Here is a 57,671-nt window from a genome sequence, read left to right on the forward strand (position 1 = left end):
CGGTCAAAATAGTCGCGAGGCGCTCGTACTTTAACCGTATGGTAGATGTCCGTCTCTCCCCTCTGAAATAAGCCCGTCCATGATTTTAATGTGAGCATCGCGCATACCCCCTTCTTCTCCCTCTTAAACTATTATTCCAAATCTAGCACAATAATGACTACAACACGGCTCACTTGAAAAAAAGCTGGCATCTCATAAACGAATTTCACACTTTTCGCATACACTAGTTTAAATGAACCTACTTTAAAGCGGTAAAACCACGCTCCTCGCCCTTTGTGACGGTGGGCTTTTTGTTGTTAGATCAACTCATTTGAAAGGGGGACATCGGATGGAAGATACGAAGTTAGACACACTCAGGGGACGTATAGACGAAATCAACCAAGGACTCTTGGAGCTGCTCTCCGAAAGAGCGCAAATTGTCCAAGAAATCGGATTCGAGAAAGAAAAACAAGGCGTGCCGAAATTCGACCCACTGCGCGAGAAAAGCATGCTTGAATCATTAGTCACTCGAAATACAGGCCCGTTCGAGGACGATACCATTCGTCACCTGTTCAAACAAATTTTCCAAGCTTCGCTATCTTTGCAACAAACGGAACATAAGAAACAGCTGCTCGTTAGTCGAAAAAGACAACAAGCCGATACCATCATTCAGCTTGGCCCCGCTGCTATCGGAGGAAGTAAGCCCATCATGATCGCAGGTCCCTGCTCTGTCGAAAGCTATGAGCAAGTACGCGCGGTTGCTGCCGCCTTGAAAAACGCTGGCGTCACGGTTATGCGCGGAGGCGCCTTCAAGCCTCGTACATCTCCCTACGATTTCCAAGGACTTGGCCTAGAAGGATTACAAATCCTCAAAGAAGTCGCCGATGAATTCGGACTTCAGACTATCAGCGAAATCGTGGATCCCGCACACATAGAAACTGCAGGTCAGTACATTGATGTGATACAAATTGGTGCAAGAAATATGCACAATTTTGAACTGCTGAAAGCGGCCGGTGAGGTTCGTATGCCGATTCTTTTGAAGCGCGGCTTATCCGCAACGATCGATGAATTCCTTCATGCTGCTGAGTACATCCTCTCTCGAGGCAACACCCAGGTTATGTTGATTGAGCGAGGCATCCGCACCTATGAACGGGCAACGCGGAATACCCTCGATATCTCCGCCGTTCCAATTCTGAAGCAAGAGAGCCACTTGCCTGTCCTCGTCGATGTGACCCATTCCACCGGCCGCAAGGACATTTTCGCACCTTGTGCCAAGGCTGCCCTAGCCGCAGGCGCGGACGGGATTATGGTGGAAGTCCATCCGAATCCACCGACAGCCCTCTCCGACGCACAGCAGCAGCTGACGATTGAGGAGTTCAATCAGTTTTACGCCGCGATCCAGCGTTCGGGATTGCTTTAATGGCGGTGCGGCTGGCGACGCGTGCCTGGTTATGGGCAAGAGGGAGTTACTCGAATTTTTTGAGCAACTCCCTCACTTCCGGCCTCGCCGCGCACCTGTTACTCGAATTTTTCGAGTAACTCCCCCGCAGCAAAAAAAGCCCCAACTCCACTAAAAGTGGAATTGGAGGCTTCTCTATCTAAACCGTTTTATCTACAAAAGAAATTTTGTTATGCTCAGCAAATTTCTTCAGTTTAGCAGCCATTGCCGCGATATCAAAGCGATTCAATGTTTTGTTATATACCCAACGCGGCGACTTGCCGGTAAGCTCTATTATGATTTGACCAGGCGCGTGTACAATCTCTTTAATATTTTCCGCACCAAGCACTAATTCACGAGCTAGACCTCGCTTCGAAAGATTCGTTTTCGTTACTCGCAAGTAGGGTCTCCGCACAAAATAAATGAGTGCTCCGACGACCAAATAGCTAAGCGTTGTATACCAGTACATCTTGTCCCCTTCGGTTTTCGTCAACGTAAACAACAAGAAGAGCGAGACTACGATGAAAAACGCAGCCAACAAAATGCTTCTTCCTTTAAATACGACCGGACGATCCGGATCTGTTGAAATTGGCGCCTTCCCCTGCTTCGTACGGGTTAGGTTTGCCTTTTTCGTATTTTTACTTACCATTCTTTCCCACTTGCGTGACATACCTTTCACTCCCTGCGTAATAGTTACCAAACTCTTCTCCTCATAATCCCACACTTACGTCAGAATGTCGATATTTAGCTTATCCCGTATACAAAAAGAAGCCCATTCAAGGCCCCTTCACCGCATCTTATTGTTGTTTCCGCACACAGCATATTGTGCGCATGTTCTAACTATCTCTCATACCTGCATCCGATATGACTTCGGCGTCATGCCAAGCACTGTTTTAAACACACGAGAAAAGTAAGACCCACTCTGAAAGCCTACCTCCTGCGCGATAAAGCTTGCTGATTTGGACGTCGTTTCAAGCATGAGACAGGCTTCCTTCAATCTGCGGGAAATAATAAATTCCGTAATCGTTCGCCCTGTTGACTGACGAAAGATATGAGATAAATAAAAGGTAGAGAGATGTAAATCCTCTGACATCCGTCTTAGATTGAATTTCTCCTTATAATGTCTTTCGATCCATTCTGTCATCTGCCCAGCTGTATGATGACTTCTCAGCTTCGGCTTTTCCTTTTGAACCAGACAAATCTCACTTCCACAGGACTCAAGCTGTTGTAGCAAAGCAAGTAAACATAGGACGAATTCTTCCTGTTGCTTATAGAGTGAGACGCGACTCATTTTGCAATGTAGATGTTCATAAAACTTAGCAACATGTTGTTGATTAGGAATCACCTGACAGGTTAACGACTCCTTCCAAAGCAGGTGAAACCAACTACGAATGCCATTAAATGCATGAAGCGCAGCATCCAATCTGTAGGGATCGAACATGAGCACAGAACGGACAAACGGACCTTGAATTTGAATGCGATGCAATTGAAATGGCTGAAAGAGCAGCAGGCTTCCCGGTTCGACGGTATACCAGCGTTTGTTCACCTCGACACGACCAACGCCTTCGTACACATAAAGGAATTCCATACAGGAATGTGCATGATAGACTTCCCAATTCAGCTTACGACTCGATTTCTCGTGATTCAAATGAAAAGGTTCTCTGGTGACATCAACACTTGTGCTAAGTTTCAACAGCCATTCCTCCCGAGATTGGAAATAGTTGGACGATTCGCGTGTGAGCACACTCTATCACATTTTCAAATAAATCAATTGTACAAAAACTAGGAATTCCTGTGTTTTGTTTAGGTATTACACGCATTACAAAAAAAACAGACCCCGTCATTTCCCCCTCTTCGAGAAAAATGTACAGGATCCGTTTTTCCTAGATTACTTACACGTTAACCTTTTCTACCCGTTTATCCGGTGGTTCCAAATGCTCAGGTGATTCTTTCCCCTCACCAACGAGCTCCCGTGCTGAATTTTTAAATTCATGCAACGTACGACCGACAGCACGACCGAGTTCCGGCAGTTTAGATGGTCCAAACAATACCAACACCACAACTAAAATTAACATGAGTCCAGGTAATCCGATATTTTGCAGCATACGAACATCAACTCCATTTCCTTAGTCTTGGTTATGGTGCTTAGGATACACAGCTACAGCTTCAATCTCAATCAACCAATCCGAGCTTACGAGACTTGCAATCCCTACCGTAGAGCGCGCTGGCTTCACAGGATTCTCTTTTGTACCGAAAAATTGCGCATACGCGTCAAACCAACCTTGATAATCAAATTTACCTTCTTTGGCTGCATCCGGTGTTACATAGACCCTGAGATAAGCGACATCTGCAAGTGTGAGTCCTTTATCTTTTAATTGTGTTTCGATGGCTTTTAGAATGCCGATCCCTTGCGTTTTCGTATCCCCATATCGTTCATAGACGGTCTTGCCATCTTTATTTATGACAGGCGGCACGGTTCCACTTGTGAATAAATAGGAGGAACCCGCAGGAACTGACACACCCGCAGCTATAGATGAAGCAGGATTGCCATAGAACTCGACTTCATTGATAGGCTCTGCATTGTATTTACTCGATTTCTCAGCACCTGCCGCATATGCACTTACACAAATCAGGCATGAACCAACCGTAACGGCCATGATCGTTTTCCACTTTTTCGTTATGTTCATCATGATTCACTCCTTCTCCTCTACTCTTTCATTACTCGCTCATGAATTTCTGTAACAACTTTCCGCGCAGACTCAATTGCTCCTGCTTGCCAAGCAGTAATGTAGCTGATGTGCTCCCCTGCCAAATAAATACGGCCATCTGGCTTACATAGAGTTGGATAGTAGTTTTTACGATCATCCGCTGTATAAGAAGCCCAGCCTCCGAGATTATATTTAACCTTTTTCCAATCCACGGAGAAAGAGGCTTCAAATTCTTTATGGTATTGCGGATGTATCTTCGCCCCTTGGCTCAAGGCATAATCTTCACGAGCAGCAAGTGACATATTACCAATTTTATCGGCATTGCCTCCAAACGTATAATAACCAAGTAGAATACCTTTTTTGGAGAAATAATCGTTCGGCGGGTAATAGATGTTAGCAATATCCATATTCGTCAAGGAGTTACCGCCATAAATCATTTCATCTTCTTCCCAGAAGCGACGCTTAAATTGGAGACCAATTTTGCCTGCTGATGCGTAGCTAATCTTCGCAATAGCCGTCGACATCTCAGGAGAAAAGTCCGCTTTAATGTCCTTCAGAACAGGCAGCGGGATCGTGCAAATGCAGAAATCACCAGAAACTTCTTTGTTTGCACCCGTGTTCAAATCTTTATACAAAATACGAACGCCATCAGAAGATTGTTTAATTTCGTGAACTTCCGAATTGAATTGAATTTTGTCGCCCACGCGTTTCTCGAACGCTTTGGCAATCATATCCATCCCACCTACCGGGTGGAACATCATCATTTGCTGATCGTAACCATATTCGCTGCTAAAAAATTGACCAAAGCCGGAATTAATAATTGCCTTTAAGCTAAATGGATCCTTGCGAACACCGGAGTCAAATTTACCACCCGGCTCTTCCACATAACCCGCCCTACTCGATCCTTTATAGAACAGATCCGCATTCAAATCACCTTCACTTTTCAAATACGCAACAAGCTTCGTTTTCTCTTCTGTTGTCAAAGGTAGATCTAATGCTTTCTGATTAACAGCCTTAGCCAGCATCTCTGCGACATAACCGCGCACATCAGCTTTTGCGTGTCTCTTCGGAACTTTCACCCCTGATAACTCGCCAACATTTTCATTATAGTAATAACCACTATCGTTCACGTTGTTAAAAGGCTCTATCGCAACACCAAATTTGCGTGCATAATCCAACGTTACATGAAATTGGGGAATGCGCATCGGCCCTGCGTTAAAATACATGCCATTATCAAAGCGTGCGACCTGTTTAGCGCCACCAACTTCCGTAACTGTCGTTCCTCTACGAACTGTCCATGCTCGTCCACCAGACCGTGCTCTCGCTTCTAGAATGGTGCACTGATAACCTGCATTTCCAAGTTCATATGCCGCTGTCATCCCGGCAATCCCTCCGCCAAGGATGATCACTTTCTTTCCGTTACGGTTTGTCGAGGTAAGATCCCTTCCGGATGGCGGTGTATAATCTGCGGCCTTCATCGTTTCCGGGGAGAGTAGTCCTAAAGTACCCATCACACTGAATATTGCGGCTGACCCTCCTAATTTGCCGACTGTTGTCAAAAATTGTCTACGTGTAATTTGATCTTCCTGGATCGGTGTCTTCTCCATACTTCCATCTCCTCGTGTATAAGTTTGGCTATCCGCTACTTAAACGTAACAGCGAGAAGATGAATAGTCATTAATTTGTGTTAGGTTACATTACATAAATATTACTTATATCAAGATAACCAACGTTTATTTGATCGTTTTTCCATTAAATGATAGAGTCTCATTAATCGGTGTCATATTAAAGTTAATTTACCTTACATTAAAACTGGAGGGATAGGCTGATGATGACAAAGAAGAAAGTCATTCAAATTGGAATCGTAAGTGAACTGACAGGATTAACCGAAAGGCAAATTCGTTATTACGAGGATCGTAAGCTTATTTTTCCAGATCGGAGCAAGGGAGGCGTTCGGAAGTATTCCTTCGAGGATATTCAAACCATTATAGATATACACACGAAGCTTTCTGACGGCTTTCACACCGTAGAATTAAGACGAATGCTGGCTGGCTCCTAGCACACGATTACCAACTAGATAGGAGGACTACTATGCAAATCAAAGAAATGATGTCATTGGTCGAACATTTGACTGAACTGCGCACACGTATTATACGGGTCCTCATCGCCGTTATCCTCACCTTAATCCTTGGATTCATTTTCGCAGAGCACATTCTACATTATCTCAAACAATCCCCTGTTGCTTCCGGCATTACTTGGCATGTATTTTCACCGATGGATGCCATTCGCATTTATATGCTTCTCGCATTCGCCGTTTCACTCACTTTAACTCTCCCTTTCATTCTCTATCAAGTATGGGCATTCGTGAAAAAAGGACTTACCAAAGAAGAACAAGTCGCTACTTTGCGTTACATACCTTACACGTTCATGTGCTTTCTAATTGGTTTAGCTTTTGGTTATTTCGTTGTCTTTCCGATGTGTATGAGGTTTACAGTAGGCATAACTCAAAATTTAGGTTTAACACAGACCTATGGCGTCGCTCAATACTTTAGTTTTATGTTAAACATTATCATTCCACTTTCACTAGCCTTTGAACTCCCTATTGTCGTGATGTTTCTTACGAAACTGAAGCTGCTCAACCCTAAATTACTGAATAAAGTCCGTCGCTATGCCTATCTGATTTTAATTATTACTGCCAGCTTGATTTCACCTCCCGATCTCATCTCTCATCTGATGGTAGCCATTCCTTTGTTCGCACTTTATGAGATCAGCATAGTATTGTCTCGCTTCGTTTATAACGGGCAACTACGGGAAGAAGGTCTTAGACAAGTCGAATACGGCGTCTCTTAAAATAGTGCTACTCACATATTGTCGATTTTCACCAATTCGGATATAGTTACTTCATAAATGACCTGCAGAAAAGGTGAACTATGCGAATTGAACAGTTAATCTATATTATCGAAATTAGTCAAACAGGTTCTATTTCATTAGCAGCCGAAAAGCTTCACGTGTCCCAGCCTAACATCTCTCAAGCCATCGTCAGCTTAGAGGAAGAGCTTGGCGTGAAGCTTTTTAACCGTTCACGTATCGGCGCCGTACCTACAGAAGATGGCAAATTAATTATTAGTAAAGCAATCGAAATCATGAATAAAGTGGAAGAACTTCGTGAAACTGCTGGGTTCCAATTCAATCAACTTTCAGGTTCTCTTTCCATCGCTTCTGTACCAAGCCTTTGCTTAAGTGTACTTCCCCCAACGCTAGCTATTTTCAAAAATAAGCATAAAGATGTCGAACTTGTCATGATGGAACTGAATTATCCACAGATCATCCAAGAGGTTCTAAGTGGACAAGTTGATTTAGGACTGATCGCTGTTTCACGGAATTATCAAAACCAACACGCTCAACTAGTCTCGGAGCATCTGATGGACTGCCGAATTATGGCCTATGTGGGTAAAAGTTCTCCATTATCCCATCGGAAGAGCATCAGTATTGATGAACTTATTCAAGAACCACTACTGATTTCTTCCGATTTCCTGATTAATATATTCAAACAGCATGGAGAGCCTAACCTTTTACTTAAGTTAGGGAATTCAGAGGCAGCTAAACGAATTATTGCTGAAGGCATCGCGATCGGCTTTTATACCGAGACTGGCATGCGATATGACCCTTATTTGGAAACGGGAAGCATTGTCGCACTGGAAGTCACTGGTGTCGATTTAGAAGTCTCCTTCCGTTCCATCCGGTTAAAAAGCCGTCACTTATCCTTACCTTCTAAAGAATTTACCAAAGAACTCAAAACCATTATAGCTGCAATGTGAGTTAAGCCATATCACTCACTTTGGCTTGATTCGTCGTGTTAAGTTCTCGCGTTTTCCCTTTTATCATGGCATAACTGGCTGCAATTACTACGATCAACACATTTCCAAGCAATAAGGGAACCGATAATCGACTTAATAATAGGTACCCCTGAAACACAAGCAACCCCACAGCTATTACCACTATCGTGTAAAGTAGCAAAGGCTTCATCGTGAAAGGTGCATTTTGATATAAGTCTGGGTATTTACGTGGAAGTTTGGCAGCGGATAGGACGGGGAAAACACTGGCGATGAGCAAGATGCCTACACCTAGTTGAGAAATGGTAGCCAGAGAAACGCCGGTCACAATAGGGATGATCCCCAGTATATAGTAAAAGGTGAGCAGCCAGTGCGGAGTTCCGAATCGCCGATTCACCTTTCCAAACCCAGCAGGCAGCCAGCCATCACGACAGGCGACCAGCATTCCCCTGGTTACCCACGAGAACGTCACATTTAGTGTAGACGCCAATGCGAACATCGCTCCACCGATTACAAAAAATAAGAACAAAGGCTTCGGCAGTATCGATGTAGCAACGTCAATCAACGATTCCCCTGCAACTTCCGAGATCGGAAGTACCCCTGTCGCAACAATACCCATACCAATATAAAGAATGCCTACAATCCCGGAACTAATGAGAATCGCCAAGGGGATATCTCGTTTTGGCCGTTTCATTTCGCCACCGAGTTCGACCACTGCATAGGCCCCGCCAGAAGCAAAGGAGGTCATGCCAACGGCCATCAGAAAGCCACTGATGCCTTGGGGGAAATAGGAACTCGGTTGAAATACCGAATAGTCCACCTCAGACATTCCCCATGCAACGAATATGATCAGCGATAACATTTTGATTAGAATAAGCATCTTCCCTAATGTTGACATGAATTTAATACCGAGCAAGTTGATGAGATAGAAAAACGTCAATACCACAAAAGCTACTGGCATAATCGGAATACTGGCGACGATACCCTGAAAGTATTGTGCAAATGAGATGGCATACACAGCTATCGTCAGATGACCAAAAGTAAACAAGCTCAGATACACAAAGCCCGCCTGGGGTGAAAGCAGTCTAGAAGTATACGTGTACATTCCCCCTGTCGTTGGGATAACAGATCCAAGTATCGCGAGTGGAATCGTTATGATCAACATAAACACCGATGAAAGCAGGAAAGCAAGCGGAACCCCTGTCCCTGTTAAGGCAATCGCCAAGCCTGTAATAGAAAGTATACCCGCTCCGACCATTTGTCCTATGGCAATGCCAATCGCATCCCGAAGCCCTAAAACTTGTTTCAATTTCTCTATTTCGTTCCCCATCCCCACACCAACCTCCTTCACTATGCTTCTTTCCATTTCTGCGTAAACCAAAGATTCCCTTTTTTTCGCAACTCGCATTTGGTTCTCTCTATAAATTTGTCGAAATTAGACTAACATTATTTAGGGCTTTTCCCTCATTGTTCCTTCCCCTTCTTTCAGCTATAGTTACCTCATAACAAACTTTTTGGCATAATCACCCCACCCATCTCATATCATGTATAGTTACTTATTTCTGAAAACCAAATGTAATTTTGCAGAAAACTAAGTTCAAACTTGAAGGGATGCTGATTTCGTATTCTTACTCTAGAGAAAATCCAAAGTATCGAGACACAATGTATTAATCCGCAAGATGCCATTATTATTCGTTTGTTAATCGAGGGCGTTGCTGCTCACGAAATTGTGTATTTAAAAGGAAATTCCTTAGATGAAAAAAAACAAATACTTACTGTGTCTGATGCCACGGGGGGCAAAAGGTACATACACGTATCCAAAACTTGTGTCGAACGGTTTCAAGCCGCTTTGAAGCAATCGAAATATGTAACTAACTTAGGTAATCCTCTTCAACCTACTGTACTGACGAATTTAAGATCAAGCCCATACTTAATTCGAATGAGCATGTCTGACTATGTCGCTAACCGCGCGATGATCACCGAGTTGGACTCCGTCATTCTTCGAACGATTTACATGAGACTTCGCCGTCTGGCTGAACACTTCGCTCTTCCAGAGCTTACACATCTCACAACCGTGAGACTGGAACTGAAAGAACTTGCTCTTGTTTAATTTTGAATGATCGATCAATTGCATATGTAATCTCTTTAAAGGCCAATCGGCCTTTTTTTGCGCACAAAAAAGTGGATCCCCCGTAACTGAGCGGAGATCCACCTATTTCATTCCGTTTGAAGTCGTTGCACACGTTGTCTTCGTTTCAATAATTCCGGTAACGCAATACCTAACATGGTTATGAGTACACCTATCCATTGAAGCCCACTCACGGACTCGTGAAGAACAATAAATGACATGATTACCGCAGTTGGCAGCTCTGCCGCACTCATAATTGTCGCCATACCTCCGCCGATTCGGGGTACACCAATGGCGAAAAATAATGGCGGAATGACCACCCCGAACAAAGCTAGCAGCAAAGCCCATGGCAATAGAGATTCATGTAAAGATCCATTCCATAGGAACTGAGGTGGGAAGATGAGCATGACAATAATAAATGAGCCTGTTTGCATAACCGCGCCTCTAGTAATAGGAGCAATTTGTTTGGCTACTTTACCGCTCATCGCAATGAATAACGCATACGTCAAGGCAGAAAGTAAGCCTAGCCCGACACCTAGCCACGAAGGTGATTCTAGATTGCCTTTTAAATAACCACTTGCCATAATAATTCCGATAAATAAGAAAATAAGTGCGATAAGCTTATCTTTACTAGGACGCTTCCGATCAAGAATGGCTTCTATGACGATACCTATCCATGTAAATTGGAACAATAAAAGAATGGCAAAGGACGCAGATACATATTGTAAGGCCGCATAATAAAAGATACCCGTTAATCCTGAACTCGTACCCACCAGCATAAGCACAAGTGCTTGACGAGGTGAGACACGAAACGTTTCGGCTTCAGGTGAACCCATTTTAGCTGATTTAGCCGTTACGAACGCCATGATCCACAACATGATTAGACCAAAGAAGATTTGTGCACCAACTACCTCACCCACATGAAAGCCAGATTCATAAGCCTTTTTCACAAAGGTCGACAACAGTCCGAAACTGCAGGCACCTATGAGTACGTAAATGTAGTATTTCATGCTAACGACCTCATCAGAATATCTCTGACGGTGTCTCTTGTCATGATTTTATACTGCCCAATCGAGGGCTTCATAAATGATTTATGAACTAACTCTTCAATCCTCTGATCATCAATGCCGTAATACCCTAGTTGACTTGGCGCTCCAAGGGAATTCCAGAATTGACGTAAGGCCTGAATGCCTTCCATCGCAACTTCAAGATCTGTCTTACCAGTGGCATCAATGTCGAACACAGCCATGGCTAGCTTCTTCATACGCGAAGGATCGTCTTCCGCACAATGAGACATCCAGTTCGGGAACACAATGGCTAATCCACCTCCGTGAGGGATATCATAGACAGCGGATAATCCGTGCTCAATTTGATGAGACGCCCAATCTCCTCCATCTGTCCCGCTAGACAATAAACCATTAAAAGCAGTAGTTCCCGCATACATAATCGTCGCTCGATGCTCGATATCTTCCAGGTTCGCCAATAACTTTGGCGCCGCCTCCATCACGGTCAGCAAGACGGCTTCCATAAAGCGATCCATCATCGGAGCATGTTCAGTGCGATGAAAATATTGTTCAAGCACATGTGACATCATATCTACAATGCCATATACCGTCTGGTCCAATGGAACTGATTTCGTATAGGCTGGGTCCAAAATAGAAAAAGTCGGATAAGCGAATGGACTGCTCCAACCGCGCTTCTCATTACGATCCCAATTCGTTATAACCGAAATGTTATTCATTTCAGAGCCTGTTGCGGCGAGGGTTAAAACCGTTCCCAAGGGAAGTGCTCGAGTGGGCTCAGCTTTCCTTGTGATGATGTCCCAGACATCTCCTTCGTAATATACGCCTACAGAGATGGCCTTAGCGCAATCAATCACGCTTCCCCCGCCGACAGCTAGGATGAGATCGATTTGCTCGCTACGGCATAGCTCAATCCCTTTCTTCACAGTTGTCAACCTAGGGTTAGGTTCCACACCTGACATTTCAACAACAGTGGCTTGCCTATCGTGAAGCTGCTTCATCACAGCATCGTATACGCCATTTTTACGGATGCTACCTCCACCATAAACAAGAAGTACGTGTTTCCCTTCATTTCCTAGCTCCTGTTGCAATTGCTTGATCTGACCATCACCAAACCATAATCGGGTTGGATTGTACTGAATAAATGATTGCATATGTGTGTAAACTCCTTCGATGACTAATATCTACAGAAGTATATCACAAGTCGAAATCAATAGCATTGGAAACCCCTACGTTGACAACACATCCTTTCCATAGCAAAAAACCGCACACCTCTTAGTAAGATGTACGGTTTGATGCACTTATATGCGATGTAAAGGCAGGGAGAATGAGATGCTGCAGCCATGGCCCAAGCGGCTTTCCGCCCATATTTGCCCACCGTGATACTGCACAATTTCCTTCGCTATCGCCAGACCCAACCCGCTTCCACCAGAGGTACTGCGCGATTTGGATACCTTATAGAATCGTTCAAAAATATGAGGAAGATCTTCCTCACTAATCCCAACGCCTGTATCACACACCCGAATGACGAGCTCGTAAGGCTCCTCACTAATCTCAACGTGAACATCGATGGCACAGCCGCTTGATGAGAATTTAATCGCATTGTAAATAATATTGGCATACACCTGTTCAATCCGATCCATATCTACAGTCAGCATTTCCTGTCCATCCATCATCGCCATGTTCAGTGTGTAGGTGATTCCCGCATTCGTAGCATCTAGTTCATACTTGGCAAAAAGTTGACGAACAGCGGTCGCGCAAGATGTCGACGCAAGTCTAAAATGAAACTGCTTCGTTTCTAATCGGCTCAGTTGATATAAATCCATAATTAAACGCTGAATGCCGACGATGCGCATATGGACCACGGACAAGTATTTCTTCTGTTCTTCCGGTTCATGAATCACACCATCCAAAATAGCTTCCACATAACCTTGAATCGAGGTCAGTGGCGTCCCTAAATCATGTGAAATATTCGATAGCAGATCTCGCCGCGAAGTCTCCATCAAGATTAACTCATTCGTTCGTTCTTTCACCTTGGATTCGAGATCATTGTATAATCTCGCATTTTCAATCGAAATCGCGGCTTGCGCGGATAATAACTTGATCACGTCTAACCGATCTGATGTGAACGCATTGCGAATTAAATTATTTTCCAAATAAAAGACGCCGACTAAATTACCCTGATGTAGAATCGGTTCACAGAAGATCGATTTACTCTCCGTCCGTCTAATATAAATATCGTTCGCGAAGAGCGTCGAATTCTCCGCATCATCTAGAACAACGCCTTCTTTCATCCGTGCAACATACTGGATCACAGCTTGTGGAACATTGTCCCGTGACTCCAACAAGACAGAACTAACGATACAAGAGTCTTTTCCAGCACTTGCAAGCATTTCCGCTTCAACGTACAAGCTTTCCTTGTCTTTCAGGACGAGAATACTTCTCTCTGCACCTGAAGAATAGGTGACGATTTCCATCAAGCGCTTGATTAACTGCTCCAAATTGACTTCACTAGAAAGTGAACGAGATGTGTTCATAATGGTTTGAAAATCTATCGCTTGTAAGGAATAATCACTAATTTTGGTCGTTGCCCAATCGGGAGACCCACTCAAGTTGGAGAAATAGGTAGGATATTTCAGCACGAGATGGTCTGCTTTCGCTCTAGCTCCCCAACTCACGTATCCATAATACGCATCTATGAGATAGGTTTTGGCGATTTTCTCACGTCCAGCTTGCTTATAGTATTTCCCCGCTAATTCTGATGCGATGGCCTCATGTTGGATAAACCCTTGTTCCCTAGCTTGCCGTATGGCATTCTCATACCCTTGCTCTGCCCGCTGACCATGACCTGTCACACGATCCCATTCTGCTCGCATCAGTAGACTGAGGTGCAAGAAATTCTCCGGACAATGCGAAGCCCATTTATCCATTTTCCGAAGCATTTTCTTCACTTGTTTAGCGAACCATTTGCGATCATTTAGCGAAGCTTCTGGGTACTGAGCGGCAATGGAAAGAACAAAATAGAAATAATTCTCTGGCATATGAAATAATCCGAAAGAGGCGGACTGACGTGACTCCGCTGTTCTGCCCATTTCTACCGCTTCTTCATATTGCCCAAACAAAAACGAAAGCATCATTTTCTTGACACTATATACGTGAATGATAACTTGATTGGAATGTACTTCTAATTTCTGGACAAACGCTTTCTCTTCTGCCTCATCATTCCCGATAAGCAATGGATTCAGCGTCTTTCCTTCCAAGTTCAATATGACCATGCGCAGCATTTCCATCATAAGTAGAGTATCATGATGATTGGTTTGCTCCAGAATTCGGTAATTTTTCACTAAATCCTCATAGACATCAGAGAGAACAGCACCTTGCAAATCTTTAACTAAAACTTGGTACGTAAGCGCATAACCCGCAAATACCAAGTCACCGTCCTCGATTCCACTTCGGAATGAATCTTTCAGAAGCTCCAGACCATTATGAAGTGGCTTCACCCATGGGGTAACAAACAAACCGAATGAAAAATAGCTTTTACTCCGGAATTCATGTGATTGAAATCGCTCGTTCATTCGGTTTCCTAGTTGTCCGTATAGATAACCGCGTTCATAATCGCCGAATCCCGAGCCTAATATCAACCCATACGAGCCATACACATACGCCATAGCCGGTGAATTACCAAATTTCAGAGCTAGCTTGGTCATATTAAGCATAAAAAGCACGTATAAATTCGTATTCACGAAATAAGCCGATATAGCGACACTCATCATAAGATTCATTAATTTCGTGCGATAGCTATCTTCCATGATAGGTAAATCATAGAGCTGCAACGTATTTCTCAGACCGATTTTCCGTTTCACATCCAAATACGCCATAAAAATACTTGCACTTAACGGCGCTTCAGGTATCCGTATCCCTTGTTCCGCAAGCACTTTCAAACCTAGTTTAACACTCTGATGCTGTTTGCCGACATTTGTGTATAAAACGACCTGTAGGTTATACAGCTCGAGCTTTTGTTCCACAGTTTTCGCCTCTAGCAATAGCTGCTCATAAGAAGCTTCCGCTTCGTCAGCTTGACCATTTAAATAGAGGACCTCCGATTTCTCCAAACGAATCGCATAGCTTAGCTCGTCTAGTTCCATTCCCTTAATCTGCTTCAACACATCCAAAGCTTTATTGTAATATTGAAGCGCAGAACGGTACGCATTGGAGGCTTTGGCTTTACGACCTGCACTCACATTATAATCTAGAAGCTGTAAATAAGATGAATGCTCCGTAACCAATTTTGAACCTATGTTTAAATGATTGACAATCTCAAATAAGCGCAGCTCAATTTCTTCTTCCGATAATTCACTGAGAAGCATCTGACCGATACCGTGATGCATCTCCTTAAGCTTAGCCTCATCAACAGATCCATAAATAGCCTCTTGAATAGAGTCGTGTACAAAAATAAACCGGATTTCACGAGCGACTAATTTCCCCATTGCCTCATGATAAAATTTATAATCCATCCCCACTGGGATAATTAATCCATTCTGAATAGAAGCTTCAAGTTCATGCAAGGCATCCGCAAATGGTATTTGCATAATGATCCCCAAAGCCTCCAGGTCAAAAGAAGCACCTAGACAAGAAGCCAGTCGCAGTACATGTTGTGTTTTCGTAGGCATACGCTCTAGCTTCTCAGCTAGAAGAAACATTAAATTATCGGTGATGCGAAGCTTTTGAATCTCGTTCATATCCCATTGCCAGCGATTCATCTCATAGTTAAATTGAAGCAACTCTTGCTCATGCAACGCACTTAAGAATTGTTTAACGAAAAATGGATTGCCGCCGGTTTTGAGTATAACGAGTTCCGCCAAATCGCCAACTTGACCCAACTCTGATTTCAGCGATTCCGCAATTAATTGCTTAACATCTTGCAAATCAAGTGCTTTCAACACAATGCGTTCTTCGACCAGACGCGGTGGCAACCTGTCGAGAAGTTGAACATACATAGAAGACAGACTGTTCTTTTCATATTCACTGCGATACGATCCAATAAATAAGAAATATTTCAATTGTGAATCATTCAAAAGCAGATCCAACACCTGCAAGGACGCTGCATCTGCCCATTGCAGATCATCCAAGAACAAAACGATAGGTCGATCTTTCGCACAGAAAATGAGCATAAACTGCTGCAATAAAAAGTGTAGGCGATTTTGCGTTTCCTGCGGAGGCAGCGGCTTTACAGCAGGCTGTTCGCCAATCAGCAGCTCAAGTTCAGGCACGAGATCGATTAATACTTTGCCGTTTGTTCCTAGCACTTTCAGCAAGCGCAAGCGATATTCTGCGAGTTGATCATCCTTGCTTGTCAAAAGCTGCCTAACAAGCGCTCTCAACGCTGTGGCAATCGCATGGTACGAGACATGATGTTTATTCGGTTCGAAGCGACCCGATAAGAACCAGCCTTCATCCTTCATGATTGTCTTCATCGTTTCGGCGATGAGAAAGGATTTGCCATACCCAGACTCCCCAGTCACCCATACCGTTTCCAATGCACCATGCACCGCATTCGTATAGACGTTCAGCAGTTTATTTATCTCTGCTGATCGCCCATACAAGCCCTGAGGGATCTGAAACATATCCGTCATATCATAGCGGCCTACTTTGAAATCGGACATATCTTCACCTGAATTACTACATAGCATCACTTGTTCTAGATCTTGTATGATGCCATAAGCACTCTGATAGCGGTCCTCCGCATCTTTGGATAGCAACTTCATAATAATATCGGATACTGGCTTAGGGATGCCCTTTCTTACACTGTCCGGAGGAATAGGTGTAACGGCAAAGTGTCCATGAAGCAGCTCCAGCGGATCTTCTGATTGAAAGGGAAGTCGCCCCGTGATCATTTCATAGAACGTGACACCAAGCGAGTAATAATCCGTGCGGTAGTCAATGATCCGATTCATTCGGCCCGTCTGCTCGGGAGACATATAACTAAGCGTCCCTTCCAACATCAACGGGTCCAGCATTTCTTGCCGTTCACGCATAAATGACGAAATACTGAAATCGCCAAGCTTCATAATTTGTTTCTGCCGATTCATAATAATATTGCTAGGTTTTATATCCTTATGTATGATATAACGTTGATGAACTTCGCCAACGATTTTGGCTAATTGAATAGCTGCCTGTAGAAACGCTTGAAACGATTGTTGAAATAAGGAAAAATACGTTGACAAGGTTTCCCCTTCGAAGTCCTCCATCACTAATGCCACACTATTGTGATACTTAGGCAACGAAAGCGGCTTAACAATGCCAGGGATGTCCAACATATTCCCAATTTCATACTCGCGCTTCAACCTAGCGATATCCGCCGCAACCGGGAAGTCAGAGCTCATCGTCTTAATGATCACTTTTTCGCCAGTTGGCTTGTGAACCGCACGGTATAATAAATGCCGCTCGCCATGATAGATTTGTCTGATAATCTCATATTCCGGTAATATGATCATGATATCCCCCTAGTAAGTCTCGCTGCTAGTAACAATAATTAGAGCATCTTTCCATCCCAAGGCAGACCCTTGTCCAAGCGTTTTTTATCATGAATATGATAGATCTTCAACACATCGATATGGCCCAATTCGAAGGTGTACATCTCCCAAATTTTACATGGCTCTTCTTCTGATTCATCGCACAACAAAATCGCATTAACAGCCCTACGTGCCGCTTCATTTGCGCCTTCCATTGTCGCTAAATTCGTGTTGGTACGCACATAGTCTGACGCTAAAAATAGATTTGGAATGCCGGTTAAAGCTTCCGGACGATCTTCCCAAGTCCCTACACGATTAATGAGCAAAGGTTCCATGTTCGTGCAGGCATGCTCTGGATTAACGAATTGAATATCCGTATCTAAGAACCATGAATGGAGTACAGAATCTTCCAAGATTACAGCGCCGTCAACATTCAAACTCAGCTTCATTTGAGCCCATACCTCAGCTTTAATTTCATCAGCCGTACAGAGCTTTGCTGTTTTACCAAAAAGGATACCCGGTGTATCCCAATCTGAGATGTCAACGGACAAAATACCTTTCACCGTGCCATCGCCATACTCACTCAAATTGACATCTGGCCAAAATTGCTTCTGCGAAACCGAAGTAAGCGACCACGGAGCATCCAAGTAAATCACATGTCCATGCGTAATCGGAACATCTTCACGCAAGTAATATTGAATCCCGTTCATCCACGCAACGGAATCTACCAGTTTCTGCACGCCTTGAAGTGAAGGGTCTATTTCCAACATTTCATCGGTTATCATTTTACCCATCACTTCAACTGGGAAGGCTGCGATAAAGTAATCAGCTTCAATATCAAAAGTCTCGCCATTCAAGGATACCGTCGCACTACGGACTTGGCCATCTCGACAATTAATTCGCTCTACGTTTGCACCTAGGTGATAGTGCAGCCCTTGATCCTGAAGAAAAGTTAACCATGGATAAATCCACTTGTCGTTTGTTGGACCATTCAACAGTCTTACAAAACTCGTGCCAGGGGTCGTTATATCTAATGTCATTTGAACAGCTACAGGTCCAACTGTTTGTGTATTTGCAATTTTAGATTGACAAGCTACAAGCGTTTTCGTAAAACCAGCAAAAATTTTCTGAAATGCAGGCGATTGCTGCTCTGCCTCGATAAATTCCCACCAATCTATTAAATTGTATTCCTCACGAATACGTTCGTCGCAACTGGTCATGATCTGCCACAGCTTACGACCATACTGTTCCATATCGTCAATTGAAAGTCCTAAATTATTATCAAAAAGGTCTTTGATTAAAACCAATAAATTATCTAAGCTAAATTCTATTTTGGCTAATAAAGGCAATAACGGTGCCGTATAGGTAGCGATATCTAGCCGTGTAACTTCGGTTAAATTATCGTAAACTGTTCCATTCTCATAGGGAATTCGTTTCAAAGTATCAATTACGTGACGATAGAACCGGGGAAATAATCGAAAACCATGCTCGCCCGGCAAATCCTTTCGTCCGCCAGTCCCACTGCCCACATACGGCATACTTCTGGCCTTCCCACCAGGTATTTGCTTAAATTCATAAACAGATACTTCATAACCTCTTTCGATAAGTTCGTGAGCAGCACTTAAACCAGCGACTCCGCCACCCAAAATTGCGACCTTTTTCAACACATTTCCCCCTCGTTTTGGCGTTTTATGTAAATTATTCTGATTCTCCTATCATATCATTTAGGTCATTTGAAGCATAGAAGAATCCTAGTAAAACAAATCCTTTCTAGTACCACACTTGCTAGACTTCATTCCTTTTCACACAATTTTCACAAGATTATTCCAAAATGCAGGAAAAAGTTGTACAGTAAAGTATAAGGGGCTCTTATACATTGTCCAAGGTCTACAAACACCGTCCATATACGGGAATGGGTTTATAGTTCCTTTCTAATCCCCTTCCATTGTGTAACCATTTTGGTACATCACGCGATATTGAACTCGTCTTAACATCCATGCAATCAACATACAGGTATTTCGAACTATTCCGATAAAATTCCACAAAATTTTCACTTGCTTATGTAATTTTTTGTAACGAGTACTCCTAAATTCCTATCCGCCTTCGAATCCTTTATAATAAAGTGTAAGTGTAAACCAATCACACACGCCAGAGAGGATGGTTATTCCATGCCCGATCGAATAGGTACACGATACGTGCCAAGTACACAAATCGTCTCTTTCCCTCATGGAACTCTCCATTATGGTGATGATGTATTTCTGACCCGCAAAGTATTACTGTATCGTAAAGTGCTTCGTCACAATCAACTCGGTGTCGATTACATAAGCTCACTCCAGGATAAAGCCGCGTTTATTCACGACGGATTTCATCACATGTTGGATACATCAATCGCTGAAGATGCTGTCACCATTATCTTGCAAGCCAAAAGCGGTTACCTCTTTTCCGATACGATGTACAAACGTAAATGGTCTTACGCAGCCGTTGTCGCTATCATTAGCGACCTAGGTGTTTCTTTGTTGGATGCGATGGAGGAAAAGATTACAGGCTTTTCCGTCCGTCCTAATAATCTATGGATTACGGATCAGAATAAACTTTCCATCATCAACTACTGGGAAGCAGATGAACACGAAGAGCAGAGCGCCATTGGTCTTTGCCGCTTAATGATTCAGTTACTTACCGGGAACGAATCGATCTCCGATAGGTTCGAGGTTATGCATACGAGTCTGGAGCGAGCTTCCATCCCAAGTGCAACAACAGAGCAGAAACTCGCGCTCATTCGCCTCATCAAATTTATTTGCCATGGGCAATCATCCCTTTCATCGCTCGTATTCGGGCTTCGGAGCTTACCTCCTGCCGCACCAAGTAGTATAAGCGAGCAGATAACGGCTCCTTTCCAGCTCGGAGCAGTGGAAGCCGCTGATGATACACAGCCTGATTCGCAGCGTTCGCGCCTTGACAATGAGAGCCTTACGCGTACGACGCGTTCAGCTAAACGAATTGCGCTAGGTGCCGTTTCAGCACTAGTTGTTGGCGGCTTTGCCGTATGGTATCTATGGCCGGAGCCTAAAGTCGTCCAAACCGTCGTCATCATCTCGCCTACACCTACGAGTACGCCTGACGTGAGCGTAAGTCCAAGCGCCACCGTGACTGCGAGGTTGACGAACACAAAGGAACCTTCTGAGAAAACCGTCGTACCGAATCTGGTCGGCCAAACGCAAGAGGCTGCGGAGCAGATGGCCCTAGCCGCTGGACTCCACTATAATTTCCTCATCGAAACTAGCACACAAGCCAAAGGCATCGTCACAAGGCAGGAGCCAAAGGCTGGAACAGAAAGCTTAAAAGAGGATAATGTAACGTTTTGGGTGAGCAAGGGGGCACAGTGATAGGATACGTGTTTGAATGTGTAGCGGAGGCGCTTGCACGACTCGGGTGATGCGAGCGCACATCAGGAGGAGCTTGCGTGACTCGGGTGATTCGAGCGCACAACAAGAGGAGCTACGGGACTCGAGTGGCGTTACTCGAACTCCCAGCTCAGGTTAACTGTAAAAACTACAGTTAATTTTTCTCATATTCGCTCTTTTTAGCATTTAGATGGAAAAACTACAGTTAAATTTCAGTTTTTTGCGGATCTCACAGCATTTCCCTGAAATTAACTGGAGTTTTTCCAGTTATTATGAAATTTCATACGTGATCGAAGGAAATAGATGGAGTTTTTCCATCTATTTCAACTTCGACAACCCTTACCGACACACTTCCTCCATTCATTCTCATCAGTTCACTCGCTGGATGTAATCTCACGACATAACACTTGTCTAAACTACTCTCACATCACCTTAATTCAACTCACCGCACTTTCACTCACGTCATACAATTATCTTACTTCAATCCCCCCATTCTCCTTACACTACTTCAATCACCCTATTTTCTTCATCTTACTTCAATCGCCTCACTTTCTCCCCGCACTACTTCGCTTATTTCACCATCCCCCTTAATATCATTTCATTTCATTTCACTTCACTTCATCTCCTCTCCTCCCCACACCACTCCATCACTTCAATTCAATTCACCCCATCCCTCCCCCTCCCCCCTCACCGCACAAAAAAAAGAGCAGCTCAAGTAGTAACCTACTTAATCTGCTCTTTCCTTAATTATGCGTGGAAATCTTGACCGGAACGCACTTCTTTCACATAGCCAGCGCGAATGACGAAGTCACCGAAGTGCTCATCACCCTGACGCTCTTTGGCATAGTGAGGGATGATCGATTGCAAGGAATCGAGAATCTCGGATTCACCGATGTTTTCTTTGTACAATTTATTCAAGCGGTTTCCTGCGAATCCGCCACCTAGATACATATTGTACTTCCCTGCCGCTTTACCGATGAATGCAAGCTCAGCTAGCATTGGTCGTGCACAGCCATTCGGGCAACCCGTCATCCGGATTGTAATTTCTTGCTCACGTAGGCCTACACCTTCAAGAATAGCCTCGACTTTGGTAATCAATGAAGGCAAGTAACGTTCCGATTCTGCCATTGCAAGTCCGCAAGTCGGGAACGCCACGCAAGCCATCGAGTTTCTGCGCAATGCGGAAAAGTGAAGACCATCCGTAATGCCGTGCTCTTTGATTAATTCTTCGATTTTCTTCTTTTTCTGAGCGCTTACGTTGCCGATGATCAAGTTTTGATTCGAAGTGAGACGGAAATCACCTGTGTGGATCTTCGCAATTTCGCGAAGACCTGTCATCAAACGGTAGTCCCCATCATCCATGACGCGGCCATTTTGAATGAACATCGTGAAATGCCATTTCCCGTTGCTGCCCTTCACCCAACCGTAACGATCGCCATTCGATTCAAAATGGAATGAGCGAGTTGGCTCAAGGTTCCAACCTAGACGCGTCTGTAGTTCATTCACGAACCACTCAATACCGCGATCGTCGATTGTATATTTGAAACGTGCATGTTTACGAACGGAACGATCACCGTAATCACGTTGGATCATGACCGTTTTCTCAGCTAAATCAACAGCTTGCTCCGGTTTAATGAACCCGATTACTTGACCAACTTGCGGATACGTTTTGACATCGCCGTGAGACATCCCCATACCGCCACCGACGGATACGTTAAAGCCTACCAAACGGCCATTTTCAATGACCGCGATATAACCAAGATCCTGCGAGTACACGTCTACATCGTTGGATGGCGGAATTGCGATACCGATTTTGAATTTACGCGGCAGGTACACAGGTCCGTAAATTGGTTCTTGTTCTTCTCCGTCGCGGCTATCCACGATTTTCTCGCCGTCTAACCAAATCTCATGATACGCTCTCGTACGTGGATCCAAGTGGTTGGAGATACGATTCGCCCACTCATAAACCTCGCCATGCACTTCGGATTGGTAAGGATTCGGGTTACACATCACGTTACGATTCACGTCACCACATGCCGCAAGTGTACTTAGCATGGACGCGTTAACTTCTTGAATCGTTTTCTTCATGTTCCATTTGATTACACCATGTAACTGGAAAGATTGACGAGTCGTAAGACGAATCGTGCCATTTGCATACTTCTGAGCAACACGATCCATCATCAACCATTGATCAGAAGTTACGATACCGCCAGCAGCACGTACGCGCAGCATGAACTGGTAGGCAGGCTCAAGCTTCTGCTTCGCACGTTCGTTACGCAAGTCACGATCGTCTTGCATGTAGCTGCCGTGGAATTTCATCAAGCGGTTGTCATCCTCGGGGATGGAACCGGTGATGCGATTTTCAAGAGTTTCTTCTAAACTTCCGCGCAAATAATTACTGCGGATTTTAATTTCTTCAACATCACTATGCGGCGCACTATTCTTCGATAGTAAATTATTTTCTGACATCTTGAGCTTTCTCCTCTACCGATCGCAGGGATCCCGTTTTAATAAACATCCCGTTGATAACGTTTTTGCTGTTGCATATTAGCCAAATATTGCACGGCTTCTTCGTTATTTAATCCGCCCTCTTGCTCAATAATCGTGAGCAGCGCAGCATTCACATCGTGTGCCATTTTCTTCTCGTCACCGCAAATATAGACAACAGCACCTTCTTGCAGCCATTGGTAAAGCTCGCGACTTTTCTCTAACATGCGGTTCTGCACGTATACTTTTTGATCCGTATCACGGGAGAAAGCTACGTCTAATTTCGTTAGCACGCCATCTTTCAACCAACGCTGCCATTCAACTTGGTACAAGAAGTCTGTAGCGAAGTGTTGATCCCCATAGAATAACCACGTTTTGCCATCTGCACCCGTCTCTTCTCTCTCTGCGAGGAAAGAACGGAATGGCGCTACGCCAGTACCAGGTCCAATCATGATGATTGGCGTTTCTGAGTTCTCAGGCAGTTTGAAATTCGGGTTGCTCTGAATGTAAACCGGTAACGCCGCACCTGATAGTGCGCGCTCAGCCAAGTGAACGGAACAAACACCATAACGATTACGTCCATTCGCTTCATAGCGAACCGAACGTACGGTGATGTGCACTTCATCCGGCGAAGCTTTGGATGAACTCGCAATCGAATATAAACGAGCAGGCAATTTGCGAAGCACGGCTACGAATTGACTAGCAGACACACCTTGTAAGGAGAAGTCTTGCACGAGATCCAATAGATCGCGGCCAGCGATGTACGATTTCAACTCAGCTTCTTTGCCAGGGGCAACAAGCGCTTGAAGCTTATCGTTTGACGTCAACTTTGCCACTTGCTCGAGCAAAGGTTTCGTCAGTACAGTAATTTCGAAGTTACGAGTAAGCGCTTCTTGTAGCGGGCGCTCTTCCCCATTTTTGTTGACTGCAACGGGTGTACTAGCATTCCAATCCATGGCTTGAATCAGTTCAGTAACTAGACGCGGATGATTCTCTGGGAATACACCCAAGCTGTCACCTGGTTCATATTGGAGATTGGAACCCTCTAAGGAGATTTCCACATGGCGCGTTTCACGATCGGAGCCGCGGCCATTCAAGTTCAAGTTCTCAAGCACTTCTGCTTGGAACGGATTCGTCCTGGAGTATTCAGACTCCGCGGAAGAGTCATTTCCAGCCACTGCAGCTGAACCACTAACAGATGTACTAGCTGATGCAGCGTTCAGAGCAGCCAAAACACCAGAAACCCAAGCTGCAGCTGGCTCGTCAAAGTCAACATCACAGTCAACACGTTCAGTTAAGGATTTAGCGCCAAGCTCTTGCAAACGCTTATCAAAATCTTTACCTGTTTGACAGAAGAATTCATACGATGTATCACCTAAGGAAAGAACGGAATAACGAAGTTCTTCTAATTGAGGTGCTCTTTTGCTATGAAGGAATTCGTAGAATGAGATCGCATTATCCGGTGGATCGCCTTCGCCATGCGTACTAACGATCATCAGAAGATTCTGAACCTTTTTCAGATTGTTCGGTTTGAAGTCGCTCATGGAGGAGATCGTTACTTGGAACGACTGCTCTTCTAGTTTTTTAGCTAGCTTTTTCGCTAAGCCATGGGAATTACCCGTTTGTGATCCGAAAAGGACGGTTACTTCTTTGGAAATGACAGGTTGACTAGCCACAGCCGTTGGAACGGAAGTTGCCGGCACTGCCGCGGAATTTGTCGAACCTTGTTGAGCTGTTAGGTAGCCACTCAACCAAATACGTTGAGTATCCGTTAACGTTGGTAGGACGCGGTTGAGCAATTCAACTTGCTCTTGGTTAAAAGGACTGTTTAAGACTTGAAGTTCCAACAAAATCCACCTCATCAGCATGTATTGATAAGCTTTGCTATTTTTCGCACTATTTTTACTCTCCATTGAAACCTATCATACGTGCGCACCATAGGTCAATTAGAATCATCTTATGAGACTTATAAGGGGAATTGATATATGGTTAAATGCGCACTTTTCATGCAAAAAATGACCCCAAAACGGGGTCATTTCCACATAGATATCCAATATTATCCTTTCACTGCTCCGTCCATGAGACCTGCGAATACGTATCGCTGGAAAAATAGGTAAATGAGCACAGTCGGAAGCATGATGATAAGGATCGCTGCGGAGAGTTCATTCCAATAGGAAGCGCGCTCCCCAACGAATGACATGAGTGCTGTAGAGAGCGTATGCAGCTTCTTCGCAGGCATATATAAGAATGGAATATACATGTCATTCATGATTTCTACTGTTTTAATAATCGCCAATGTCGCTGTTGCTGGAACCATAAGCGGGAAAATGATCGAGCGGAAAATGCGGAAATAAGAGGCACCGTCCATCATCGCACTTTCATCTAGTTGGTTGGAGATTTTCTCCATGAATTGCAGATAGATAAAGATTTGCAGGAGATCCGTCCCCGCATAGATTAAGGTTGGTGCATACAACGTGTTGTACAAGCCCAGCGCTTTAATAATTTGAAACCTAGCCACCTCTGTGGTGTAAAAGGGAACGACCATTGCAACTGTGAACAACGCGAAAATCAGTTTTTTCAACCGGAAATCAAATCGATTGAGAATATAGGCCGTCATCGTGCCCAAAATCATGTTTAACACAACGCTCACGAAAATGAGGATAAACGTATTTTTAAAGCCCGTCAGAATATCTCCTTTAATGAACGCTGTTTTTAAATTCCCCAAGTAGAAGCTGTCCGGAATAGCTATCGGAGATGAGGCAGCAAGCTCTGCAGCAGGCTTCAGAGAGGCAAATAGTACCAAGAACAAGGGAATGAGTACGATGACCGTGATACACGCAAATACAAGGTAATACAGCGGCTTTAATCTCGAGCTGACTGTCATGCTTCACCGCCTCCTGCAGCTTGAAAAATTTTCTTTTGCACATAGCTGAACACGATAATCATGACCATAAGCAAAATAGCCATTGTCGAAGCTAAGCCGTAATTATTGAATTTAAAGGCAGTATCCACCGTGTACAAGGTAAAGGTTGAACTGGCATTCGCAGGACCACCCTGGGTCATTAGGAATGGAATGTCGAACACTTGCAAGGCCCCTCGCACGTTCAGGAAAAGCACGATCTCGATAACCCGACTCATACCAGGAATGGTGATGTGCCACAGCTGTCTTAACGGACTCGCACCATCCATGCGTGCCGCTTCGTACAAATCCTCTGGGATCGACTGCAAGCCAGCAAGAAATAAAATAACGTGCAGACCGCAATAGCGCCATAAGGATACGAAAATCAAGGAGTAGTTGACGACCGCAGGATCACTTAGCCAGCGTTGAATCCATGAATCCAAGCCTACCGTATCTAGAAATAAATTAAGCGGGCCATTAATCGGGTTATATAAATAGCTGAATACATACGCCACTGCGACCCCATTGATTACATAGGGTAGAAACACGATGGAGCGGAAGAAGGCATTGGCTCTCATTTTGGCGTTCAAGCTGACAGCTATCATGATTTCGAGTGGAAGAATCAAGGCATGAATGAGGAAATACTTCCAATTATGATAGAGTGATTTCCAAATCTCCGGCATATGAAAGGCTTGCACATAATTATCTAGGCCCACATAGTTAAATGTTCTGCTGATCCCATTCCAGTCCGTCAAGCTCAGCTGGACGAGCTTTAATGTCGGATACATCAACAACAACAAGAGTAGAAATACGGGTACGGCAAGAAAAAGGACGATAATCAACTTTTTTTGCATGTTGTAACTCATGTAGGTTTCACCTCCAAGGCATGGGGATAGGAAACACGGTCACACCATAACGACCGCATTCCCTTCCGCCCTTCCATCTCTCTACGATCTTATTTCTTCACGTCGCGCGCTTTGATCCATTTATCATCCAATTGCTTGGAAATGTCACTCAGCTTTTTGCCTGAAATCATATCTTGACCGACAGTCTTCCAGTCCAATTGCGTTGCATTGATCAGATCCGTGTACTTCTGGTTGCCTGGCACATACAAGAACGGCGTGATTTTGTTGTTTTTGTAGAAATCATTTAGGAATGGCACATTAGCTGTTACGCCATCAATAACTGCGCCTAGCTTCACTTTATCTACATACTGCTGATGTACAGCTGGGCTATAGAACCAGTCCATGAACTTTTTCACGGCTTCGGTGTTTTTGCTGTTTTTATTGATCGCATAGAAGTGATCTGTGAACGTCATCACGGTAAGCGGCTCGGATTCACTGTCACGAACCGGTAACGGGAACGCTGCCAGATCGTCAGCATTGCCTACTTTGGACATATACGTATCCAAATACCACAAGCCCGCAGCTACAACAGCTGCTTTCTTACTCTCAAACAGGCCAGTTGCTTGATCCCAGCTTACGCCAAGTGGATCTGGACCCATGACTTTTGCGCCGTACAAGGCTTCGATTTTGCTATAAGCTTTGTAGAATGGCGTGCCTTCTGCAAACGGGTGAGCCGCAGTCGCAAGATTGCTTAAGTAATTCTCATCACCTGAAGTGATGTGGTGCATGAACTCATTGAAGGGGTAATCCGGCCAAGCATCCTTGCCGCCCATCGCATAGGGAATGTATTTTTTGTTGTCTTTGATTTTATTCAGAACATCAAGGAATTGCGGCCAAGTCGTTGGTACGGCAAGTCCCAATTCTTTAAAAATACTCGGATGGTAGTAGACCATCTCCGGGAATTGAACGGTTGGCATCGCTAAGACTTTGCCGTCCACTGCGTATTTCTTCGCATATTTGTTCTTTGCTGTTGTGCTCAGGTCGTCGAGCGGAAGCAGCTCGGTTTTGAAATCATTAATAAAGTTCGGCTTCAATTCGAAGAAATCAGGCATTTCATTTGCTGAGAGACGAACCTTCATCGCTTTCAAATAATCGCCATCATTTTTGAAGGCTTCGACTTCCACACTCACGTTAGGATCAACCTTGGAGTACTCTTTTACTTTAGCGGTCAAAAAGTCAATAAAGGATGCGTTAACGTCCCACATCGCCATTTTGATGGTAACTTTGCCTCCGCTCGCCTCTTGCTTTGGTTTATCAGTCCCGGCTGGCGCTGTCGTTGAACTACTTTCAGATGATCCACACCCGCTTAGTACAACTGACATCGTCAAAACGCTTGCTAATAGTGGCCCTGCCCATTTTTTTCTCATTCAAACAACCCCTCCATGACCTCTTATGTTTGCGCTTACAACCCTTATTCTAAGAGTACGGAGGCTTCAAGGACATGACGATTCTTGTGCTTACTTGTGCAATTCTTGTGCTTTACCCTCAGCGGCTTGACTCGCGATACTGTTGTGGCGTCTGACCCGTCACTTTCTTGAAAATACGACTGAAATGCCCCTGATTCGGATAACCGACCCTCTCGGCGATTTCAAACAGCTTCATACCGCCCCACATTAATTGGATGGCCTTCTCAATTCGAACATGGGTCACATAGGCGATGAAATTCTCACCCGTTTCCTTCGTAAATTGTTTGCTTAAATGACTCTCACTGACACCCACCCACTCACTAACGTCACTCAACGACAGTGGTTCATGATAATGCCCATCGATATAAGCCTTCGCTTTGTCAATCAGTCGCGGAGACTGGCTAATGACAATTCGACGAGGGTCTAGCTGAGCAGCAGCACTTGTAACCAAGTTTGCCAGCCAGAGGTGAACATCCATCATACTCGACTTTTGAAGCAACTCTTCATACGGTGGGGTCTCTATGTCTGTAACGTCCCTCCAGTCCAATCCACGGGCGTGTAGCAGCCCCCCTAATTCCCAGAGGAAACCTTGATACATTTTGCGGATATCTTTCAACGGTTTATCTTGTTGTGACTGCCAGAAGGCAAACCCTTTGTCCAACTCTTGTTGCCATGACTGACCCATTTCCAGACTGCGCAGCAGCTCTTTGCGATCCCACACCTCTAAACCACTAGATTGCAGCTGTGAGCGATTCATCCTGGCATGTTCTGGAAAGAATACTCTTCCCTCCTTGGTAAAAAAACGCAGCTCAGCAAGCTCTTTCGCTTGCTCGTAAGCTGTTCGCCATTCCTCCCGAGACTGAATGAAATCAGATACACCGATCGATATCGATTGATTCACGTATTGCTTGAAATGACTCACAAGTTGATCCATACCCTCTGCAATGCGATGCCTCATGCTATGACGACCTTGACTTGCTTCCTGACGGAAGAGCAGCATGAGCGCATATTCCTTCGCACTCATCGGAAGAATGGTAACTTCAGAGAAATACCCTTCCATCACTTGCCGAATCATATGTACAGTGAAATTGGCACTCTCATCTGTGGTTGCGACTTGCATACAAGCGATGATTTGTTCACCGCTATCACTTTGTCCTAACTGAGTTTCAGGCGCCATTTGGCCCCCAGCTCCTCCTCGCAGTTGCGCGGTAAGCGTGATTTCCCGCGCTTTCATCTGGCGCGCTCGCTGCTCTCGCTCCTCTTGTTCGGCTTGCTGCATTCGCTCTCTCAACATGTCCACCGCTTTCGCAACTACAGCGTTCATAGGCTCAGGTTCCATGTGTGACTTCACGATATAATCCACTGCTCCTAATAGAAACGCTTGACGCACATAGTCATACTCCGAGTAAGCGCTAAGGACGATGACAACTGGGTTCCTTTCCATCCTAAGTTCGCTTAACTGCTCCAAACAAGAGATGCCATCCATCTGAGGCATTTGAATATCCATCATAATCAAATCAATGCCTTCATACCTCTGGAGTATTCGCAAAGCCTCTTGACCATCAGAAGCTTCCGCAACAATCTCACATTGATACGTTTCCCATGCGATTAATTCACGAAGAGCTAGCCGCACAAGAGGTTCATCATCGACAAGTAACACCCTAAACATCGTTCAGGCCTCCTTTTTAACAGTCGTACTGGACGGGCTACTCGCAAGTATCGGGAGAATAAGTTCCATCTGTGTGCCTATCCCAGGTTTACTACTCACCACGAGTCTCCCTTCGTGACCGTATTGAAGCTCTATACGACTTCGCACATTCGCAAGTCCAATCCCATTGAAGGAATCCCCAACTTGCTTGCTTGCCGATACCTCTTTCTCCAACTCGAATCCGTTCCCATTATCTCGAATCGTAATTCCGAAGTGACGGTCACCCACTTTATATCCGCGAATATGAATGAGCCCCTTGTGATTCAGGCCATGAAAGCCATGAACGATACTATTTTCGACCAGCGGCTGTAATAAAAGCTTCAACATCATCGATTGGCTGATGTCATCCTCCACTTCGGTATGAACTTCAAACCGATCTCCATATCGAATTCGCATGATGGCAAAATAATCATCCAACAGCTGCAGCTCTTCCCGAAGAGTCGTGTAACTGCCACCGCGATTAAAAGCCGATGAAACCAAATGCATGAGTGATTCCGTCATTTTCTGAATGTGCGGTGCTTTCGCCATGAGCGCCATGATTTTAATGGCATTTAACGTGTTCACCAGAAAATGAGGTCCGATCTGCGATTGCAAGGCACTCATCTCCGCGTTCAAACGCTCATCTTCTTTGATTTCTCGCTCCTTAATAAGCTCCTGAATGCGCAGCGTCATTTCGTTAAAACTATGACCTAACACATAGATTTCTATCGGGCCCGAGGCTTCCAATTGCACTTGAAAGCTCCCCATCTTCACGCGGCTCATCTGCCTAACAAGGGTAAGAATAGGCTTCGCCATACTTCGTACCCAGAACCAGGATGCCAATAAAAAGACAATTAACGCAACGGTCGAGACAAGCATCGTGCGATTATACACTTGTTTAACGCTGGCCAGCATTTGATCATAAGGCATCACATGTATGTATTTCCATCCGGATTGCGCAGAAGTTAGGTAACTAACGAACGACTGCTTCCCATCTTCACTTTGAACATAGTTCCCGGTCTGCTCGCTCATCGCTTGCTTCAATAAGGCATGACTCGACGTTTGATTCATGATCAATTCATCAGATGAGCTCGAAATGACGCTGCCATTCGGTGAAATGACTAAGAAATACCCCGACTCCGAAACCTGCGTTCGAAGCAATTGCTGAAGCACACTTCCTCGGAAGATAAAGTAAACGTTTTCAACACTGTTAAAAGAATCAGGAAATTTCGGCGAAATCGACGCCGTTATCTCCATATGTCCACTGGTCCCAGGACGCAGGTTATCCTCCGCACCAAATATTTGAACTTTATTGACCTTATCTACGGTTTGTTCATACCAATGTGCATGCCGAAGCTCATCTTCTTGTAAGCCCAAGCTTTGTTTATACGCATACGTGCCACCGCCACGGTAAAAGAATACCGCAGAAATAATCTCAGACGTGTAATGAAAATAATTACTTAACTGGTGATCCAACTCCATACTCGCCTCATGGCTCGCTTGTTGATTCAGATTGGCTTGATTATGAATACTTGTTGCGGTAGCAAACAACTTATCATCATTGGCTATAGTTGCAATGGTATAAATCATCCTGCTTGTTTCCTTGTCAACTGTATACGAAACCTGTTCTAACGTTTGCATCGCCCTTGTCGTGACATTATCGAATAAGACATGATTGAAAGACCTTACAGAGAACCAAGTTACGATGAAAATAGGCAAAAGAATAAAGACGACGAAAGAGACATATAAGACGGTAGCCATATGCCACCGTCCCATGAATGCAAGCTTTTTAACCATATTAACCTTTCACAGCAGACCCTACGGTCATCGCCTTCTCCACTTGCTCACTAAAGAGGACATAAACGAGCACTGTTGGCAAGCTGGCAATTGTCATCGCCGCCCCCATTGCACCCCAGTTTGTCGTAAACTGACCTTGGAAGAACAGCAATCCGAGCGGTAATGTTTTCAGAGATTCTTTGGTAATTAAAATGAGTGCCATCGTGAATTCATTCCAAGAGGATAAGAATACGAAAATGACCATCGTCGCCATTGCCGGTTTAATAATTGGTAAAATAATGGTATAGAACGTCCGATAAATGCTAGCTCCATCCATACACGCGGATTCTTCGAGTTCAACAGGAATGGAACGGAAAAAGCCATAGAACACCATGCTAGAGAACGAAATATTAAAGGCAATATAAGGAACAATGAGTGCACCATACGTGTTAGCTAAGTGGAAATCACGAACAAGAATTGCCAATGGGATCATAATAACTTGTACGGGAATGAACATCCCGATGACCACATAGATTCTTGCTACTTCCTTGAAACGCCATTGCATGCGGGCAACTGCATAGGAAAATGTTACGGAAAGGATAATCGTCCCTACAACGGTGCAGGCTGCAACAAGCAAGCTGTTGCTAAAGTACTGCGGTACATTGAATTTGGACCAAGCATCCACATAATTTTCGAACCGAAAATGGGTGGGAATCCCGAATGGATTCGTAACGAAAATCTCATTGTTATTTTTCAGGGAATAGAAAATCATCCACAATAACGGATACACCGATAACCCCGCATACACCCATAAAAGGATGCCAAGGAGCGGATTTTTTTTGCGTAATTTGAGTAAGCCGTTCATCTTAAACATCCTCCTTTAAAAGGTAATACGTTCACGTGCGATAAGTTTGTTAATCGCTAACGTTACAATCAAACACTCAATGACAAGGAACGCTGCTGCCGCACTGCCGTAGCCGAATTCCCCAACACGGAAAGCGGAACGGTACATCAAGTATGTCAATGTGTAGGTGGAGTTACCTGGCCCGCCGCCTGTCATGATAAACATGTTAGCAAAAGCGTTCAACCCACCTGTAATCGCGAGGACTAAGCAAAATTTGTACGTCTCAGCCAGCATCGGAATTGTAATCTTCATATGTGCTTTGAATTTGGAAGCGCCGTCGATACGGGCAGCCTCTAAGTACTGTTCAGGTACAGACTTCACAGCCGCAAGAAGCAGCGCGAACTGGTAGCCCATGTACTGCCAAGCATTTACGAAGGCGATCGCGAAGATTGCTGTTTTGCTGTTCGTCAACCAGTCTTGACGATAGGAGATGCCAAGTGCTTCAAACACTTTGTTGATCAACCCATACTCACTGTTATACATCGCCAACCAGAGCTGACAGACAACGGTAATCGAAAGCACGACCGGAATGAAGTAGGAAATGCGTAGAAGCTTACTCCCTTTGAAGCCCTCTGCTACGGCAAAAGCGAGCACCGACCCGATCCCAATTTGCACAACGGCTAGGATGCCTGCAAACACGAGTCCGTTATAAAGGGACGTGTAGAAAATACTGTCTTGAAACAATCGCGTGTAGTTATCTAGAAAAATAAACGTGCCCTCGCTGAGGCCATCCCATTCAAAGGTACTGCGGTAAAACGTCTGTAAAATCGGATAAAACACGATCACTGTATACAAAAGGAGAGCCGGCAGCGTGAACAGCATAATCGCTACCTTATTTCCCATGAATTTGCGCATGTCATCACTTCCCTTGTAGAGTAGAAGACTCACCATAGGACTAGACGTTCCACGGTGAGTCTTCCATGTCATAGAATCACAATTATTTTGCTGGTACAGCTGCTTTATTCAGATCTTTCACGAATTGATCGGACGTGTAGTTACCAGTCATTAGGTTTTGTGTAGCATCTTCAAGTGCTGCTTTGAACTTCGGATTGGACAAGCCCCATGAGAACGCTGTTGTGCTTGTGATTTTCGGAATATCCTTGGATAGCTGATCCATCATTGGAGGAAACTGCTTCACAATCGGTTTGTCTACTTTTGTTGCTACGATCGGGTTACTGCGGTTCGTATACTTGTACTCGGCATACTTCAAGGAGATGAATGAGGCAACTTTCGCTGCTAGCTCTTTATCTTTCGTGTTTGCGGATACCGCGTATCCACCAGGACCACCGCTGCCACTGAATGCTGTTTTACCTTTTTCATAGGCGGCTGCATCAGCTGCTGGCAAGTACATGTAGCCGGCTTTGTCGCCAAGTGCTTTCGTTGCTGCTTCAATTTCCCATTGACCGTTGATGAACATCGCTGCTTTACCCTCATGGTAAAGTGCCGCGGCTTGGTCATAGTTCAAGTTCGTTGCGCCTTTAGGCAGCATGCCTGCTTTCACAAGCTCAATAATTTTGTCAGCAGCTGTTTTGTAAGCCGCGTCTTCTGCTTTCGCCGTACCTTTATCCAACTTGTTAATACCGCCTGCATCAGCACGTGTTACAAACATGTCATAGAGCGCTACGCAAGGCCATTTTTCTTTGGCAAAAATGGAAAGCGGTGTAACACCTTTTGCGTTGAACGTTTTAACAGCTGTCATCATTTCATCATACGTTGTTGGTACTTTCACGCCGTTTTGTTGGAACAAATCTTTGTTATAGTACAATAGGGCTACTTCGTTCCCTGCATACGGGAATGCGTATGTGTGCCCATCATCCGTTACCAATGTGTTCATTGCGCTTGGCTGCATTTTATCCTTAAAGCCAAACTTCGTAACATACTCATCCAACATCAGGATGTTATTGGACTTTTTGAACGTGTCGATAATGTCTAGACCTGCTTGGAAAATGTCTGGAAGATTTCCCGTCGCCGCGTAAGTCTTCAACTTCTGCCCATCATCTTGCGCTTGGATATCTAGCTCTAGCTCAACATTCGGCATTTCCTTTTTCAACTCAGCTACCGCATAGTCATAAGGTGTTTTCGTATCTTCATCTGCATACTGAGCATAAATTCTTAGTTTAACTGGTTTTGCATCTGTCTTAGCAGGCGCCGTCGTAGCTGCAGCTGTTGCTGCTGGTGCCGCGCTGGTTGTTTCCTTCGGTGTTTCTGTGGAACCGCAAGCTGCTAGGCTAGTTGCCGCGAGTAAGCTTACGAGAGTAACTGCCATCTTTTTCATGTGAAGACCTCCCAGGAATTCTTGTGCGTTTCTCCTCTTTACATCCTCAGTATAGAAGGAAAAAACCCCAGTGATAATGGAATAACTGAGGGCTTCTTGTAAAATCCGCACATTCGTGTGCAGCCGTTATAAGCGATTATTCTCATACTCACTAGGCGAGTAGCCGAAGAATTTCTTGAAACTTTTGCTAAAATAGCTAGGATCATTGACCCCAATCTGCTCCGCAATATCCGCCAAGCGAATATTTCCTTTGCCCAGTAATTCCTTCGCTTTGTGCATGCGGACGTGGGTCACGTAATCCGTTACAGTCATGCCGATCTCTTTCTTAAATACGGCTCGCAAATAGCTGGGGTTAATAAACACCTGCTGGGCAATCTGATCTAATTGAAGCTCAGAATTCATATATTGCCCCTCGATGTATTCTTTCGCTGATTGCGCGATCTTTGAGGATCTTGTCTTCTTGTGCTTATTCGTATATTGTATCGCCTTCGCGAAAAGTTCCTTAATCCAAGCTGACGTGCTCTCAATTGAACCCAAACGCTTGATTTCACTATACGGGTAAAAGTTTTCGCCAAAGCAATCTGCAATGGGATGCCCCATCTCCGTGACGTAAGACAGGCAAACAGAGATTAACCCCATTGAAATCACATAGGTATATTCTAATGACAATCGTTGCTCTCGTATGGATTGGAAAACTTCTTCCAATTTCTCTTCTAGCTTCTCTGTATTATGCATGCGTAAAAGTACAAGCAGTTCCTCGTTGACCTCTGTCGGATAGATGGCCTGCTTACCAGAATCAAGCACATATGAGCCGTAGGCAATCACTCGGTCATTTCCTAATACGAACTTGTTCTGAAGTGCTTCTAGTGCCTCCATATACGAGGATCGAATGCCGCCAAAGCCTGACTGACTGCGACCAACGCCAATCGTTATCGTGAATTTCAAGTATTTTTTGATCAGAAAAATCAGTTTCTCATATCCCTCTAACGCCGGAACTTCGAGATCCTTTACGCCTTGATGCTCGACCAGACAAATAATCCGCCCCTCTGGCCCGTTGAATATGAGATGATGACCCGTTTCCTCCAGCGCTTCATTCAAAATATTCGTTACCGCATATTTCCACAGTAAGCGTTCGCTCACTTGATTCCATTTGACATCCATATGGTCGATTTCAATGCACGCAACGATGAACAAGGAGGAGCTGAATGACTCCCCGAGTTGTTGGAGTTTCTGGGTCGTTTCCTCTGGAGAATGATGATATTCGCTGCTAAGCAGATAGTTCAAATAACTTTCCTTCATCAATTGTTGATTTTCTTTCAGTGTGGATCTTTCTTCCCGCGCTTTTTCATGCTCCTTCTGCAACTTTAATAGCGTTAACACAAGTTCATCCTTGGAGAATGGTTTTAGAATATAATCTTCTACACCTAATTTAAGCGCCTTACGCGCATAATCGAATTCATTGTGACCTGTAATGAGCACCACACTCGTAGCAGGGTAGTGCTCCTTTAATTGCTCCGTAAGACTTAACCCATCCATGAAAGGCATTGTAATATCAACAAGCGCTATATCAGGATGATGCAGTTGGACTTGCTCTAGGGCTTCAATCCCGTTTTTGGCCTCCGCACAAAGCTCAAAGCCATAAGCCTCCCAATCTAACGCTGAACGCAAATATTCTCGAAAAATGGATTCATCATCCACGATTAATATTTTCTGCATGCTCTACTCCTTCTCCTCACACCCAAAAGGCAACCATAGTGTAACTTCAGTGCCCTGCCCCTGTTCACTTGTAATTTGCAAGCCATATTCGTCCCCATAATACAGTTGAATACGGTCATTCACATTCTTGAAACCATATCCTACGGCCTCTTGAGATGTCTCCGTCTTCTTTACGATAGCCTTGAGCCGATCTGCATCCATGCCAACGCCATCATCAGCAACAATGATTTTTATTTTGGAATCCACAATTTCACCTGTTACTCTCAGAAGCCCCAAACTTCCCTTGGTTTTGAGTCCATGATAGATCGCATTTTCAACCAACGGCTGTATCGTCAGCTTCGGAATTTGACCGCTTAGCACATCGTTATGCATATCAAACTCATACGTAAATACATCAGAATAGCGAATTCGCTGAATGGATAAATAGTCTTTCACATTGCGAATTTCCTCTTCAATCGTGATCGTTTCGCGGCCTTTACTAAGCGCTGCGCGGTAGAAATCTGCTAACGCTTTCGTCGTCCGCTGCACATCACGGGTTCGTCCCATTTCAGACAAAGTATAGATGACATCCAGCGTATTATAGAGGAAATGCGGCTTAATTTGTGCTTGAATGAGCGCAAGTTCGTATTCCCGTTTCTTCTTTTGCTCCCAATTAATGTTGGTCAAAAGCTCTTGAATCCGCCGAATCATCGCATTAAAGCCAGAAGATAGCATCCCAATCTCATCCTCTGAATTCACTTGGAATTCGATGTCCAAGCTGCCTTCCTTGACCTTCTTCATGTATTTCGTGAGTCCCATAATGGGCTTGGCAATCAATTGTGAGAGCATACCTGCGCCAAGAAGGGCAAAAAAGAGGCAAACAATACCCAGCAACACGATAAGCAACGTAATTTTGCGCGTATCCGCCGTTAACGAGGCCAGTGGTGCCATTGAAATTAATTTCCATCCAAAGCTAGGTACATCGGAGCTGACCACGAGCGTTTTCTCATATTCAAAAGAGGTGGGCTCAGAGGAATGCTTACTTGAAGTGATCCAACGCTTCATCTCAGGAATCGCAACTTCTTGGAGCACATCCGCAGGATGCTGGGATGAAATTACGATACCTTCATCATCCACGATAAAATAGCTCCCATCTTGGATGGACCCGATTTTCTGATAAATCGCCGATAACGAGCTCTCCTTGATATTAAGCACAAGCAAACCAAGCTTCTGACCTGTATAAATATTCACGATCCGTTTCCCCAGCGTCATTACGGTCTCATTCGAACTATGGGTTAAATAATCCCGGCGCTGCATAGGAAACCAAATATTGTTCCCGCTCGACGTATCGATTTGTTTCAGCATGGGGCTGGTTGGGATCCAATCCCGATTTCGCTCCATGAGAACATTCGAACCATAAATCCGATTATTCGTATCGATGAATGCCGCAGACTGGACATCAGGAAAAACAAGCAAGGCAAAGCTTAGTTGATTAGTAATCTGCGTGTACATCTGCAGGCTCGTTTCCGACGCACTCATGGACAGAGGATCCTCGACGATGACCTTGTTAAGATTAATCGTCAACATATTCGCGCAGCTCTCTACATTCGTTAACATACCCGTGATGCGGGTAATAATAAGCGAGGAGTTGTCAGAGACGTTTTTGATCGTTTTCTTTACAATGGCGTTCGTATAGACTTGGTTCGAAACAAAACCTAGCACAAACAAGGGTACAAAGATCAACGGGAAATAAATGAGTATGATTTTATATCGAATGCGTTGGTTTCGAAACCAATGTGTCGGAATCAGCTTCTGAATGATGCTCATGTTTGTTTGGCCCCCTTTAGCGAAAACAAAAAAAATCCCCTACCGTGCAACGTCAGGAGCTCCCTGTCCGTTACATTGTAAAGGATTCATACCATTTTTAAAACTGAACTTTCATAGCGTGTATGTTAACTTGTGCTTTCTAGACTGTTCTCTTGGAATAAGCTAATCTGCCTTGCTTGAATTTCTAATAGCAAAAACAGAAGAAATTCCTTACTGAGCTTCATTCGGCTTGCATTTATATAGGCATCAACCAGCGTGTCATTGGAGATTGCTTTCAAATTATCGCGATCATTCATTGTGCAACAACCATTTCGGGTTTTCTTCTAGCATAGACATCATTTTCTTCATCGATTGTTGAATTTGTTCATCGGAGGGCAAGCATATATTGCCATAAGATTGTTGTACAACATCCGTTAACACCGAATCAAAAATGCCATTAAATTGCTCTGATTTCACATGAACCCCTCCTAATTTTCATTAATTTGGAAATTCTTTCTTCTATCTTAGCTTGTAGTGCGCAAAAAAACAGCGCATTTATTTTTGCATCCCTTACATCTTTTTTTTCTATATTATGTAATTTCGTTTGCATTCTGGAGTATGTGGCAACTAAAAAACGCCGCCAGCCCCGTTAGAACGGGGATAGCGGCGTATGCCAATCTGCTATGTGGTGCCAAACTCCTTGCATCTACTCACGATGATGTTGATGATGTTCAACAAAAGTCGATGCTTCCATCAATTCGCGCATAACGTCTGATTGTAATTGTTGATTCGTAAATTCACCTTTTACGTATAGATGCCCCTTCTCACTGGAAGTATAACGTGGCGGAAGTCGGTTCAGCGCTATTGCCAATATATCTTGTTGGCACGTCAAACAAACACACTTCAATTCATAGTTTTTCCGAAATTCTTCGAACAACTGCGTGACCACGGTTTCCATTGCATTGACGACAGCCATCTTGCAACTCTCCTCTTTGAACATTCATTACGTCTATTATACTCGATAAACTTAGAATGACAAAGATTTGGAAGTCGTAGATTCTACACGAAATTGATAGACACCAGATCCCAGCTCAATGGATACATGACCATCTACCTCTTGGGCTCCATGAAGTGCCGATATACCCGTTACCTTTTGCCCCTGACAGGTCACAGCTGTAAGTGTTGTTCCCCGTAGGAGTACTTCCCCGCTAGTATTCGGTGGCAGTTGGAACGTATAGTTGACAGCACCATCCTCTTCGATGTGCCATTCACTCCGAACCTCCCCATAATTTGTAACGAGGGAAGCCTTGGCATAGGTGAGATTAGAGTCAGGTCGCGGCCGGAAGAGAACTCTTTTGTACCCTGGCTGCTGATCATCTGAGTCCAAACCTGCTACTTTCCGATACAACCAATCGCCAATGGAACCGTAGGCATAATGATTATAGGAATTCATATCATCGCTCCAGAACGTACCATCCGGTTTGATGCCATCCCAATGCTCCCAAATCGTCGTAGCGCCTTGATGGATCGGATACAGCCAGGAAGGATAATCCTCTTGCAAAACCAGTTTGACAGCTACATCATGATAGCCGTTCTCCGATAGCACATGGCATAAATACGGTGTACCGACGAAGCCTGTTGTCAGGTGATAATTTTGCTCCTTCACATACGCGGCTAAAGTAGCTGCTAAACGTTCTTTTGTTGGGCCTTGCACTAAGCCGAACATTAACGGCAGCACATGCGCAGTCTGTGTGTGTCCAGCTAACCTGCCGCTTGGCGTCACAAACTCCGCAGTAAAAGCGTCCACAATGCGCTCATAGAGCGCTGCGTATTCCGCCGCATCTGCTGTGCGTCCAAGTATTTCAGCTGTTTTGACAAAGAGCGAAGTCGAATAGGCATAGAAGCATGTCGCAATTAAATCTTTAGGCGTAGCCCCAATATAGCTGCCCTCTTTGGCATCAAGCCCTAACCAATCCCCGAAATGGAAGCCCGTTTGCCATAAAAATTCGTTCTCACCCTGCTGGCGGATGTAGTTTATCCACCCTTTCATACTGTCATATTGCTCTTCCAAAACGCGTTTATCCCCATAAACTTGGTAGAGGGTCCATGGGCAAATCACCGCCGCATCTCCCCAAGCAGCAGAAGAATGGTCTTTCTCATTCAGGACGTGAGGAATAACGAAAGGCACCCCGCCATCCTCTCGTTGGTCTGCTTTCAAGTCTCGCAGCCATTTACTGAAGAATAGCGCCACCTCATAATTAAAGGCGGCTGTTCGAATGAACACTTGGGCGTCCCCCGTCCAACCTAACCTTTCATCACGCTGTGGACAGTCGGTCGGTACATCGAGGAAATTGCCCCGTTGTCCCCACACGATATTACGTTGCAGCTGATTTAAGAGGGCATTCGAGCATTCAAAGGAGCCCTTTGCTGTCATATCCGTATGGATAACCAGCCCTGTGAAGGCAGCTGCATCGAAAGCCACCTCCTGCGGCCATCCAACAACTTTGACGTAACGGAAGCCTTGAAAGGAGAAATGTGGCGCATACGTTTCCTCCCCGCGTCCACTGCACACATAAATAACCTGTTGCTTCGCCGCCCGCAGATTGCCAATATAGAAATTACCTTGTGCATCAAGCACTTCCGCATGAAGCAATTCAATGCGAGTACCCGCAGGTAAATTCACCCGCAGCTGGACTTTCCCTACCATATTTTGCCCAAAATCAAGCACAGTTTCGCCTAACGGGGTTTCTAGGACAGCGATTGGCTGCACCTGCTCCGTAACACGAGATGGCTCATTCTCCTGCATAACCAGCGTTTCCTTACTCTCGTTCAGTACAGTAACTGAAGCCCAGGATGTATCTAAATAACTAGGGAGACTCCAACCTGTAAGCTCTAAGCCCGCATCATAAGTCTCACCATGATACAGTTCAGACATCCGAACTGGACCGAGTGAAGCTCGCCAGGAAGAATCGCTGAGAATCACTTCCTCAGTTCCATCTTCGTAGACAATATGAATTTGCAAAAGCAGCGCTCTAACGCTCCCATAAATATTCCGCTGTTTTGTCCATGCTAGATTGCCTTTGTACCAGCCATTTGCCAGAACCGCGCCAATTGTGTGCTGGGTTCCAACCGTCAGCGCGTTCGTCACATCGTAGCTCTGAACCTGCAAGCGTTGCTTGTAACTGGTCCAGCCTGGGGTCATTTCCCAATCGCCAACGCGCGATCCATTGAGCTCCAGCTCATAGACACCATGACTTGTGGCGTAGATGGTCGCTTTGCTAACCAACTCCCGCACGGCAAAGGTTTTACGGAGATAATAGGCTTCTTCTGCATCAGGATCGATTAGGGTCGAATCCGGTGTAATCCACTCCGCTTGCCACTCTGCAGCCTGAAGCTGACCCATTTCCCAGTAAGCGGTTTCACTCCAAGGCGATTCTACACCAGACTGATTCCAAACTTTGACTCGGTAGAAATAACGCGTTCGCGACTGTAATTCTGATCCTTCATAGACAATAAGAACCGATTGCTCTGAAGCAATTCGATCCGTATCCCAGACCAAATTTGCTGGATCAAAGTTACTTTCATGTATGCTAACCTGAAGATGATAAGCAGCTTGTAGCGTTGCGTTAATATCCGTTTCAATTTGCCACGTGATGCGTGGTTGAGCGGTATCCAATCCGACTGGATTGACGCGGTATTCACAATGCAAAGTAGAAATACGAATGAAACTCATGGACTATTCCTCCTAGTTCGACGAACGATCGTATGCGATGTTCGTGCCATTTTGGGCACCTATACGTTCTATTGTAATGGATCAAACCGGTTGACATTAAGGTGTATCCAGACATCTGAATAGGTGCAACACGACAATATCACTTTTAACTTGCGATACCCTTAATTTCCATGTATATATCGAATAGTATAAAGTTATATCGAACTCATTGATAAGATAGGAAGGCGTTTTGTTATGCTGCAAAAGACACATAGTGTTGCTGGAATGATTGCTGCCGAACTTGTACTCATTCATAGCGACATCAGCTTCTTCACTTGGGATGCCGCTGGCTCCTTATTACTAGGTTGCTTGGCGGGCACCTTAGCCGACGTTGATAAACCAGGGTCCACGATGGCCAAGGTTCTGTTCCCGTTATCTGCCTTGCTTCATGTTTTGAAAATTAAGCATCGAACATTGACACACTCTTTGCTCTTTATGGCATTGCTTGCGATGATCAGCCTACCTCTGAACCCTTTGTATTTCTGGGTATTCATCCTTTCCTATGCCTCACATCCTATTATTGATCTGCTCAATGATCGAGGTGTCCAGCTCTTCTGGCCAATCCCGCTCAAAATACGGCTGGTTCCCAAATGGATTGCCATCGATACGGGCTCAGCGAGTGAAACGGTATTTCGTTGGCTGCTCCTAGTGATTTGCTTAATACTTCCGTTCTGGAACTATGTGTTACCCTATCTGCCTTATTCCCTCACATCATGAACAAAAAAATCGCTTATTTGGCTGACCAAATAGCGATTTTTCTTATTTATTGCATAGGTATCGACAGCTCGAAGCAAATGAAGCCATCTTCTACCTTAACCTCGATTGTCCCCCTATAATACTCAACACGTTCTTTTACTACCGGCAGGCCGAGACCTTGATGTCCACCTTCTGACTTGGTACTATAGCCGATCGTGAATAAATCCGTCTCATCCTCAAGATTAAACGTCGGATTCACCCGATTCTTCACAGAAATCTTGACATCATTCGCTTCCTTCCAACCGGCAACAGATACCTTACGCTCTTCAACTGGAAATTTACTTGCCTCGTCAAAAGCATTATCAATTAAGTTGCCGATAATTTTCACGAGATCCACTGATTTCACTCCGAGTGATAACCCATCCAGACCCTTGAATTCATAGCTGAAGGCAACTTTGGTTCTCATGGCGAGAGTGATTTTGGATTGAATTAATGCGGCAATAGCGGGCTGACCAATTCGAATAATGTCATTGACTTCATTAATTTCCTCAATTAATTCTTCCATATACCGCATTTGATCCTCTTTCTTTCCATTGGTCAATAAAGCATAAAGAGTTTGCACGTGATTGAGGAAATCATGTCGCTGACTGCGAATCGTCGCAAACATCAGATCCACATTTTGAATATACATTTCCTGTGTGGTCTGAACAGCTGTTTCACGTGATTTCGAAAAGAAGCCAAATATCAGAATCACAAGAATACAGCTACATACGGTAAAGAGTACGATGATTAATAATACACGAACAAGCTGGCTGGATAACGTCTTTTGAATGGTCTGATAGTCAGAAACGATCGTGATAACATAAGGAATTTCGCGTTGAACCTCCGTTACTTTCGCTTTAATCGGGACATACACAAATGTCTTTAGAATCGGCTTTCCATGATAACTTTCTACTACACTTACAGGTTCACCATTCGCTATGGCAAGCTTAAAATTGTTATAATCATTCACATTTCTCATATTATAAGTACCGAATAACAGGGGGCGATCATAGACAGAGACGAAACTTTCACCATTCGCCTTTCTAAATTCCTTCGGTTGGGTTCCAAATGTCTTCCCATTAAGTCCAGCAATCTCCATAATTTCTGGATTTGTAGCAAGTGTTTTTTTCACAATCGTATCTGAACCCACGATATCCTTGAATTTCTGAATCTTATTGGCATTCACAAACGCACAAATGAGATAATTCGTCGTTCCGTCGTAATAATAGCCGAATTTGCTAATATCACTGGATCCAGAAGCTGGCACTTCATAAATACCTGTCCAGAAATTCGGCAACTTGTAACCTTCCGAAATGGTGACGTTATGGAATTTTAGCAGTTGATCAAAAGCTGTAAACCAATAGCCAAATGAAATTGTACTTGTGATAGAAAGCTCTTTAGGTTCGGAGGACTTACCAACCATAATGTCATCCCCAACGCCACTTCGCTTCATGAGTGAAAACCCATCTACATTCGCCTCTGCGGCAAGAGCAACTAATTGTTCATTCGTAACTTTGTCAATATCTGGGTTAAGCTTACTCTTAGCAATGAGGGCCGCGGAACGCAATTGTTCGCCAATTAAGTCCTCGACATAAAAAGCACCAGCCTCCGACTGCTCAATCGAGGTTCGAATTTGGTTCGCTGCAGATGCCATCTGCTCGGATAGCGATTTGGTTAACAGTGATTTAGTGTACCAATAATAGGATGTATTGTTCGTAACTAACAACAAAATAACGATAATAAAAGTGATATAAATAATTCTAGTATTAATTCTCATGTAGGTTGTCACACTTTCCTTATTTTGTATGCTAAAAATTACAATTTTCCCGAAATTTTTTTCGTATTAAGTTTTTGTAAACATGCAGAAACTTCTCACGCTATGTTAGTATAGTAGCTGAACAAAAGGTTGTCTATCAATTAAAAGTAATTCTCGCCTTTATCTGTTAAAATTACTTAAAAATTCACAATTGACTAGATTGTGTAGGAATATTTTAGGAAAGAATAGCAACATAACCGTGTGAAGCATCCGGTCTAGTGCCCTATCCACAAATAATTCCTTGTGCGGATTGCTTTACTTGTCTCATAGACTTTAGTAGTATAGCTAATATCGAATGAAACGAGGTGCTTGGCTTTTGTCTAATGAAGAAATCATTTTGACCCCTGAGGGTTTACGCAGTTTAGAGCTAGAGCTTGAAGATTTGAAAACAGTGAAACGTAAGGAATTAGCAGAACGTATTAAACTGGCTATCTCTTATGGTGATCTCAAGGAAAATAGCGAGTATCATTCTGCGAAGAATGACCAATCTTTTATGGAAACACGCGTTCTAACGATTGAACGGATGCTCAAAAAAGCAAAGGTCGTAAAGAATACCTCCACATCGAAAGTTCAAGTCGGCTCCACGGTCGTACTGAACGATGTAGAATTTGCTGAGAAAATTGAGTACAAAATCGTTGGTTCACAAGAAGCCAACGTCAACGAGAATAAAATTTCGTACGAAAGCCCGCTTGGCATTTCCCTAATGAATAAGTCTGTAGGCGATGTTATTAGTGTGAACGCACCTATGGGCATCATTAGCTACGAGCTTCTCGAGATTCGCATCTAACGCAATAATAACAAAAAGCAGTCTGTACCTAGTTCATTCTAGGTATAGACTGCTTTTTTGTTATTGTGCAGCTTGCAGGACGGCTAGCGCCTTTGTCATTTTCGCTATGTAAGCGGCATCCAAGCTAGAGCACATCCATTTCACTTGTGCGTTCCCCTTGCCCTGCAGCTGGTCACTGTCCTGTAACACCTGCATTAAGTGATTCACAGTCCCTTTGCTTCCATCTACAATTTGAATGTGGCTCGGTAGAATCCGACTCAATATCCTGCTATAAAAGGGATAATGTGTGCAGCCCAGCACGACGGTACCGTAGGCAGTCAGATCGAAAGGCGCCAATTTTTGATTAAAATATTCAATAATCTGCGGTCCGTCCATCATGAGATTTTCACAAAATTCCACAAGTTCAGGAAGCGGTACTGAATCTACCATTCCCATATCATCGATTCGGGACACGAGCTCTCTATATTTCGCTTGATGCAGCGTAAGCTGCGTGGCGAATACAAGTACTCTTTTGCCTGATGAGCGATTCATCTCCAGGGCTGGCTTCACAGCTGGCTCCATCCCAATGATGGGGATTGTGTAAATCTTACGTAACTCAGCTATCGCAATGCTCGTCGCTGTATTACAAGCGATGACTAGCGCCTTAATATCTTCCTGAATAATCGTATCAACGGATTGCTTGACGAAGGCTAGAACCTCATCTTTCGATTTAACACCATAGGGAACATGCGCCGTATCTGCAAAATAAATATAATCTTCATGTGGCATTCTCTTCATGGCTTCGTTTAACACCGTGATTCCACCTAGACCTGAATCAAAAAAAGCAATTTTCATCCTATTCACCCTATTTATTAGCGTTCTGTCTTAAATACGTAATCAAACGTGGACTTTTTAAACAACCACTTATAGTAGTCCTGCTGTGACAAGGCCATTTCGTACGCCTTCTTCATCCACATGTGTCGTAACATGATCAGCGTATGGCAATAAATCTTTATGCGAATTGCCCATTGCGATACCAAAACCGACATAGGAAAGCATCTCCATATCATTCAAACCATCACCGAAAGCAACTGCGTCTTCCGGCTTCAAGCCGACCAACTCCAGCATCGCGGCGATGCCTTGCGCTTTAGAACCCCCGGCTGGCAATACATCCATCGCATGTTCGTGCCAACGGATGAGCTTAAACTCCGAAAGCAGCTCCTCGTACAAATGTTCATCCTTCGCTTCACAATGGAGGAAAATTTGATAAATATCGTTCGATTTCCAAAAATGCGGATCATAGCTTGGTAAATCAACTTTTAACGAGGAAACTGAGCTATGTACAAATGGGTGATCCTGCGCATCCGTCGCAAATGCATGCTGGCCCTCGAACACTAGTGAATGCTGATGAGTAGCAGCTAGTGCAACTAAAGCTTCGATTGCACTCTTGGCGATTACACGGTGGTAAAGTGGCTCGCCTTTGTACACGGCATATCCGCCATTTAAACATACATAGGAATCAATGCCAAGCAGCTCAGCCAGTGGCTTGATGAAATAAGGAGCTCGTCCTGTTGCAATAACGGGTTCAATTCCGCTTGCTTTCAATTCGTGAATCGCCTTAACGGTGCTTTCAGGCACCTGCTTGTCTTCATTAATTAACGTGCCATCAATATCAAAAAATACAATTTTGTACACAGTAGGTTCTCCTTTGCATTGGAAACAGCAGCTGCCGCCTCTTCTCTCTTTCTTTCAATTAAACACCAAATGCTCGAAAAAAACAAAGAAAAAAGAGAATCCCTTGGGCTTCTCTCCCGCTTTGCCTATACGATGCTATCAATGATGCCGTAGGTTAACGCCTCTTCAGGACTCATGTACCAGTTTCGTTGATGCTCTTTCACTCGAGCTAATTCTTCTGCTTGCAGATTCGTTTTGGACAAAATACATTCATCGTAGATATTCTGCAGCCTCTGTGTTTCATCTACCCGATTCTTCAAATGCTCCAAATGACCATCAATATGTGTTGAAACGGAATGATACATGAAGGTGCTAAGCCTGCCAGCGTGTCTTTTGTGACCACTAACAGCGATCAACAGACTCATACTCGCGGCGAGTCCGTACACATAGGTGTGAACAGGTGTTTTGCTGTTCTCGATCACATTAATCAGACCAAAGCCATCGTATACGCTGCCTCCGTTACTATTGATGATTAGATCGATGGGCACGCGTTTAAAGTCCTTTTCCTTCTTGTCTTTGTCATCATCAATTTGATTAATCTTCATAATTTGCTCGACAATCAGTTTCACTGAGGTCTTATTGATGCCATCGAATAGATAAAGGGTTCTGTCACTCATAACATGCCTCCTGTCCGTATGGCCTTGTATTACAGTAGTCTATTCTCCACTTTGAAACTTTGTAACTCTTTATGTGCTGTTTTCAGATTTTTGGGCGTTCTTAATAACCAATAGAGCCGCTCCACTCCCAAAGGAGTGAAGCGGCTCTGCTAACTACGCTTAGTACATACTCACATTATCAAACTTGCTGCTCGCCCGGTGTGAATAAAGACCAATTTGTCCCGCAGTGAAACTCGTATCCGTGGTTGTCAGCAGTTTCGTTCCGTTCGCCCAGAACTCCAACGTGCTGCCATTCACGACAGCTTTGAAGTCATACCAAGTTCCTAAATTAAACGTGTAGGGCACGGTGACGAGGTCGGTTGGCGTACCACTAGCCACTTTAAGAATCTTCAAATTATTCGTGGACTTATAGTACATGAATGCATAATAGTTGTTAGCATCCACGCGCCGTGCGATGAGACCTAAGCCAGCCAGATTGCCAGCATCGAAGCTGTCAGCTTTCACTTTGGCCGCAACCGTGTAGTTCTGCCATGTGCTCAGTCCGGTATACGCGCTTACACTAGCAGCAGTATTGTTCGATTGGTTATACACTTTAGTACCATCGGTAACAACACTCCAGGTTCCTCCAGTTGTTGCCCAGCTTGAGGCTGATCCCGACTCATAATCATCGCCGAAAATAGATGCTACGCTCACATTATCGAATTTAGCATTTGCACGGTGAGCGTACAATCCGATTTTACCCGAAGCTATCGTGGAATCTGTCCCCGTTAACTGCTTCGTCCCATTTACCCACAACTCGAGTGTGGACCCGTTAACAACAGCTTTGATGTCATACCATGTACCTAAGTTGAGTGTAAATGGGATTGTAGCAACATCCGTTGCGACACCGGCAGAAAGCATCGTGATTTTCAGTGAATTCGTCAATTTATAGTACATGAATGCGTAATAATTACTACTATCCACATACCGAGCGACAACGCCAATTCCTGCATAATTCCCCGCATCGAACGCATCTGCTTTGATTTTCGCCGAGACGCTGTAATGCTGCCAAGTGCTGTCTCCGCTGAAAGCGGTAGCTCCACCAATCGTGGTATTCGCCTGGTTGTATACCTTCGTACCATCTGTCACGACGCTCCATGTTCCGCTCGTTGTTGACCAACCTGCTGCCGTGCCGGATTCGAAGTCATCACTCCGTAGTGCTACCGAACTGGTGCTCGATGTGCCTGGATTGCCATCCGTTTGGAAACTAATCGTAACTGTATCCGAAGTTCCACCTGCTTCACTGAATGTTAAAGTCTTCGTAAAACTTGAATTTGGCGCCAATCCGACCGTGATAATGGTAAAATAAATCTCCCGTTCGCCTCGCAAATTCCCCGAGGATTGCGTAAGCGCAAGCCAATCGCCTTGACCGCTTACCGTCCAATTTGTGCTTAAACCGCCGCCTATATTGACGATTTTCAATTTATGCTTCTGTGAGCTATTCGTCACATTCTTGACGCCAACGTTGATGCTAGCAGGAACATCAATCTTCGCAGCTGGGATGCTCCCCAAAGCACCAAGCTGGTTCGTTTCTTGGAATTTCGTGATCGTTCCCTTTTGGGCTGTTAATTTCAATTGCAGCCATTGCGCAGTGACACCAGTAGGCGGCGTAAACGAAATCGCTTGCTCCACTTTGTTGCCATAGGGAACCGTCACATTAAATGTACCCGTTTGGAAACTCGTGTAGGTGCCATTCACAGGATTTAAATATCCCGCTTCCCAATTCACATCCACACTCGTTCCGTCCTGCTGCTCATCGTTATACACAATAATGGTTCGAGTTGTTGCCGTGCCGCCAGGAAATAGGGTAGGAGAAGCCCCGATCATATTTTTCTTATCGCCATCTTTATCAAAAGCAGCAACAGGTGAGTACGTATTATGGGTGTACGCATACGAGTCCGACTTGATAAAGGTTGGTTTCGCTGAATCATACGCATTAAACACGGGTCGATTAATTGCAACCGGCTTCAATCCTGGTGCGGTCATATCCGACCAAGTCGGATACACAGTATCTTCTATCACTTCATAGCCATAGATCCAATTCGCATAATAACGAATATCTGCAAAGCCCGCATACCGCATCGCTCTCGTCATCCGATCAGCCGCACGGTGCCATACAGCCTGTGAAACGATATTATCGTTCAAAATATCCTTTGCTAACGTTGCGTTATACGTCCCATTCGCATTGAGCGTCGGCCATCCACCTGAAGGTGTGTAGGCTTCCCCTTCGCCTTTTGGCTTAGTACTATTATTCGTATACAGGCCGTACATGGTACTATTGTTCAACCAGCCTATTTGATAGCCACCTGTATAGTGATGATTCTCTTGATCTGTCGTTGTAAAATCATCCTGAATAATGGGCTTTGTTGTATCCATTGATGTAATCGCTGCTTCAATGGTTGGATGCAGAATTGTCGTATTATTGCTCGTTGAGCTCCAATTCTCATTTCCCCCGCTCCAAATCACAATACTTGCATAATTCTTCCTCGCATTGACCCATTGTTTAACCCATTTCGTAATGTGATCCATCGCATCCGGCGTATAACTATGCACACTTTGATACTGCCAATAAGGCGTCTCATCAATCAGAAGGAGGCCAATTTCATCCGCATAGTCGTATACTTGTTTAATCCCACTATGAATGTGCGTCCGAGCAACATTGTAGGTGGTCTTCCATTCATCCATGGTTAGTTTAACTTCGTCAATGCTCGCATTCGCATAGGATTGTGATGAGCTGTATGCAGCACCATGCCCACTTCCCGTTGCCCAGTTGAACTGCAGCGCGTCGCCGCGGAGGTTCGTTTTAATACCGTTTAGCTGATAGTAATTCGTATTCACAGCAAACTGTCTAAAGCCAAATCGCGTTGTCAAGCTATCCATCGTGACTGCATTTTGCATAAGACTCGTATTCAAATTGTAAAGCTTAGGATCGTGCGTCCACCAATATTTCGCATTCGTCCAAGGTATCGCGGACCATGTCACGGTTTGTGAACTGTTAGCAGCCACAGTCACGGTCTGGTCAGAGAAAGTTTTCTCTGTACTACCGCCAACGAGCTGCGCGCTATTTTTGACCGTGACCGTTTGGCTTGTCGCTGTCGCATTCGTCACTGTCGTTTTTACCGTTATTTCATCGTCGGCAGGTGAGGTATTATTTTTCAGATCAGAAATGACAAACGTATCTGAAATAAATACTTTGGGATAAGCCACTAAGGCTACATCATCGTTAATCCCACGCCCTTGCCCCCAACTCTGATTGTCCACACCAATGGGATAGAGGGATTTGCCACTTATATCCTTAGCATCCGTAGGCAGCGCATAATAGCCCCAGACGCGAACCTCTAGCGAATTCGTTCCGCCCACAATAGCCAGAGGTGTGATATCCAGCTTATACGGCAGTCTCGTCATCAAGTAACCGTCTGTTTCTGTCGCTAGTTGAGTCCCGTTAACGAATACTTTGGAGAGGGGGCCAATATTCTCGAGATCAAGGAAGATCTCCTTTCCTGTCATTGTGGATGGAACCGTGAAATTACGTTTATATACCCCATAATTCAGTGTATTCCATGATGTTGGGTAACCAAAGCCAGCAGGTGAATCCCAATAAGAAGGGACTGTAATATCGTAGCGGGTCGCACCCCCATTGGGATAAAAATCCCACACCCCATTCAATGAAACCTGCTCCCGATTCGTATCTGCCTGTGCGGTGTTGGTTACTGCAAACAATGAACTTAACACTAGCGAGGTGAATAATAACAAGACGATTCTTAGATTTATTTTGCCTAAACCCCACGGTACATGCATGTAACTTCCTCCTTTTCTTAAATGATCTCCAATCTATGGTAAGCGCTTACAAACTAATGCAAATTCTACTAAATCCCCCCTTTCACGATGTAGTTAGCTTGCAGCATACGCGATCGAGGTATCTTCCAGATACCTCGCCTGATTTCTTGTGTATTATCCTTTAACCGAGCCCGCTGTTACGCTGATAAATGATTTGTTCGCAATCATATACACGATGAGTATTGGCAAAATGGACATGCAGGCACCCGCAAGCATAATGTGCGTCTCCGCAGCGGCTGAGGTGCCGTAGCGTAAGCTGGCTAGCCCTACGGTCAGTGTTTGAAGCGCTGGCTTCGTCATTGTGAATACCAGCGGCAGAATGTATTCGTTCCACGCATTGCGGAATACGAACAACCCTGCAACGCCAAGCCCAGGCGCTAATAGCGGCAAGATAATCCGCCAGTAAATACCATACACACTGCAGCCATCAATCTTCGCTGCTTCATCTAGATCACGCGGGATTCCTTTGAAGAAGCCAATCAGTGTAAAGAACGTAGCCGCATGACCACTGATTAGAATGATCACAACGCCCCATAAGGATTTGTGCAGATTCAAATGCACCATTAATTCGAACTGCGGGCGCAATACGACGGCGCCGATGGAGATGAACATTGTGGACGCAAGCAGTGCCACGTAGACTTTTTTACCCATAAAATCCTGCCGATCTACGGCATAAGCAGCCAACGAAGCCACAAGTAAACTGCCTATAGTCGTTGCAATGCTGACGAACAAGCTATTCATCGTAAAATGAGCGAAATTCGCACCCTTCCACGCTTTCACGTAATTGGAGAACTGCCAGACGGATGGCCAGAACGTGGCGCCTGTCGTAACTTCTGCATTCGTTTTGAATGAACCTAGTACGGCCATGATGACCGGAAATAAGGTAAATACCACAATTAGAAGCAGAAATGCCCAGATCATGAGCTTACCCGCAAGTTTCGCAATGAACAGTGTGATATAGGAGGGCAGCGAGGATGTTTGGTTATTCGTTATACGCGATGGAACCGTCTGCATGTATGCCTCATCTCCTATTCATTCATCTGATTCAAGCGTTTGGACAAGTAGAAATAACCTAACGTCACGACCCCTACAATTAAAGCGGAAACGAATCCAACTGCACTGCCGTAACCAATTTGTTGCTGCACAGCACCGCCTGCCGAGGAGATCGGGAAGAAGAGTTTATACACATAGAGGTACATGACCTCTGTTTTGCCAATAGGACCACCTTCGGTCAATACCATGATGCTTTCATAGCCTTTGAGTGCTGCTGTTATGGCGAGAAGAACGATCATTTGAAGCACAGGTCCTAGCATAGGGACGGTGATATAAATGAATTTTTTCCAACCATTTGCTCCGTCAATAGCGGCACTTTCGTAGACGTCTTGCGGTATATTTTGCAATCCGGCGAGGAACAGCAGCATGTAGTTCCCGATGGCACCCCAAACGGCGATGATAATCATCGTGAGCATGGCAAACTTCGTTCCCAGCCAATCAATGTTCGAATGGATAATGCCGTATTTTACTAAATATTGATTGAGGATCCCGTTATACGAATTGAAAATAACGTAGAAGACGACTGACATGACAGCTGTGCTAATGACCGTTGGTAGAAAATAAATCGCACGAAACAGATGTCGTCCACGCAATGCCCCATTCAGAATCACGGCGAGCATTAAGGCGATGGGTAAGGTTAGAGTGATTTTGCCCCCAGCATATACCAAGGTATTGAGTACAGATTGCCAATACGTGTCATCCTCATACAGTCTTCTGAAATTATCTAAGCCATTGAATGTCTTAGCCCCATAGCCAGGATAGCTGTAAAACATATAGCGCATGGCCCACCCTAACGGGTAAATGCTGAGTACCAAAGTCAAAAATAGACTCGGAAATGTAAGGATATAAGGGGCAAGCGCATGCTTTCGTTTCATCATTGCAAGGCTCCTTTCTGCTTGAGAAAAGGGCTATCCGCTTTCAAACACAAGGTTTCAAGCGGATAGCCTCCTCTCCTAGCGTGATCTTATTTAACTAGACTTCCTTGCAGATTTTTCGCATCAAAGTCCGTCATCGGTTGATTCTTCGTCGAACCTGTTTGCCTAGCTTTATCCAAAGCCGTGTTATAGCGTGCCGACAAATCTGTCGTTATTTTATTCACGTCTCCGCCCTCAAGGATGTATCTCAACGCTTCATCGCCTAAATTTTTACCTTCTGGCGTCACCGCTGGGACAACTGGGAATAGCGCGTCATATTTGTTCGGTAGGAACAAGTCCATATTGGCGAATCCTGGTTTCTTCGCAACGGCTAGAACGTCTGGAACAGCGGAGATCCCTACGCTATCTTCTTGGTACGTTTTCAACACTTCCGGTCCATACATCGTTTCGATAAATTTCCATGCCTTTGCTTTGTTTGCCGATTTTGCACTCATCGCAAGCCATACCGTCGCATTCGAGAATGGCGAAGCACCATTAATGGTGCCATCTACCGTCGGAATTGGCGCAGCACTCCATTTGATTTTGGCAGGGAATTGGTTCTTGTACACACCTGGCTCACTCGCATGATTGATGTACATACCGATTTTACCTTCTGCAAACTGTGCACGAAGCGGGTCGATATCAAGCAGTTCGAAACCAGGAATCATACTGCCATCCTGCTTCATTTTGCGCAAAGCCTCAAGCATTGGGATTTGACTGGAGAAGTCGAACTTGCCTGTCTTGAAGTTAAAGCCATCCAGGATCCCTGTGCTCAGCGCGACAATCGGTGTAGCTGTACGGCCAAAGCCGCCGTTGTTCTTGAAGTTCCCTGCGAAGCCATAAGCCCCAATATCCTTCCCTGCAACGGTAAGCTTCTTGGCTGTTTCGACTAATTCATTAATCGTTTTGGGAGGTGCTGCAATGCCTGCTTTTTGGAAAAGATCGACGTTATAAATGAGACGCCAAGTGATTCCGTAATTCGGTAATGAGTAGATTTTATTGTCCACACGATTTCCGTCATCGATGATGAGGTTTTTGAAGCGATTTTTAAATTCTGGGGTCATGTATGTGTCTAATGGCTCGAGGTAGCCTTTCTTGATGAACGGTGCAAAATTAGAGCCTGATGTTTTGATTATGTCTGGTGCTTGATTACTAGCGAATGCGACATCCAAGGATTGTTCATAGTTGTCGGCCATAATCGTAACTTCTACTTCGATATTGTCCTTATTCTCCGCATTATACTTCGCGATCTCCGCTTTGATATGATCCGATGCTCCACGGTCGTTCGTCCAGTAGGTTAGCTTTGTTTTGGGGCCAGCGTTTGCGGCTGGCGCTGCGGAACTTGCCGCTGCTGTTGCTGCAGCTGTAGCTGCTGGGCTTGCTGATGTATTAGCTGTGTTACTGCTTCCGCAAGCTGATAAAGTAACTAGCAGAGCTGCAGAAGCAGCCAGATGGAACGGTTTACTACGCATAAATGGTTGGCCTCCCTTTTCTATTTCCATGTGTTTACTTCTAAAGTGTAAGCGAATTCACGGATGCTGTGAGGAGGGTAAAACCACTTTCCACTAGGAATATATGATTGTATTAGGAAGGTTTGTAGCCTTGTTTGAACTCCGTCGGTGTCATCCCGACATGTCGCTTGAACACATCTGTGAAGTAGGAACGATCCTCGTAACCTAGTTGAATCGCCACTTCTTGCACTTGCTTATCATCAAGGAGCATCTCCTTCGCCTTCTCGATTCGCAGTCCGGTCATATAGTTGATGAGCGTCGTTCCTGTCACCTTTTTGAACAGATTCGCAAAATAACTCCCGCTCAAATACACATGCTTCGCTAAATCAGCAACCGTTACATTCTTGTCCAGATTCTCTTTCATATAGTGAATCGCCTGGGCGATGACTGAATCTGCCTCTTGCTCACGCTGCTGCTGCATCAAGTCGCAACCTGCCGAAACCAATTGTTTGAGCAAATCATTTAACTCGCGGAGCGTTAAGCGCTCTCCCTTTTTCATAACATCCAACTTGGTTGCCAGCTCGTCCATTCCACTTGACTCCGTCATTTTCTCAGCGAAAATGCGATACATAAGCAGCCCTAACTCATAGCACACATTCATTACATTGCTAGGTTGTACGCCTGAATAGCCTTGAACAATGCCCTGCAGAAGAGGCAGCGCTCTCTCTTTATTGCCCATACGCAAATAATTGAACAACTCTTTTTCTTGCTCGGCACTATGCCTCGAACGTGTAACTGCATGATGCTGAATGTCTTCATAGAAAAAAACACTATTTCCGCCCGTATAGAAATTGTGAGACAAGGCTTCCGTTGCTTGCTGATAAGATTGGGGCAGCTCGTGAATCGTTCTCGCCTCAAGCCCGACTCCGATGGAAATCGTATAACGGGAGTAGTTCAGCATATGCTCACGACACTGTTCAGCCAATGTAATGATGTCCATGAGCGTTGGCACATTCAGCAGACAGATGAAGCCGCTCAATTGCTCCCGGAATACAATGGATTTCGTGACGGAAGAGAGTGTTTCTTCGAGGATGTTTTTGACCGCGAAACGTGCCAATTCCACGTCATGAATGCCATGCGTATCGACTTGCTTCGCAAAGCCATCAATTTCAATGCACATAATGATAAGCCGCTCCCGATTCAGATCGAGCTTCAAATAGTCCCAACGCTCTTTCAGCCGCACTTCATTGGCGTTGTACCGCAGCAACAGATGCAAATATTCTTGTCGCAGCAGCGGCATGCTTTCTTTAATTTGACGCTCCATTTCGCTTTGTTTGGCAAAATGGACCCGATCCAGCTCAATTTGTTCTTTCGCTTTCTGAACAACCGCTTCTATCGCCGTTTTCAGGAACGGCTTTGCAATAAAATCGAACGCACCAAGTCGAAGTGCCTGTTGCGCATATTCGAAATCGGTATAGCCGCTGAGCATGATCACTTTGCAATTGGGCATCACCGCCGTGATCGCTTTCGTCATCTCTAAGCCATCCATACGCGGCATCCGAATATCGGTGAGGACAATGTCAGGTCTCAATTCCATAACCATCTGCAAACCGTCGACACCATTGCCTGCTGTCCCTACGACTTGCACGCCATGTGTGTCGATTTGGATCAAATCAGCGATCCCTCGAACGACACTTCTGATATCATCAATGACACAAAGTGTTATATCCGCCTTACTCATGCTAAACTTCCCCCTTGATTGGAATCGTTATATACACCTTTGTCGCTTCATAAGGTTCACTCGAGAGAACCATCGTTGCCTCGCCGCCATAGTACAGCTGCAAACGGTTGTAGACATTCCGCAGTGCGTAGCCTTTCTTCTCTGTACCAGGCTGATTCAGACTCAGCTGCAACTTATCTGCATCCATACCAGAACCATTATCTTCAACTACAAGATGGAGGTGTTGATTTGCGAATGTAAGCTCGATACGAATTTTACCTCCGGATTCCATATGTTCAAAGCCATGCAGCAAACTATTCTCAACCAAGGGTTGAAGCATGATTTTCATAATG

At 44.6% G+C, this 57,671-nt stretch carries 45 protein-coding genes and 1 pseudogene (2 of these 46 cut by a window edge); 8 read left to right on the forward strand and 38 right to left on the reverse strand.

Features of this window, described 5'->3' with window-relative positions:
- Positions 1 to 98, reverse strand: the 5' end (the start) of a protein-coding gene (locus AC58QM_RS26940) for a hypothetical protein (RefSeq protein ID WP_497287876.1). 490 nt of this gene lie to the left of the window's left edge; only the first 98 of its 588 coding nucleotides appear in the window; it begins with the start codon at positions 96 to 98; its stop codon lies off the left edge, out of view.
- A 230-nt stretch (positions 99 to 328) separates the two neighbouring features.
- On the opposite strand from AC58QM_RS26940, the gene AC58QM_RS26945 reads away from it, so the two are divergent.
- On the forward strand, positions 329 to 1,399 hold the full coding sequence (locus tag AC58QM_RS26945) for a bifunctional 3-deoxy-7-phosphoheptulonate synthase/chorismate mutase (protein WP_497287877.1): 1,071 nt from the start codon (positions 329 to 331) through the stop codon (positions 1,397 to 1,399).
- Between the two features lie 178 nt (positions 1,400 to 1,577).
- On the opposite strand, the gene AC58QM_RS26950 is transcribed toward AC58QM_RS26945, so the two are convergent.
- The 5 genes from AC58QM_RS26950 to AC58QM_RS26970 all read right to left on the reverse strand — a co-directional run bounded on the left by AC58QM_RS26950 (position 1,578) and on the right by AC58QM_RS26970 (position 5,732).
- Positions 1,578 to 2,087 carry a methyltransferase gene (locus AC58QM_RS26950; RefSeq protein ID WP_497287878.1) on the reverse strand — a complete coding sequence of 170 codons (510 nt, stop codon included), beginning with the start codon at positions 2,085 to 2,087 and terminating at the stop codon, positions 1,578 to 1,580.
- Positions 2,088 to 2,264: 177 nt separating this feature from the next.
- A complete protein-coding gene (locus AC58QM_RS26955; RefSeq protein ID WP_497287879.1) occupies positions 2,265 to 3,110 on the reverse strand; it encodes a helix-turn-helix domain-containing protein in 846 nt (281 codons plus the stop codon).
- A gap of 199 nt (positions 3,111 to 3,309) precedes the next feature.
- Complete coding sequence (gene tatA / locus AC58QM_RS26960) at positions 3,310 to 3,522, reverse strand: twin-arginine translocase TatA/TatE family subunit (RefSeq protein WP_497287880.1); 213 nt, start codon at positions 3,520 to 3,522, stop codon at positions 3,310 to 3,312.
- Between the two features lie 21 nt (positions 3,523 to 3,543).
- Complete coding sequence (locus AC58QM_RS26965; RefSeq protein ID WP_497287881.1) at positions 3,544 to 4,107, reverse strand: RidA family protein; 564 nt, start codon at positions 4,105 to 4,107, stop codon at positions 3,544 to 3,546.
- Between the two features lie 17 nt (positions 4,108 to 4,124).
- Entirely contained in the window at positions 4,125 to 5,732 is a 1,608-nt protein-coding gene (locus AC58QM_RS26970; RefSeq protein ID WP_310226731.1) for a flavin monoamine oxidase family protein, read from the reverse strand.
- A gap of 221 nt (positions 5,733 to 5,953) precedes the next feature.
- On the opposite strand from AC58QM_RS26970, the gene AC58QM_RS26975 reads away from it, so the two are divergent.
- From AC58QM_RS26975 to AC58QM_RS26985, 3 genes are all read left to right on the forward strand, one after another.
- On the forward strand, positions 5,954 to 6,184 hold the full coding sequence (locus AC58QM_RS26975; RefSeq protein ID WP_497287882.1) for a MerR family transcriptional regulator: 231 nt from the start codon (positions 5,954 to 5,956) through the stop codon (positions 6,182 to 6,184).
- Positions 6,185 to 6,216: 32 nt separating this feature from the next.
- The gene (gene tatC, locus AC58QM_RS26980; protein ID WP_497287883.1) at positions 6,217 to 6,975 is read left to right on the forward strand and encodes a twin-arginine translocase subunit TatC; all 759 of its coding nucleotides are present in this window, start codon (positions 6,217 to 6,219) and stop codon (positions 6,973 to 6,975) included.
- Between the two features lie 80 nt (positions 6,976 to 7,055).
- Positions 7,056 to 7,943, forward strand: coding sequence for a LysR family transcriptional regulator (locus AC58QM_RS26985; protein WP_497287884.1), 888 nt, complete (start codon positions 7,056 to 7,058; stop codon positions 7,941 to 7,943).
- A 1-nt stretch (position 7,944) separates the two neighbouring features.
- Here the strand turns inward: AC58QM_RS26985 and AC58QM_RS26990 are convergent, their stop codons facing one another.
- The gene (locus tag AC58QM_RS26990; protein ID WP_497287885.1) at positions 7,945 to 9,288 is read right to left on the reverse strand and encodes an APC family permease; all 1,344 of its coding nucleotides are present in this window, start codon (positions 9,286 to 9,288) and stop codon (positions 7,945 to 7,947) included.
- Between the two features lie 294 nt (positions 9,289 to 9,582).
- On the opposite strand from AC58QM_RS26990, the gene AC58QM_RS26995 reads away from it, so the two are divergent.
- A complete protein-coding gene (locus AC58QM_RS26995; RefSeq protein ID WP_497287969.1) occupies positions 9,583 to 10,068 on the forward strand; it encodes a phage lytic cycle repressor MrpR family protein in 486 nt (161 codons plus the stop codon).
- A gap of 107 nt (positions 10,069 to 10,175) precedes the next feature.
- Here the strand turns inward: AC58QM_RS26995 and AC58QM_RS27000 are convergent, their stop codons facing one another.
- The 5 genes and pseudogenes from AC58QM_RS27000 to AC58QM_RS27020 all read right to left on the reverse strand — a co-directional run bounded on the left by AC58QM_RS27000 (position 10,176) and on the right by AC58QM_RS27020 (position 19,287).
- Complete coding sequence (locus AC58QM_RS27000; protein ID WP_497287886.1) at positions 10,176 to 11,096, reverse strand: EamA family transporter; 921 nt, start codon at positions 11,094 to 11,096, stop codon at positions 10,176 to 10,178.
- Entirely contained in the window at positions 11,093 to 12,262 is a 1,170-nt protein-coding gene (locus AC58QM_RS27005) for an iron-containing alcohol dehydrogenase (RefSeq protein WP_497287887.1), read from the reverse strand. Before AC58QM_RS27005 ends, AC58QM_RS27000 begins: the two co-directional genes overlap by 4 nt.
- A gap of 147 nt (positions 12,263 to 12,409) precedes the next feature.
- Entirely contained in the window at positions 12,410 to 12,934 is a 525-nt protein-coding gene (locus AC58QM_RS27010) for a sensor histidine kinase (RefSeq protein ID WP_497287970.1), read from the reverse strand.
- Positions 12,914 to 17,602 (reverse strand): annotated as a pseudogene (locus AC58QM_RS27015) (ATP-binding protein); the annotation flags it as partial. The gene AC58QM_RS27010 and the pseudogene AC58QM_RS27015, both read right to left, overlap by 21 nt.
- 38 nt (positions 17,603 to 17,640) lie before the next feature.
- Positions 17,641 to 19,287, reverse strand: coding sequence for a hydroxysqualene dehydroxylase (locus AC58QM_RS27020; RefSeq protein WP_497287888.1), 1,647 nt, complete (start codon positions 19,285 to 19,287; stop codon positions 17,641 to 17,643).
- A 501-nt stretch (positions 19,288 to 19,788) separates the two neighbouring features.
- On the opposite strand from AC58QM_RS27020, the gene AC58QM_RS27025 reads away from it, so the two are divergent.
- Positions 19,789 to 21,003, forward strand: coding sequence for a PASTA domain-containing protein (locus tag AC58QM_RS27025; protein WP_497287889.1), 1,215 nt, complete (start codon positions 19,789 to 19,791; stop codon positions 21,001 to 21,003).
- A gap of 765 nt (positions 21,004 to 21,768) precedes the next feature.
- Here the strand turns inward: AC58QM_RS27025 and cysI are convergent.
- The 16 genes from cysI to AC58QM_RS27105 form a co-directional block, all read right to left on the reverse strand.
- Positions 21,769 to 23,490 (reverse strand): assimilatory sulfite reductase (NADPH) hemoprotein subunit, encoded by a 1,722-nt coding sequence (cysI, locus tag AC58QM_RS27030; RefSeq protein ID WP_497287890.1) that lies wholly within the window; start codon positions 23,488 to 23,490, stop codon positions 21,769 to 21,771.
- Positions 23,491 to 23,528: 38 nt separating this feature from the next.
- Positions 23,529 to 25,355, reverse strand: coding sequence for an assimilatory sulfite reductase (NADPH) flavoprotein subunit (locus tag AC58QM_RS27035; RefSeq protein WP_497287891.1), 1,827 nt, complete (start codon positions 25,353 to 25,355; stop codon positions 23,529 to 23,531).
- A 209-nt stretch (positions 25,356 to 25,564) separates the two neighbouring features.
- The gene (locus AC58QM_RS27040; protein ID WP_497287892.1) at positions 25,565 to 26,392 is read right to left on the reverse strand and encodes a carbohydrate ABC transporter permease; all 828 of its coding nucleotides are present in this window, start codon (positions 26,390 to 26,392) and stop codon (positions 25,565 to 25,567) included.
- A complete protein-coding gene (locus AC58QM_RS27045; RefSeq protein ID WP_497287893.1) occupies positions 26,389 to 27,273 on the reverse strand; it encodes a carbohydrate ABC transporter permease in 885 nt (294 codons plus the stop codon). The genes AC58QM_RS27040 and AC58QM_RS27045 overlap by 4 nt, the downstream gene beginning before the upstream one ends.
- Before the next feature lie 89 nt (positions 27,274 to 27,362).
- Positions 27,363 to 28,679, reverse strand: coding sequence for an ABC transporter substrate-binding protein (locus AC58QM_RS27050; RefSeq protein WP_497287894.1), 1,317 nt, complete (start codon positions 28,677 to 28,679; stop codon positions 27,363 to 27,365).
- A 118-nt stretch (positions 28,680 to 28,797) separates the two neighbouring features.
- The gene (locus AC58QM_RS27055) at positions 28,798 to 30,387 is read right to left on the reverse strand and encodes a response regulator transcription factor (protein ID WP_497287895.1); all 1,590 of its coding nucleotides are present in this window, start codon (positions 30,385 to 30,387) and stop codon (positions 28,798 to 28,800) included.
- Between the two features lie 3 nt (positions 30,388 to 30,390).
- A complete protein-coding gene (locus AC58QM_RS27060) occupies positions 30,391 to 32,166 on the reverse strand; it encodes a sensor histidine kinase (protein ID WP_497287896.1) in 1,776 nt (591 codons plus the stop codon).
- 37 nt (positions 32,167 to 32,203) lie between these two features.
- Positions 32,204 to 33,046, reverse strand: a complete 843-nt coding sequence (locus AC58QM_RS27065) for a carbohydrate ABC transporter permease (RefSeq protein WP_497287897.1) — start codon at positions 33,044 to 33,046, stop codon at positions 32,204 to 32,206.
- Between the two features lie 15 nt (positions 33,047 to 33,061).
- Positions 33,062 to 33,940 carry a carbohydrate ABC transporter permease gene (locus tag AC58QM_RS27070; protein ID WP_056610172.1) on the reverse strand — a complete coding sequence of 293 codons (879 nt, stop codon included), beginning with the start codon at positions 33,938 to 33,940 and terminating at the stop codon, positions 33,062 to 33,064.
- A gap of 82 nt (positions 33,941 to 34,022) precedes the next feature.
- The gene (locus tag AC58QM_RS27075; protein WP_497287898.1) at positions 34,023 to 35,360 is read right to left on the reverse strand and encodes an ABC transporter substrate-binding protein; all 1,338 of its coding nucleotides are present in this window, start codon (positions 35,358 to 35,360) and stop codon (positions 34,023 to 34,025) included.
- A 126-nt stretch (positions 35,361 to 35,486) separates the two neighbouring features.
- Positions 35,487 to 37,076, reverse strand: coding sequence for a response regulator (locus AC58QM_RS27080; RefSeq protein WP_497287899.1), 1,590 nt, complete (start codon positions 37,074 to 37,076; stop codon positions 35,487 to 35,489).
- Between the two features lie 3 nt (positions 37,077 to 37,079).
- The gene (locus tag AC58QM_RS27085; RefSeq protein ID WP_497287900.1) at positions 37,080 to 38,882 is read right to left on the reverse strand and encodes a sensor histidine kinase; all 1,803 of its coding nucleotides are present in this window, start codon (positions 38,880 to 38,882) and stop codon (positions 37,080 to 37,082) included.
- Positions 38,883 to 39,007: 125 nt separating this feature from the next.
- Positions 39,008 to 39,178 carry a sporulation histidine kinase inhibitor Sda gene (gene sda / locus AC58QM_RS27090; protein ID WP_497287901.1) on the reverse strand — a complete coding sequence of 57 codons (171 nt, stop codon included), beginning with the start codon at positions 39,176 to 39,178 and terminating at the stop codon, positions 39,008 to 39,010.
- A complete protein-coding gene (locus AC58QM_RS27095) occupies positions 39,171 to 39,338 on the reverse strand; it encodes a hypothetical protein (protein WP_157256816.1) in 168 nt (55 codons plus the stop codon). The genes sda and AC58QM_RS27095 overlap by 8 nt, the downstream gene beginning before the upstream one ends.
- A gap of 229 nt (positions 39,339 to 39,567) precedes the next feature.
- Complete coding sequence (locus AC58QM_RS27100) at positions 39,568 to 39,837, reverse strand: late competence development ComFB family protein (protein ID WP_497287902.1); 270 nt, start codon at positions 39,835 to 39,837, stop codon at positions 39,568 to 39,570.
- 51 nt (positions 39,838 to 39,888) lie between these two features.
- Entirely contained in the window at positions 39,889 to 42,594 is a 2,706-nt protein-coding gene (locus AC58QM_RS27105; RefSeq protein WP_497287903.1) for an alpha-L-rhamnosidase, read from the reverse strand.
- A 234-nt stretch (positions 42,595 to 42,828) separates the two neighbouring features.
- Between AC58QM_RS27105 and AC58QM_RS27110 the strand changes: the two genes are divergently transcribed.
- Positions 42,829 to 43,350, forward strand: coding sequence for a metal-dependent hydrolase (locus AC58QM_RS27110; RefSeq protein WP_497287904.1), 522 nt, complete (start codon positions 42,829 to 42,831; stop codon positions 43,348 to 43,350).
- Between the two features lie 46 nt (positions 43,351 to 43,396).
- On the opposite strand, the gene AC58QM_RS27115 is transcribed toward AC58QM_RS27110, so the two are convergent.
- Positions 43,397 to 45,148: a sensor histidine kinase gene (locus AC58QM_RS27115; protein WP_497287905.1), complete on the reverse strand. Its 1,752-nt coding sequence runs from the start codon at positions 45,146 to 45,148 to the stop codon at positions 43,397 to 43,399.
- A 355-nt stretch (positions 45,149 to 45,503) separates the two neighbouring features.
- Here AC58QM_RS27115 and greA point away from each other — a divergent pair, with 355 nt between their 5' ends.
- Complete coding sequence (gene greA / locus AC58QM_RS27120; protein ID WP_497287906.1) at positions 45,504 to 45,974, forward strand: transcription elongation factor GreA; 471 nt, start codon at positions 45,504 to 45,506, stop codon at positions 45,972 to 45,974.
- Positions 45,975 to 46,034: 60 nt separating this feature from the next.
- Here greA and murI read toward each other — a convergent pair whose 3' ends face one another.
- The 9 genes from murI to AC58QM_RS27165 form a co-directional block, all read right to left on the reverse strand.
- On the reverse strand, positions 46,035 to 46,808 hold the full coding sequence (gene murI, locus AC58QM_RS27125) for a glutamate racemase (RefSeq protein ID WP_497287907.1): 774 nt from the start codon (positions 46,806 to 46,808) through the stop codon (positions 46,035 to 46,037).
- 69 nt (positions 46,809 to 46,877) lie between these two features.
- Positions 46,878 to 47,648 (reverse strand): Cof-type HAD-IIB family hydrolase, encoded by a 771-nt coding sequence (locus tag AC58QM_RS27130; RefSeq protein WP_497287908.1) that lies wholly within the window; start codon positions 47,646 to 47,648, stop codon positions 46,878 to 46,880.
- A 125-nt stretch (positions 47,649 to 47,773) separates the two neighbouring features.
- Positions 47,774 to 48,304 (reverse strand): ATP-dependent Clp protease proteolytic subunit, encoded by a 531-nt coding sequence (locus tag AC58QM_RS27135; RefSeq protein WP_497287909.1) that lies wholly within the window; start codon positions 48,302 to 48,304, stop codon positions 47,774 to 47,776.
- A 159-nt stretch (positions 48,305 to 48,463) separates the two neighbouring features.
- Positions 48,464 to 52,141 carry a 3-keto-alpha-glucoside-1,2-lyase-like domain-containing protein gene (locus AC58QM_RS27140; protein WP_497287910.1) on the reverse strand — a complete coding sequence of 1,226 codons (3,678 nt, stop codon included), beginning with the start codon at positions 52,139 to 52,141 and terminating at the stop codon, positions 48,464 to 48,466.
- Between the two features lie 153 nt (positions 52,142 to 52,294).
- Entirely contained in the window at positions 52,295 to 53,101 is an 807-nt protein-coding gene (locus AC58QM_RS27145; RefSeq protein ID WP_497287971.1) for a carbohydrate ABC transporter permease, read from the reverse strand.
- A 107-nt stretch (positions 53,102 to 53,208) separates the two neighbouring features.
- Entirely contained in the window at positions 53,209 to 54,111 is a 903-nt protein-coding gene (locus AC58QM_RS27150; RefSeq protein ID WP_497287911.1) for a carbohydrate ABC transporter permease, read from the reverse strand.
- 86 nt (positions 54,112 to 54,197) lie between these two features.
- Positions 54,198 to 55,619 (reverse strand): ABC transporter substrate-binding protein, encoded by a 1,422-nt coding sequence (locus tag AC58QM_RS27155; protein WP_497287912.1) that lies wholly within the window; start codon positions 55,617 to 55,619, stop codon positions 54,198 to 54,200.
- A 112-nt stretch (positions 55,620 to 55,731) separates the two neighbouring features.
- The gene (locus tag AC58QM_RS27160) at positions 55,732 to 57,339 is read right to left on the reverse strand and encodes a response regulator (RefSeq protein ID WP_497287913.1); all 1,608 of its coding nucleotides are present in this window, start codon (positions 57,337 to 57,339) and stop codon (positions 55,732 to 55,734) included.
- A 1-nt stretch (position 57,340) separates the two neighbouring features.
- A protein-coding gene (locus tag AC58QM_RS27165) for a sensor histidine kinase (RefSeq protein WP_497287914.1) crosses the window boundary here: on the reverse strand, positions 57,341 to 57,671 show its final stretch. Its footprint extends 1,421 nt past the window's final position; only the last 331 of its 1,752 coding nucleotides appear in the window; its start codon lies off the right edge, out of view; the stop codon is at positions 57,341 to 57,343.

This window comes from Paenibacillus sp. J22P165, assembly GCF_059692015.1.

Coding starts and splice junctions, on each gene's coding strand:
- AC58QM_RS26945 (WP_497287877.1), top strand. CDS start 329: ATGGAAGATACGAAGTTAGACACACTCAGGGGACGTATAGACGAAATC.
- AC58QM_RS26950 (WP_497287878.1), bottom strand. CDS start 2,087: ATGTCACGCAAGTGGGAAAGAATGGTAAGTAAAAATACGAAAAAGGCA.
- tatA (WP_497287880.1), bottom strand. CDS start 3,522: ATGCTGCAAAATATCGGATTACCTGGACTCATGTTAATTTTAGTTGTG.
- AC58QM_RS26965 (WP_497287881.1), bottom strand. CDS start 4,107: ATGATGAACATAACGAAAAAGTGGAAAACGATCATGGCCGTTACGGTT.
- AC58QM_RS26970 (WP_310226731.1), bottom strand. CDS start 5,732: ATGGAGAAGACACCGATCCAGGAAGATCAAATTACACGTAGACAATTT.
- AC58QM_RS26975 (WP_497287882.1), top strand. CDS start 5,954: ATGATGACAAAGAAGAAAGTCATTCAAATTGGAATCGTAAGTGAACTG.
- tatC (WP_497287883.1), top strand. CDS start 6,217: ATGCAAATCAAAGAAATGATGTCATTGGTCGAACATTTGACTGAACTG.
- AC58QM_RS26985 (WP_497287884.1), top strand. CDS start 7,056: ATGCGAATTGAACAGTTAATCTATATTATCGAAATTAGTCAAACAGGT.
- AC58QM_RS26990 (WP_497287885.1), bottom strand. CDS start 9,288: ATGGGGAACGAAATAGAGAAATTGAAACAAGTTTTAGGGCTTCGGGAT.
- AC58QM_RS27000 (WP_497287886.1), bottom strand. CDS start 11,096: ATGAAATACTACATTTACGTACTCATAGGTGCCTGCAGTTTCGGACTG.
- AC58QM_RS27005 (WP_497287887.1), bottom strand. CDS start 12,262: ATGCAATCATTTATTCAGTACAATCCAACCCGATTATGGTTTGGTGAT.
- AC58QM_RS27010 (WP_497287970.1), bottom strand. CDS start 12,934: ATGGATTTATATCAACTGAGCCGATTAGAAACGAAGCAGTTTCATTTT.
- AC58QM_RS27025 (WP_497287889.1), top strand. CDS start 19,789: ATGCCCGATCGAATAGGTACACGATACGTGCCAAGTACACAAATCGTC.
- cysI (WP_497287890.1), bottom strand. CDS start 23,490: ATGTCAGAAAATAATTTACTATCGAAGAATAGTGCGCCGCATAGTGAT.
- AC58QM_RS27040 (WP_497287892.1), bottom strand. CDS start 26,392: ATGACAGTCAGCTCGAGATTAAAGCCGCTGTATTACCTTGTATTTGCG.
- AC58QM_RS27045 (WP_497287893.1), bottom strand. CDS start 27,273: ATGAGTTACAACATGCAAAAAAAGTTGATTATCGTCCTTTTTCTTGCC.
- AC58QM_RS27050 (WP_497287894.1), bottom strand. CDS start 28,679: ATGAGAAAAAAATGGGCAGGGCCACTATTAGCAAGCGTTTTGACGATG.
- AC58QM_RS27055 (WP_497287895.1), bottom strand. CDS start 30,387: ATGTTTAGGGTGTTACTTGTCGATGATGAACCTCTTGTGCGGCTAGCT.
- AC58QM_RS27060 (WP_497287896.1), bottom strand. CDS start 32,166: ATGGCTACCGTCTTATATGTCTCTTTCGTCGTCTTTATTCTTTTGCCT.
- AC58QM_RS27065 (WP_497287897.1), bottom strand. CDS start 33,046: ATGAACGGCTTACTCAAATTACGCAAAAAAAATCCGCTCCTTGGCATC.
- AC58QM_RS27070 (WP_056610172.1), bottom strand. CDS start 33,940: ATGCGCAAATTCATGGGAAATAAGGTAGCGATTATGCTGTTCACGCTG.
- AC58QM_RS27075 (WP_497287898.1), bottom strand. CDS start 35,360: ATGAAAAAGATGGCAGTTACTCTCGTAAGCTTACTCGCGGCAACTAGC.
- AC58QM_RS27080 (WP_497287899.1), bottom strand. CDS start 37,076: ATGCAGAAAATATTAATCGTGGATGATGAATCCATTTTTCGAGAATAT.
- AC58QM_RS27085 (WP_497287900.1), bottom strand. CDS start 38,882: ATGAGCATCATTCAGAAGCTGATTCCGACACATTGGTTTCGAAACCAA.
- sda (WP_497287901.1), bottom strand. CDS start 39,178: ATGAATGATCGCGATAATTTGAAAGCAATCTCCAATGACACGCTGGTT.
- AC58QM_RS27100 (WP_497287902.1), bottom strand. CDS start 39,837: ATGGCTGTCGTCAATGCAATGGAAACCGTGGTCACGCAGTTGTTCGAA.
- AC58QM_RS27105 (WP_497287903.1), bottom strand. CDS start 42,594: ATGAGTTTCATTCGTATTTCTACTTTGCATTGTGAATACCGCGTCAAT.
- AC58QM_RS27110 (WP_497287904.1), top strand. CDS start 42,829: ATGCTGCAAAAGACACATAGTGTTGCTGGAATGATTGCTGCCGAACTT.
- AC58QM_RS27115 (WP_497287905.1), bottom strand. CDS start 45,148: ATGAGAATTAATACTAGAATTATTTATATCACTTTTATTATCGTTATT.
- murI (WP_497287907.1), bottom strand. CDS start 46,808: ATGAAAATTGCTTTTTTTGATTCAGGTCTAGGTGGAATCACGGTGTTA.
- AC58QM_RS27135 (WP_497287909.1), bottom strand. CDS start 48,304: ATGAGTGACAGAACCCTTTATCTATTCGATGGCATCAATAAGACCTCA.
- AC58QM_RS27140 (WP_497287910.1), bottom strand. CDS start 52,141: ATGCATGTACCGTGGGGTTTAGGCAAAATAAATCTAAGAATCGTCTTG.
- AC58QM_RS27145 (WP_497287971.1), bottom strand. CDS start 53,101: ATGATCTGGGCATTTCTGCTTCTAATTGTGGTATTTACCTTATTTCCG.
- AC58QM_RS27150 (WP_497287911.1), bottom strand. CDS start 54,111: ATGATGAAACGAAAGCATGCGCTTGCCCCTTATATCCTTACATTTCCG.
- AC58QM_RS27155 (WP_497287912.1), bottom strand. CDS start 55,619: ATGCGTAGTAAACCGTTCCATCTGGCTGCTTCTGCAGCTCTGCTAGTT.
- AC58QM_RS27160 (WP_497287913.1), bottom strand. CDS start 57,339: ATGAGTAAGGCGGATATAACACTTTGTGTCATTGATGATATCAGAAGT.